Here is a 57,671-nt window from a genome sequence, read left to right on the forward strand (position 1 = left end):
GATCAAAAATATCTCCCAAGAATAATTGTGGAAATGCCGCTGAGGTGGTTTGTTCTACGCAGCCATGCGGATACCGGATAAGGTACTGCAAGCGAGAGGTGAAATCCATAGGTGGTAAAGTAGAAAGTTCTATCTCTGCTGTGTTGCTTCCGGCAATACCAAAGGTTTCTAAGGAAAGTGTTTGCGTAGCCTTGGCATCTGCGGTGAGGTCTGAGACTTTGGAGGTTACCGGATTAGGATTCACTACATCTATCTCTACTTCATAGGAGGCTTTTTCTCCGTTTCCGGAGGCTTCTACAATTACTTTTCCGATGCCGGAGAAATCTGCTACTTCCAATTCAAAATACGCCATTTTCTCATCTGGCTGTGCAAAGGAAAGTTGTTGCGTTGCTTCGCCATTTACCTTAAATGAAGGGTCTGGTTTGATGCGGATGCTTACATTTTTCACCTTTTTTTCCATCGCAAAAACAGTCACTGGAAGGGTTACTTTTTCACCGGGAGTAATCTTTCTTGGTAAAGATGCTAATACCATCAACGGCTTACGCACGGGAGTGGCTTTTTCTGCATTGCCATAGGCGCCTGTACTTTCGTTTCCGGCAATCACCATGGTTCTTACAGAACCTATGTATTTAGGAATGTCAATTTTATGGGTTTTGGTTTCTCCTTTCTTTAAACTAAAGGGTCCTAGATAGACTACCATAGGTTTAAAGCGATTGGCTTTTTTGTTTTTGGCACCCGCAGCATCTTCATCACCACCAATAGCAAATACTTGATCTATGCGTCCGCCAAAAGCGCCAATCACATCATCATACACATCCCAGGTTTTTACGCCTAGAGCTTCGCGTGCATAAAAGGTATTCCACGGGTCTGGTGTTCTAAACCGGGTAAGGTCTAATAAGCCTTCATCTACCACGGCTACCGTATACGTCATTGCCTTCCCTTTTTCCTCACTTACTTTTACGGTAACGGTTTCTTCTGGGCGTAACACATCTGGCATCGCAATTTTTGGCGCTAGCCTGGTTGCAGGGTCTTCTACCATAATGGGTACTACACCATACAAACGTATGGGCAGATCATTAGCAGTAGAGGCATGCGGTTGCAGTAGACTAATATGAATATACACATTGGGTGTGTATAAGGAGGTAATGGGTATTTCAAACTTGGTTTCGTCTTTGGTAGGGGTTACCCATAGAGATTCTAGTACTTCACTACCGTTTTCTACGGTTACTAATGCACGCCCTACCGCACTACTTGGGAAGGTAACAATGGCTTTTTCGCCTACATTATAGGTTTTTTTATCGGTAGAAAAGACCAACATGGTGGCGGCAGAAGGATCATTCTTTCTGGATTTTCCTGCCCAGCCCGGCCAATCAATATATATGGTTTTTCCGGTGGTATGCCCTCCATTTGGGTCTTCTACTCTTACCAGATATCGCCCCCAATTAGGATAGTCTAACTGAAACTCAAAATCGGCTTTGCCATTGCTTCCTGTGTTGATAGTTTTTTCAAATACTTTATCGCGGTACTGACTCCCGCTATAGGAAGAAATATTATCTGCGGAAGTATCCCACCACCATCTCCAGCTTACTTTGTAAATAGACACTTTAAGATTCTTAGCTGCTTTGGGGTTGCCTTCTTCATCTACACTCACCACTTCAAAACGGTGTTTGGTATCTGTAAGTAACATGCCTCTTGCTTTGTCTCCTTTAGGTGCATTTAGCCCTATATAAGTGCCGTAAGGCGAATAGGTTTTGGTAAAAACATCGGTGCTAAAATCGCCCCCATTTTCATAGACCTTGGTAATAAAGGAAGCTTTGAGCATACCCGGTGCCTTGCCGTATAATTGCGGTTTTAGGGTAAAGCTGGCTTTTCCTTCTTCATTTAAGCGTCCGTTAAAGACTTGCTGCTCTTCGGTATTAAAACTTCTGGAAGGGTCATCAAAAGTATAACCGGGAAATTGTTTAAACGAGGTTGTTTTGGCACTAAACTTTGCTTGTACATCTGCTTTGAGGTTACGGGCAATAGCACCGTGTAACCAAGCTACTTCCAGATTGCCCTCTACGGGTTTTACAGAGGAGATAATTTCTGCCTTAAAGTCGGCTTTTATTTTTAAGCGATTAGGTTTAATGGTTTCAATCTTGATGGTTTTATTAAACTCGGCGCCTCCAACAGCTACTTTTGCTTGCCAGTTTCCGGTGGGTGCATTTTCATTTGTGGGGATGGTAAAATTGTAAAAATTGTTAAGGCTATAGGTACGCACCTCGCGGCTGATGATCTTGCCATAAGGGTCTTTTAATTCAAATTTTACCGGATGCGTATCTGGTAAATCATTGGCTTTGTCATTGAGAATAAAAGAGAGGAAAAGCGTATCGCCAGGTCTCCAAACTCCTCTTTCCCCATAGAGGTAACCTTTGAGTCCTTTTTGTAATCTCGCTCCAGCAACATCAAATTTACTAATGGAAAGTGCGTTCCCATCATTGAGTCTCACGTAGCCTTTTTGTTTTCCTTTTTTGGCTATGGCAAAAAAGGCGGGTTTATCGGCATCAAAAATAGTGGTACCGTCTACATCCGTGAGTTTACTCCCCATTTCCTGCTGCTGGTAGTTGTAGAAAGTTACTCTTACACCTTGCATAGGGTCTGTAGACACAATATCATTCACACTTATAAAGTAAGATTCGTTCACACCTTTCTTTACAGTAATTCCAAAATCTGAAGCCAATACATTGGTAGCTACTTTTTTATTGCGGTAATAACTGGTATGACATGGGTTTTCACGCTCATTCCAGTTGTAATCATAGTCATAGTAATAATCGTCATAATAATAATTCTCATAACTATCCCAGTTGCTGGTCTCTAGTTCTTCCTCATCGTAATTAGTTTCTTCTTCCTCCTTAAAATTATTACTGTCACAGCGGTAACTGCTGTAGGCAGGTCTAAAGTCAAATTCTACTCTGTAAATAGCACCTTTTTCTGGACTAATAAGTTCTTTAAGGTCTAGCGCATAGGCTTTCCACTTGGTGGTATTGGTAGAAAGATTGTTTTGTAGCGTGATGGTTTTCTTTGCTATAGGCCTTGCTACCCTGCGAAGGTTTCCGGTTCCTGAGAGGTTATTTTGTTGTAAAAATTGCAGCACATTGTTCTCAAAAATGCGTACAACAGTTACGTCTACTTTCTTAAGATTTACGGCTTCAAAATTAATTTTCAGGTTGTTTGAGGAAGGAAGAATAGTTCCACTTTGCAGCAAACGCACTTCGGGTTTAATCTGTTCAAAAGCGATGAGTTCTGAAAAAGGACTCTTTAATTTATAACCATCTGTGCTGGAAATTCCCTGAAAGATCTCTAGTGTTGCTGTTCCTTTAATTTCTTTGTTGGGATAGGCTTTGAGGATGTTATTTTCTACACTAAATTTTAAATTGTTGACGCCTTGAAGTGTTATAAGACCATCAAAGTTCTGTTTCTTTTTAAGCGGATCTGAAAAGTTGATCTCTACGTATTGAGTATCTCCATCAAAAACGGAAACATCTACTACGGTAAAATTATTTTTCCCTGGAATCTTGATAGTAGCCTCTCCTTTGGTTTCAATTGAAAAGGGCGCCCCATCCCAGCTTATGTCTAACTGAGAATCTTCTTCAAAACGTTGTATGCTATCTATTTTAAAGTAAAATTGTGTTCCTTTAGCGGTGGCTTCATCTAGCTTTACCGCTACTGTTTTCCCTTTCTGATTTACTTTAATAAGTTTTTTTGCCGTTTCTAGAGAAAGAATGTCACTACTGCGCAAAGTACCTTCTATATATTGCCAGTCTTTTGAATAAGACTGTAACCTATCTGTATGAACATTAAACTGTTGTTTGAGTGTTTTTACTTTAAAGGTAAAGTTGTCAAAACCTTTAGGAAGCTCTTGAATAATATCTTCTAATGCAAGGGTGAATTCGTATTCCTGATTACTTTTAAATCCGTTTTCTGGAATAAAAGCAATGGTTTGGTTGTTCAAGGCTACTACTTTTCCGCTTACTTTGGGCGATACTTTAAATAGGTTGCTATTAACCTCCTGATTGTCTTCCCAGCCTGCAACGGGATTTCTTAACACCACCCTAATATCTGATTGCGCAGAGACGAGTCCTTGAGAAACTTCGGTGACGTATTCCCGGTATTTAAAAAGATTATCTATTTGTTCTTGAATTTCTTCTTCCTTGTTTTTACAGGAGAAAGCCGTCATGAAAAGGAAGGCAAAAAGCAGCAGTTTTTGAATACGCATTTTGAAGAGGGTGTTAGTTATAAGGGTTAGGCTAATATACAGGGTTTATTTTTCATTGTCTTTATAAATACCAATGGTAAGTTCGCCGTCTTTGTTCATATGTGCCCGGTACATGCCGGCAGTATTAAATTCCATAGCAATATTTCCATACCCATCAATGGCTACAATACCACCATCGCCTCCTAAATCAGGTACTTTTTTCTGGATCACTTCTCTCGCTGCTTCTTGTAAAGAGATACCTTTGTATTCCATTAAAGCAGAAATATCATAGGCTACAACACGCCTAATAAAATATTCTCCCCATCCGGTAGCAGAAACCGCACAGGTGTTGTTATTGGCATAGGTTCCGGCGCCAATAATAGGTGCATCACCTACACGCCCCCAGCGTTTGTTAGTCATTCCTCCAGTGGAAGTACCAGCAGCAAGGTTTCCATCTTTATCTAAAGCAGCACAACCTACGGTTCCAAATTTGGTATTTTTAAGTATCGGGTCAAAAAAGAGTGCTTGACCATCGTGATCTAGTTCAACTTTTTCTCGTTCTATAGCACGTTGTAAAGACTTCCATCTATTTTCAGTATAAAAGTAGGAAGTATCTACTATTTCCAGTCCTTGTTGTCTTGCAAAATATTCTGCTCCCGGGCCTGAAAGCATTACATGTGCTGATTTATCCATCACGGCTCTTGCCAAATCTATAGGATTTTTAACCGTAGTAACTCCTGCTACTGCTCCCGCATTTAATGTTTTACCATCCATAAAAGAAGCATCTAATTCATTTTTACCCGCATTTGTAAATACGGCTCCTTTGCCTGCGTTGAATAGAGGTGAATCTTCCATAATATTAATAGTAGCTTCAACTGCATCACTACTGCTACCTCCTTTGCTTAATAACTGATAACCAGCACGTATGGCCTCTTCTAATTTGTCTTTATACGCTTTTTCAAGTTCGGGGGTCATATTTTTTTTGAGGATGGTTCCAGCACCTCCATGGATAACGATCCCAAAATTTCCAGGTATTTTTTCAGGTTTTGAGGGTATTTTTGAAATTTCTGCAGGATTTTTTTCAGTGGATTTTGGCTGACAACCAAGGATTAAAATAAAAATGGAGAGTAATAGAAGATGTATAAATTTCATGTTTATTTTTTTACAGATCAATAAAAATAAGAAAAATAAGTAGCCTGTTCTGCTGAATTCTAAAATTTTGAGTAAATGAACCTTATTAAGAGTGTGGTATTTCTTACTATTTTCTAACCTAAAAATAACATTTATACCTTTGAACAGCGTGAATTGTAGCTTAAAAAACTCCTCATACTCAACGGGAATCCGTAATTTTAACAAAATTTCAATATATGTCTGTACCAAAACCTTTCAACCTCAATCAGTGGATTGAAGAAAACAGGGATCTATTAAAACCTCCGGTAGGGAATAAAAATTTGTATAAAGAAGCAGCTGATTATATTGTGATGGTGGTAGCTGGGCCAAATGCAAGAAAGGATTACCATTACAACGAAACAGAAGAATTATTTTATCAGTTAGAGGGGTCTATTAAAGTAATTATTCAGGAAGATGGGCAACGAAAAGAAATGGAACTCCATGCAGGAGATATGTATCTGCATCCAGCAAAAGTACCGCATTCTCCTGTGAGGGCTGAAGGTTCTATTGGGTTGGTGATTGAGCGTAAACGGGCAGGCAAAGGTTTTACAGATGGCTTGCTTTGGTTTTGTGACAATTGCAACCATAAGCTACATGATGTTTACTTTGAACTGCATGATATAGAAAAAGATTTTTTACCTCATTTTCAGGACTTTTACGGTTCTAAAGATTTGCGTACTTGTACTAATTGTGGTGCCGTTATGACCGCAGATGAAAGGTTTACGAAAAAACAATAATCTTTAATAAGTGCTGCTATATGAACTTACCTTTAAAATCTTCAGGTACAATTACTCAGTTCTTTATTAAAAAAGGCATCCTTACTATTGAATCTGTCTTAAAATGGGTACAGGATTTACCTTATGCCAGAAATGAAGATCGCTCAGATTTTATACAAGTGCTAATAGACGACAGAGGAACTTGTAGCACCAAACACGCCTTAGTTAGAGCTTTGGCAATTGAAAACAATATAGAAAGTATTCAGTTATTAATGTGTATTTATAGAATGGGTATTAATAATACATCAAATATTGATGTTATTCTCAATACTTTTCAACTTCCTTATATACCAGAAGCACATTGTTACCTATGCGTTAATGGCACTAAAATAGATATCACCAATAAGCAAAGTAGTTTTTGTAAGATTGAACATGATATTATAGAAGAACAAATTATTCAACCCTGCGAAATAGGTGATTACAAAACTGAATACCATCAAACCTATATCAAGAATTGGATTCGTGAAAAATCAATACCTTACTCATTTGATGAGATCTGGAAAATTAGAGAATTATGTATTAAAGCATTAATTTTTAACTCCTAAAAATAGTTTTAAAAATTAGAATACGTCTCTCCCCTTTTTAAAAGATGTGTCACAAATAGCACATTACTTTCGCTTGGCTTTTTCATTTGCGCTCTCCGTTTTAAAGTTATAAATTTAAACACGTAATCACTTACCTTGTTTATTTTATGGGCAAAGAATACATTATTTCACTAGATCAAGGTACTACCAGTTCACGAGCTTTACTTATTACCCAAGAGGGAAAAATTGCAGGAATAGCACAGCAGGAATTTGAGCAGATTTTTCCAAAATCTGGATGGGTAGAGCATGATCCCATGGCCATTCTTGAGAGTCAGTTAGCAGTTTTCAAAGAAGTAATGCAAACACAGAAGGTAAAAGCAGAAGAAATTAGGGGTATTGGAATTACCAATCAACGTGAAACAGCGGTTGTTTGGAATAAAACTACAGGAAAACCAGTTTATAATGCAATAGTTTGGCAAGACAAACGCACGGCACCTATTTGTGAAGATTTAAAGAGAAAAGGGCTGGCAACATATGTAAAGAAACATACCGGATTGGTTATTGATTCTTATTTTTCTGGCACTAAAATAAAATGGATTTTAGATGAAATTGAGGGGGCACGGGAATTGGCATTAAAAGGCGACTTACTCTTTGGAACTATAGATACCTGGCTGGTTTGGAATCTTACCAAAGGAAAGGTACATGCTACTGATTATTCTAATGCCTCCAGAACCTTATTATACAATATTCATAGCTTAGAATGGGACCAAAAAATGCTGGCAGCACTAGAGATTCCTGCTACGATGCTTCCAGATGTAAAACCCTCGGCTTTTCATTATGGTGATTATGAATTAGGGGGTGTTAATATTCCTATTGGAGGCATTGCCGGAGATCAACAAGCCGCTTTATTTGGGCAGGGATGTTTTAAAAAGGGAACCGCTAAAAACACCTATGGTACCGGTTGTTTTTTATTGATGAATACAGGGGAGCAACCGCAAAAATCTGAAAATGGCCTGCTAACAACCATTGCTTGGGGGTTGAATGGAAAAGTAACCTATGCGCTAGAAGGGAGCATTTTTATTGCAGGTGCTGCAATACAATGGTTGCGTGACGGATTAGAACTGATTGAATCTGCTGAGGAAACACAGGGATTAGCGGAATCCGTTAGCGGAGAAAACCCAGTGTATGTAGTTCCTGCTTTTGCCGGGTTGGGAGCGCCTTATTGGGATATGTATGCAAGAGGAGCTGTCTTTGGTTTGACACGGGATACAGGCAAAGCTCATCTTACCCGTGCTACCCTAGAGAGTCTTGCGTACCAGACAAAAGATATTCTAGATGCCATGCAGGAAGATTCAGGGATTAAACTTTCAAATTTAAAAGTAGATGGAGGTGCCGCTGCCAATGATTTCTTAATGCAATTTCAAGCAGATATTTTAGGAACTGAAGTACATCGCCCCGCAGTAATTGAATCTACAGCAATGGGTGCGGCTTTTTTAGCGGGGATTACGGTGGGTATGTGGACGCAGTCTGAAATAAATCAACAAAGAGAACTAAATCGCATTTTTACTGCAACATTTGATCAAAAAAAGAGAAAAAGACTATACAAAGGATGGCAAAAGGCCATTGAAAGAACTAAAAATTGGTATGAAGAAGATTAAGTTTTCAAATTTAGAAAGAGACAAAACAGTTAATAAACTTAAAAAAACGGTCTTTGATCTAGTGGTGATAGGCGGTGGAATTACGGGTGCTGGCATCCTGTTAGACGCCGCTTCTAGAGGCATGAAAGTAGCGCTGGTAGAGAAAAATGATTACGCCTCTGGAACCAGTAGCAAGTCTACCAAACTTATTCATGGAGGATTGCGATACCTGAAACAATTTGATTTCTGGCTGGTAAAGGAAGTAGGTTCAGAAAGAGCAATTGTGCATAAATTGGCACCACATTTAGTAATACCCGAAAAAATGCTATTACCGCTTATTGAGAATGGCTCTTATGGAAAATGGCTTACTTCAATTGGGTTGAAAGTATATGATATTTTAGCACAGGTAGAAGGAGATGATCAGCGTAAAATGTTAGAGAAAAAAGAAGCCTTAAAACTAGAGCCTTTACTGCCTAAAAAAATATTGAAAGGAGCAGGGTATTATGCTGAGTATCGCACAGACGATGCAAGACTTACTACTGAAAATATCAAAACTGCACTACAATATGGAGGGATTCCTATTAATTACACTAAGGTAACCAACTTTGTTTATGAAAATGAATCGGTAGCAGGACTCAAAGTAAAGGATGCCCTTACCGGAGAAGCGTATGAAATTAAAAGCAAATATGTCATCAGTGCAGCAGGCCCTTGGGTAGACGAATTACGTGAAGTAAATAACTCTAAGAAAGGAAAACAATTGCATTTAACCAAAGGGGTACATTTGGTATTTCCATATGAAAAACTTCCGGTAAAGCAATCTGTTTATTTTGATATCCCAGACGGACGAATGATGTTTGCTATTCCAAGAGGTAAAATAACCTATGTTGGTACTACAGATACCAACTACAACGAAAACAAAGACAACGTTCAGGTAGATCTGGCAGATGCTATTTACCTGATCTCCGCCGTAAATAATATGTTTCCTGATATCAATTTGGAAATGGAAGATATTATTTCAACCTGGGCAGGCTTGCGTCCTTTGATTCATGAGGAAGGAAAATCGGCATCAGAACTCTCTAGAAAAGATGAAATATTCACCTCTGATACCGGACTTATAAGTATTGCTGGTGGGAAACTTACCGGATATAGAAAGATGGCAGAACGAGTGGTGAATAGAGTGGCTAAAAAATTGGAGGAGGATTATGAAATAGAAACCAAAAAATGCTTTACTGATGAAATTCCATTAATTGGAAATGATGGATTTACTTCTTATAAGGATGTAAAAATATATATTAAAGATCTTTATAGCCGTATGCGGGAAGATGGTTTTGAAGAATATGATGCCTGGTTTCTGGTAAGTAATTATGGAAAACAATCAGAAACTATTTTAGCTATTTATGCTACGTTGGTAGGAGGTAGCATTCATGAACGTTTGGCAAGAGCAGAATATAGATTTGGAGTAGCTTATGAACAGGTGCGTTACCCTATGGACTTTTTTATAAGGCGTACGGGGCGTTTGTACTTTGATATTGATGGTCTCAGAAATTTACTAGAGCCCATTCTAAAAGAACATATGTTACTTTTTAAAAAAGACACAGAGGAAGCTATTGAAAAATATAGAAGTATTCTCCATAAAGAAATAGAAACACATTCAGATTTTAGTTTTGATAGAGTCTAGTTTTGCATAAAGACTTATTTTTATTTAATTCGTAATTATAATAGGTTTCGTTTTTAAAAAACAGGTACAAATACGCATATGCAGTTGTTTATTAATTAATATCTTGAAAGTTACTATTCTGCCTATTGATTATGAAAGACCCGGTTCGTAAAAATCCTATAAGCCAAGCACCTTCTAATACTGTTTCCGCACCTCTTAAAGCAGCTTTAGATACTAAAAAACAGGGTTTTCCAGATGGCAGACCCGAAGCTATCTTACAGGGTAAATTCCAACAAATGGCAAATACCAGCGCTCAGGTACATCAATTGGGAAGCATCCAAGCCATGGCTAATTCTTATTTAGATCAAAACATGTTTCAGCAAAGTGAAATAGTTCAAAGACAAGTAATTCTTCAGGATGGATCTGATTCCCTAGCTTTTGAGAAAGCATTTGGCATTTTTATGAATGCGCTAAAAAGTCAGGGAGGGGAGATTGGCAATTATCTTCGTTTTGTAAATGATAAAAAAAATCATCATAATTTAATCTTCAGAACTATTCCTGCCAAACCTAAAACATCAAAAGACAAAGGAGATTTGCATGGAGTTACTAATGTAGTTTTTAGTGGTACTTCAGAAGATATTCTCAAACATATGTTTGATGAAAATATAGATCCAGATACCCGTATTGAGGAAATTATGGGGAGAATAGATCCGGTAGAGGTAATGAAGGGGGTTGATATTCTTATTGAGATTGTGGTTTCCCCAGAAATGACAGAGCCCATTTTTCTGGAAACACTTAACCATGAGTTTACCGTGCATGCTATTAAATGGCATCAATTTATACAAACCACTTTTGCTAAGGATAAGTCTGGTGCTATGGCAGCATTGCAAAGACGTATTGGCACTATGCGTAATGATCATGATGAATTTGGAAGTGATCAAAATCAACTTTATAAGAATGTAAGAAAGACTATTTTAGAAGCCATTAAAGAAGAAAGAGAACCCGAATTGGATGTTTTTGGTTTACCTGAAACTCAGGCAGACGAATTAATGCGGATTTCAAGGGACGCAATTCATTCTCACAGACCGAGAGCAATGGTTCAAAGAGAAATGGATGATCTTTTTCAAAGAGTTAGTGACTTAGATAATATAAGACAACCGCTCATTTTTAAGAAAAAGAAAACGCCACCACCTAAAAAAAACAGGTGCTGTTATATTACTACTGCTTGCGTTGAAGCCAGGGGACTTCCAGATGATTGCGAAGAATTAACACTCTTGAGAGACTTTAGAGATACCTACCTTATGCAAAAACCCAATGGGGAGCAACTTATTAAAATCTACTATAAGCACTCTCCTTATATTGTTCACTGTATAAGGCAAAGAGAAGATGAGGAAGAGATCTTAAACGGTTTATACAAAATCATTAAGTACTGTGCAGAAGCTATTAAAAGAGGAGATTTTGAACTTGCTTATCAAATCTATTGTGAAATGGTGCTGAAATTAAAAGAGTTGTTTATTCCTGAATTGGAATGTGAAATTCCTGCCATTTAGGAAAAATAGGATGTTTCTATTTATCTTTAAATAAAAATTCACTCTATAGATTATATAATTTATTTAGCAATAATTAGTTCTTATGAGATGAATAATAGCATTAGTATTTTGAATACTTAAAATTTAGGAACCTTCAATAAGCCCCAAAAATTATTAATAAACATGATCAATTTCTTCAAATCTCAAATTATAACTCTGTTTGAAAAGTTTGGTTTTGTACGTAAAAGAATTGTGCAAAAAGCCATACTTGACAAGACCTATAAAGTGTATAAGGGTACCATAAGTGACCGAATTGATAATGATGATGCCTGGTTGTTTGCTTTAAGTGGCCGGTCTGAGCACATTTTTGATATTGGTTCTAATATTGGCCAGTCTGCCATGATGATGTTTTACCACGATCAAATAAAAAATATAATTTTGGTAGACCCAAATCCCAATGCTTTAAGCAAGGCTGCTGAAAATGTTATTCTAAATAATTTTGCCCATAAAGCACGATTTATAAATGCCTTTTTATCAGAGAAAAATGGAGAAATGGTTGATTTTTACACGGTGGGTTCTGGAGCCGCTGGAAGCAAATTTCAGAGTTTTGCCAAAACCGCAGCGCGCACCAATTCTCATTACAAAGTGCATACCCTATCCATAGATTATCTGGTAAACCATACAGGAATCACTCCAGATTTGGTGAAAGTAGATGTGGAGGGAGCAGAGGGTGAAGTATTAAAAGGAGCCATCTCACTAGCTCAAAAAGGAACTGCTTCTTTCTTTGTAGAAATGCATTCTGGAGAAGAACTCTCTATTACAGAAAATACCCAACGAATTCTTGACTGGTGTAAAGAACATGCATACACTGCCTGGTATTTAAATAAAAAAGCCCCTTTAACTACGGAGGCTGTTAAAACCAGAGGAAGGTATCATGCGTTACTTTTACCAAAAGATAAAGCGTTTCCAGAATACCTAAAATCAATCCAAGAAAAGGAGGCTATTGCTAGAATTACGGATTAAGATGGCTTTTCTTTTAAGAGTCTCTTTTAGTTATTTCTTTAAACTCTCCATATCAATTACAAACCTGTATTTTACATCGTTGCTAGTTACTCGCTCATATGCTTTATTAATATGCTGCATATCAATTAGCTCAATATCACTAACAATATTGTGTTCCCCACAAAAATCAAGCATTTCTTGCGTTTCCTTTATACCTCCAATTAAAGAACCTGCAACGCGTTTTCTCCCCATAATAAGGTTTCCTCCATTCATGGGCTCTAGTGGTTCAATAGCACCTACCATAACCATGGTAGCGTCAATTTTCAATAATTGTAAATAGGGGTTTATATCATGCTTAACAGGTACTGTATTTAGCAAAAAATCGAAGGTATTATTGTGCTTTGCCATATCTTCTTCATTCTTGGAAATAATTACTGCATCTGCGCCTAGTCTTTTGGCGTCTTCCGCTTTGTCCGGACTTGTGGTAATCATAAAGGTTTCTGCGCCCATGGCGTGTGCAAATTTGATTCCCATATGTCCTAATCCGCCTAAACCAATAACCCCTACTTTATCTCCCTTTTTAATTTTCCAATGACTCAAAGGAGAATAGGTAGTGATTCCTGCGCATAACAAGGGTGCAGCGGCTGCGGGATCTATATTTTCTGGCACTCTTAAAACAAATTGTTTGTCTACCGTTACGGAGGTTGAATACCCTCCATAAGTACGTTGCCCGGCTATATGTTTGTCTTCACTATTGTAGGTGAAAGTAGCTCCATTTGTACAAAATTGTTCCAAATCATCATTACAAGCAGCGCAACTATGGCAGGAATCTACCATACACCCAACCCCTACTAAATCATCTTTTTTGAAATTAGAAACTTTGGCTCCTACTCCTACTACACGGCCAATAATTTCATGCCCCGGTACTACTGGATATTGAGATCCTTTCCAATCGTTTCTAACGGTGTGTATATCACTGTGGCAAACACCACAGTAGAGAATTTCAATTTTAACATCATTTTCTCCTATCGTTCTTCTTTTTATATCTAAAGGAACCAAATCATCTGTTGCTGATTTTGCTCCGTATGCTTTTACAGTCGTCATTTATTATGTATTTAAGAGGTTAATTTTTAGTTGAATATCTGTTTTGAGAAGCTTTGAAATGGGACATACTTCCTTGGCTTTGTGCGTAATTTGCTGAAATTGTTCGGCATCAATATCAGGTACTTTCCCTTCCAGATTAAGTACAATATTGGTGATGCTTCCATCTTCAAAAGTCACAGTAGCGGTTACATCTAAACTGTCCGCTGTAAAACCTTCTTCACCTAATAAAAAGCTCAATTGCATGGCAAAACATCCAGCATGTGCGGCACCAACCAGTTCTTCTGGATTGGTACCATTGTTACCATCTTCAAACCTTGTATGGAATGAGTAGGCTGTTTTGTCTAACACCCCACTAGCGGTGGTCAATATTCCTTTTCCATCTTTTCCAGAACCTTTCCATTGCGCTTCTGCTTTTCTTGTAAATGTCATTTTTTATGCTTTTCTAGGTGAATTAATTTATGCGTTTTGCGTTTTTTTTAACATAGGGTAATCTGTATATCCTTCTTTCCCTGTAGTATAGAAAGTATCTTTATCCCAATCTGCTAATTCCAAATTATTTTCAAATCTTTCTACTAAATCCGGATTGGAGATATACAATTTTCCAAATGCAACTAAATCGGCATTTCCAGAGGCTATCACCTTATTACCAGATTCTTGATCAAATTCAGAATTAATCATTAAGGTACCATTGTATAAGGGTCTAAAATGCTTTGCAATTTCTGTTACAGCATATGGAACCTCAGAAACATCGTTAAATGGCTCGGAAAGATGTATGTAAGCCAAATTGTAATCATTCAATTTTTTAATAATATATTCAAAAGTTGGAATGGTTTCTTCATCCATAGTCATTCCAAAAATTCCGTCTAGAGATGGATTGAATCGTGCGCCTATTTTCTCTTCTGGCATCACTTCTTTTATCGCATCTAATACTTCAAAGAAAAACCGTGCTCTATTTTCTATAGTTCCTCCATAATTGTCGGTTCTTTTATTGGATGTTCCATTAAAGAATTGATGAAAAAGATATCCGTTAGAAGAATGAATTTCCACGCCATCAAAACCTGCTTCTACTGCATTTTTTGCTGCATTTTGAAAGTCTTTCACTGTAGTTTTGATGTCATCCAAAGTCATTGCTTTTGGAGTCACCGTATCTTTAAATCCTTGTGGTGTATATGATTTTGCATTGGGATTGATTGCAGAGGGAGCTAAGGGTAATTTACCATTGTGAAAGTCTGGATGGGACATTCTACCTACGTGCCATAGTTGAATAAAAATTTTACCTCCTTTTGCATGTACACGTTGCGTTACATGCTTCCAACCTTCTGTTTGTGCTTTTGAATAAATACCTGGTGTATTAATATAGCCAACGGCTTGCTGCGATACCTGTGCACCTTCTGTAATTATTAAACCTGCCGTTGCACGCTGCTCGTAATACAGGCCATGAAGCTCATCTGTAGGTGCATGATCTTCATTATTGGCACGACTACGTGTCATAGGTGCCATCACAACCCTATTATTTAAATTAATATTTTTGTTATATGGAATTAATAAATGTTGCTTACTCATTTTTTACTGTAATTTTTTAATTAATAATTGGGCTACTTTTTCTGAAGATGCTGGATTTTGTCCGGTAATAAGGAGTCCGTCTTCTACCGCATAGGGTTCCCAATCCCCAATTTTGGAATAGTCTCCACCATTCTTTTTCAGCATATCTTCTAAAAGAAAAGGCACCACATCTGTGAGTGCTACAGCCGCTTCTTCCTCATTGGTAAATCCGGTTACTTTTTTTCCTTTTACCAAAGGTTCATTATTGGCATCTTTCACATTTTTAAGGACTGCCGGAGCGTGACAGACAAAGGCTATAGGCTTGTCATTTTGATAGAAAGATTCTATAAGGTGAATGGAAGTCTTACTTTCTACCAAATCCCATAAAACACCATGACCTCCCGGATAAAATACAGCATCATAATCACTAGCATTAATGTTTTCTAACATGGTAGTGTTGGCTAGTTTTTCTTGGGTAGTTTTATCCTCCTTGAATCTATCTGTAGCTTTAGTAGCAGCGTCCTCAGATTCACTATTAGGGTCTATAGGAGGATGACCTCCTTTTGGAGATGCGAGTGTTACACTATGGCCAGCATCTGTTAATTTGTAGTACGGTGCTGCGAATTCTTCCACCCAAAAACCAGTTTTTTTTCCGGTATCTCCTAAGGAATCATTGCTTGTTAGTACAAAAAGTATATTTTTCATATTTGTATCGATTTTTAAATTCGATATAAAATTAAGGGATTAAAAAGCCAATCTTATTGACCTATATCAATTAGGAAAGTTTTAACTTCTTAATTTTCGTCGTATTCGGCTTATACTTTCAGCAGAAACGCCCAGATAATTTGCTATCTGATAATTAGGTACGCGGTCTTCAATATTGGGGTAATTCTCACAAAACTCTAGATAACGTACCTCAATAGTTTTGCCTAAAGATGAGATAATACGTTTGCGCATGGAAATAAAAGCAGCTGTTACCAGTATTCTAAAATAGCGTTCAAATATTGGGGCTTGTTTAAGCGTATCTTGTAAATTATGGTAATTGATAGCCAATAATTTTGAGTCTTCAATGGCTTCAATATACAATTTGGAGGGCAGGTGGTTGTAGAAGGCATCAAAATCACCAACCCACCAATTTTCAATGGCAAATTGAATGATATTTCTGTTGCCTTTAGCGTCAAGATAGTACGCCTTTAAACAACCGCTGATAACAAAATATTCGTGTTTTACGTGGGTGCCTGGTTGCAATAAAAACTTCCCTTTGGCAACAGAGATTTCGTTTAACTTGGAAGTAAATAGCTGCAAATCTTCTTGCCTTGGATCTACATATTTTTTAATGTGGTTAACTATAGGCTCATGCATTTTACAAAGATGAGATAATAGTCTTAAATTTTAAAATACCCTTCTTTTTAAGGTCATTAATACTTGTAAAAGAATACAAAATCCACTTCGTATTTAAGCTGGTGTGATATGCGTATTACCAATTATTACCGCCATTCGCCTTTTATTACTTACTAATCTGTTACTTAATGTTAATTAATTACCTTAATAATTCAGAAATAAGATTTTATGGTAAATTTGCCGCTTGTTTAAGATTTTAAAGATTTAATTTAAAAACAAAAGATATTCTTGTCATAAAATTAGATTGATAATTAAAGCTCACTATAAATATATTAAAGAATAATGCAAAACACGTTATATAGTAATATTAGTAAACGATTAGTATTACTAAATCGCTATTTTAAAATAACTAGGTTTTATGAATTTCTAAAAAGCACCGCTTATAGAGCAGGCGTTGTTGTTGTTATATTTATTTTAATACTGCTGGGGATTGACTTTTTTGTATTGGATATTAATTCTTTGCTTAATAATCTGGTGGAAACCTATCCACCAAAAGTGATATTTTCGTTTTTTCTAATTTCAGAGACTATTTTAGGGATTATTCCTCCTGAAATATTTATTGCTTGGTCATCAAAATCTGTTTCTCCATGGTTGTTTTTGTTTGTGTTGGCAACCATGTCTTACCTTGGCGGAATTATTGCATACTTTATTGGGGGACGTCTTTTTCTAATAGGTTCTATTAAGAATCATATAGAACATAAAATAGCAAAGCACATTGCTAACCTCCGTAAATGGGGAGGGATTTTTGTTCTTTTGGGTGCGCTCACTCCCATTCCCCATTCCATAGTAAGTTTAGCATCTGGTTTAATTAAGTACAACTTTAAACAATATTTGTTGTGGTCACTTTTTAGATATGTGCGATTTGTTATTTACGCGCTCGTTATTTTTCAAGTATTTGTTGCACCCTAATGGTAAAGTGTTTCTATAGATTTCCAATAAATTTATAAAAAAGGACGGGGCAGAGGTATAACATAATGGAATTGTATTTTTCAGTATTCATTATTTTCAAATTCATCTTTGGGTTGATTATGCTGCCTAAAAACTGCCTAAAATCTTTTTCAAAACTTTCAATGAATGATTAATAAATGTGAGTTCAATCTAATTTTTAGTTTTATATTTTAATCTTAAATAGGGTTTTTGAATTATTAAAAACACGGTATATGCGTCACTTAGGTTCATTTTCTTTGCCTGTCCACCCTACGACTTCGCTATTAGTTTAGTGTTTTATATATATTTTCTGCGGAACTGTAGCACCAACACCCCAGCTCTAATTAACATCCAGACTCCAAAAGCTAACCAGATTCCGTGCAGTTTCCAGTCCAAAAAATCAGTGATCAATAAAACAGGAGTAAAGCCCAGAAAGGTAGCAGCAAGTAATGAATTTCTTAGATAGACCGCTTCACCCAGACCCTTAAAAATTCCGTCAAACATAAATGCTACTGCATTTAAAGGTTGCATTAGTAAAACAATCCAGAAAACCGCAGAGAATAAGGTAAGCACTTCGGTTTCTTTGGTAAATATGAGTCCTATATGGTTATAAATCAACAAGCAGCTTCCTGCTAAAATTAAAGAAATTATAACGGCATACTTGCTAATATCTTTACTCAACCGCCATAATTTTTTGTACTCTTTAGCCCCTAGTAATTTACCGGAAATAGCATTTCCTGCATTGGCATAACCATCTACAAAAAAGGAAAAGAATAACCATATGTTCATCAAAATACTTTGAGCTGCTATATAATTTTTACCATAGTCTGTTGCGTATGCATTAGCCAGATAGATTGCAAAATTGAGTGCTGCCGTTCTCAAAAATAAATTAGCACTCATTAGGAGCATCGCTTTTATATTGGGGTTGATGACACGACTTATTCTAAGGGTGAAATTTGTTTTTACCAAGAAAAACCTCAGAGCCATTAGAAGCATAACCCCTTGGGCAAATACACTAGCCCAGGCAGCCCCAGTTAAGTGCATGGAGGGAATAAAACCTTCCACCCCATATACAAATATATAGGTAAGTACCACATTTATTGTAGCGCCTGTTAAACTACACTTCATAGCCCACAGGGTATTCTGAATTCCCCTAAAAACTCCAAATAAAGCAAAGGTTACCAGAGTAAGCGGATATCCTAATGCTCTGATTTGATAATAACCAGATGTGTATTCCAGAATAAGGCCTTCTGCATTATAGGCTTTAAAAATGGCCTGTGCAAAAACAGCCGTGGTAGCATAAATAACCAGACTAAACAAAAAATTAAATAGAATGGCCTGCGGGATTAGAGTTCTAACTGCGTGCAGTCTTCCAGCGCCATAGTGTTGTGAAACCAGCGCAGAGATGGCAGTTTTGGTTTGTGCTACTATCCAAATGATGGCAGAAAGAAAAGAACCAGCTATTCCGGCGGCGGCCAAAGCTTCCACAGGGTTTTCTTGTACATTACCAATAATGGCAATATCTGTCAAAGAAATTAAAGGCTCTGCTATTCCGGCGATGATGGCGGGAACGGCCAAACGATTTATTTCTTTAAAAGATACTTTTGCTGGCAATCTTAAAACTGTTTTGACGCTGCAAAGGTATAGCTATCTGTTAAAATTTAAGACAATGGTTTTTTAAGGATCAATAAAATTTTGATAGTGATCATATCGTTGAAAGATCTGCCTTACATAAGTATGGGGTTCGCTCCCTCTTACATACCCGTATTTTACAATCTCTTTTTTGTAGTTTTCTGGGTAGCTGAGTTCCAGAATCATTTTTTCAACATGCGCATCCCATTGGTTTTTGTCGAATCCTTTGAGCTCCGCAAGACGCTGCGCATCTAACACATGATAATAGCCACAATTGTAAGAAGCGAGGGTAAATTTAATGCGTTGTATGGAGTCTGTTACTCCTTCAAAATCTTCATAAATTTGTTGTAGATAAGAAGTGCCTGCCCTAATATTTTCCATAGGATTATACAAATTGGTTACCCCTAATTCGGCAGCGGTAGCTGGCATTAATTGCATGAGTCCGCCAGCGCCCACCCAAGAGGACGCTTGGGCATCAAATTGTGATTCTTGATAAATTAAAGAGGCTAGTAAACGCCAATCCCAGCCAATTTCTTCTGCATGTTTTTTTATGGTTTCATCATAGGCACTAATTTGATTATTATTCAGGCTGTAAAATTCGCTTTTAATGCGTTTGCGAAAGTTGCGCTTGTTTTTAAAGTACTTATTATAGATTACATAATAATCTAGTGTCTTTCTTTCCTTTGTTACCCATTCATTTACCGCTTTTAATAGCTTGGGAGCATTAGGGCGTACCGCCCAGGCAGCACGTTGCGAAAAACTAATGGGAACTTCAATATCTAAGATAGGTTTATAGGAAGCATTTATCTTAGCGAGATTAGCATCTGCCACCGTATATTTTATTTTTCCATTAGCTACCATTTCAATAATACGATCTGTAGAATAGTTTCCTTTTAAAGTATCTATATATATGTTGCCTCCAATCTCTTTTGATAGATTTTCAATGCGCTTAAAGTAAGAGCTTTTTTGTCTAACAGAAATGGTTTCTCCAATGAGTTCTATCGCATCTTTTATGATAGATTTTTGAAGAGAAGCCCAGCCCATACTTCTCCAATTGTCAGGTTTCTTTTGTACCAAAACTTGATGTGTAAGGTATAGATAATCGGTAAAATGTACCAGTTTTTTACGGTCTGCCGTAACGGCAAGTCCGTGTGCAATAATATCTACATCACCACGTCTAAGTTGCTTAAAAATAGAATCAAGATTATTAGATACCGTAATTTCTAGTTCAAGGGATAAGTCTTTAGCTAGTCTTTTGAGCAATTCATATTCATAGCCCATGGGTTTCCCTTTGTACAGAAAATAGCTGGTACTACTATTGATGATAAGTGCTTTTAATTTCCCGTTTTTTTGAATGACTTCCAGATCTCTATCTATACTAATTTGTTGGGCGTCTGCATCTGTTACTTCTCCAGTGTTTCTTTTTTTACAGGCGTAAAAAATGAGGATTAATGTAAAAAAGAGTGGAAATATTTTTTTCATAAACAGGATTAAAAAACAGACAATTTTGACTATTGAACATCGAAAATTAGCTATAAAAGATAGTAAAAAAATAATAAGTTGTACAGATAATGAATGGTAGCATCTTGAGATGTATACTCCAGAAGATAATTACCTACTTTCTCTCTCAATTATTGTACTTTTGTGATTAATTAAACATTATACGCTTAAAAAGTTACAAAATGAATCATACAACTATAGATTTTGGGATGAAAGAAGCACTGGAAACCTTAGGGGTAAAGGCAATTAATCAAGGTACTTCTACAGGGAATAAATGGTTTTCTTCAGGAGAAGAATTAGCTTCTTATTCTCCTGCGGATGGTGAATTAATTGGAAAAGTTACTACTACTACCAAAGAAGATTATGAAAAGGTAATAGCATCAGCACAAGCAGCTTTTAAGATCTGGCGAATAATGCCTGCACCGCAAAGAGGAGAGATTGTTCGTCAATTTGGAGAACGTTTACGAAAATATAAAGAACCTCTTGGAAAACTGGTTTCTTATGAAATGGGAAAATCATATCAAGAAGGTTTAGGAGAAGTTCAGGAAATGATTGATATCTGTGATTTTGCAGTTGGTCTTTCACGCCAGTTACACGGGTTTACCATGCATTCAGAGCGTCCAGGCCATAGAATGTATGAACAATACCATCCGTTGGGAATTGTGGGTATTATTTCAGCTTTTAATTTTCCCGTTGCCGTATGGAGTTGGAATACCGCATTGGCATGGATTTGTGGTGATGTTTGTGTGTGGAAACCATCAGAAAAAACACCAATGTGTGGGGTTGCCTGCCAGAATATTATTGCAGAGGTACTCAAAGAAAATAACTTACCGGAAGGAATTAGCGGGCTTATCAATGGAGATTACAAAGTAGGTGAATTTATGACCACAGATAAGCGTATTCCGTTAGTATCTGCTACGGGGTCTACTCGAATGGGAAAAATAGTAGCTAAAACAGTGGGAGAACGTCTGGGGAAATCTCTTTTAGAACTTGGAGGAAACAATGCTATTATAGTTACACCAGATGCAGATATTAAAATGACGGTGATAGGTGCTGTTTTTGGAGCTGTAGGTACTTGCGGCCAACGCTGCACATCTACACGAAGATTGATTATTCATGAAAGTATGTATGATAAAGTAAAAGACGCTATCGTAAATGCGTATGGTCAATTACGCATTGGGAATCCGTTAGATGAAAATAACCATGTAGGTCCTCTAATAGATACAGATGCGGTTGAGATGTATAAAAATGCGCTAGCGCAAGTAGTAGCCGAAGGCGGAAAGGTAATTGTTGAAGGAGGCGTGTTAGAAGGAGAGGGATATGAAAGTGGTTGTTATGTAAAACCAGCAATTGCAGAAGCAAAGCCAGAATATAAAATAGTGCAGCATGAAACCTTTGCTCCTGTATTGTATTTATTAAAATACAGTGGAGACGTAGAAAATGCCATTGAAATTCAAAATGGAGTAGCGCAAGGACTTTCTTCTGCTATTATGACCAATAATTTACGAGAAGCAGAACGTTTTTTAAGCCATGCAGGGTCTGATTGTGGAATTGCCAATGTAAATATTGGTACTTCTGGTGCTGAGATTGGCGGGGCTTTTGGTGGTGAGAAAGAAACCGGTGGTGGCAGAGAATCAGGTTCAGATGCATGGAAAATATACATGCGTCGTCAAACTAATACCATTAATTATACGACAGAGCTGCCGTTAGCTCAGGGCATCAAGTTTGATTTATAATAGTCAATTTTTGAAATAGAGCTTAAAAAAGACTCCCGTTTGGTTTTGCCGGCGGGAGTCTTTTTTATGAGGTATAAGTCATAAGTTTTTAGAACCATGAAAGCGCATTATCTGTTCAGGAATGAATATAAAATTAAAAGTGGGATTCATAGTTTTATTACGAAAATTCATTCAGTTTTTTTATACCGATTTTAAGAATTGATAATAGTGTTAAAAAAAGATGATTTTTTTAACACTATTATAACAAAAAACTCGTTAAACGAGCTTTGTTTACATAAAAACCTTATTCTTTTTAAGTTAAATTTGTAGGAAATACTAAACACTCATACAATGAAAACAACTTTACGCTTGAACTTCAAGCTGTTGGTTACGTTGTGTTTATCGGTATTTTTTCTAGTACCGATTTTCGCTCAGCAGCCAACTATTGAAGAAGACCCTAGTCAGAATCCGCAAAAAGGTCACAAACTCTACAAACAATCTAAAATCTACGATAGTAAGACTGGGGCTATTGAAAGTAAACCTAAAGCGGTAGGAGACAAAGCACAGGATAGAATGGAGTATGAATTCAACATGCTTAAGAATCCGTACACAGGAGAAATTCCTGCAAATATTAGAAACAAAGAACTCAAATTTGCATCAGGTATTGAATTAGCACCCACAGATGATAACGCTATGTCAAGAGGTAATTTTTCCAATTGGAAAAGTAGGGGGCCTTTTAATGTAGGCGGAAGAACGCGGGCATTGGCAATTGATGTAACAAACGAGAATGTAATTCTTGCTGGAGGTGTTTCTGGTGGCTTGTATCGCTCTACAAATGGCGGACAAACATGGAGAGAAGCTACCAATGATAGACAGGCACCAAGTATTAGTGCGATTGCTCAGGATACTCGAAGAAACAAAACAAATACCTGGTATTACGCTACTGGTGAGCGAATAGGAAACTCTGCGAGTGCTGGGGGTGCTTTCTATACAGGTACTGGAGTATATAAGTCTATGAATGGTGGTAGAACTTGGAGACTTTTAGAATCTACTAGTGACAATGATATTCGTTTTGCCTCTCCTTTTGATATAGTAAGTAGTATTGCAGTGCATCCAATAAATGGAGACGTGTATTTGGGAACTATTGACGGGATCTGGAGATCGCAAGATGGAGGAGATACTTTTGAAGAGGTACTAGAAGGAGGTTTTGATAATTTTACTGAGGTAATGATTACACCTTCAGGTAGAATTTATGCCACTATCGCAGCAGGGGGTACCCCTAATGCGGGCTGGTTTACGTCTACCAACGGAGATACCTGGACGAATATCACTCCAGCCGGACTTCCTCCAACCTATAGCAGAACCGTTTTGACTTATGATCCTTCAGATGAAAATACGATTTGGTTCTTTGCTAGAAACCTCTCTCCCTTTTCAGAAGCCTTTTTATGGAAGTATGATGCAGATGCTGCGACTGAAGCAGAACTATGGGCAGATCTTTCTGTAAACTTACCAACGAGTATAGGTGGTCCTGTTGGGAATTTAAATCTGCAAACCGGGTATAATATGATAGTGAAAGTACACCCTACCAACTCAGATATGGTATTTGTAGCTGGCACAAACTTATATCGCTCTATGGACGGCTTCAGTACTCAGGTAGGTCAGGAAAGCTGGATAGGAGGGTATTCACCAATTAATAACGTATCTGTGTATCCTGATAATCACCCAGATCAACACGTGCTACTATTTTTCCCTTCCAATCCAAACAAAGCTTTGAACGGAACAGACGGGGGGGTTCATATTACAGAAGATATTACTACTTCTTTAAGTGCTGCAGTACCTGTAGAGTGGACAGACCTGAATAACGGGTATCTTTCAACACAGCCTTATGCAGTGGCATTTGATCCAGAGGCAAATAGTGACGATTTAGTAGCAGGTTTTCAAGATAACGGTACCTGGTTTACCAATTCTACTGCAAGCAATGCAATTTGGGAAGAAGATTTTGGAGGTGATGGAGCTTATAATGCGATTGCTGATGGAGGACTTACACGTTATGTATCTTCACAACGAGGTAATTTGTATCGCTTAAACTTTGATGAAGATGGAGAATTTATTTCTTTTACCAGAGTAAGACCTTCCATTGTTAATACCTTCTCATTTATTACCCCATTTGTGCTAGATCCTAATAATGATAATGTTATGTATCTTCCTTCTGGTAATCAGATGCTAAGAAATAATAATTTAGATGAAATTCCATTATTTTCAAATTCTGCAACTCCGGTAAATTGGGTGATTTTAGGTCAAACAGCAACTCCTGATGGAAGTACAATAACTTCTTTAGATGTATCTACCTATCCGGTAGCTAACCGACTTTATTACGGAACCAATTCCGGTGGAATATATAGAATGGATAATGCAAATCTGGATAACCAGCCAGTAGTTGATATTTCAACTGGAAAAGGCTTGCCTATTGGTAACGTAAATAATGTTTATGTAGACCCCTCTAATGCAGATCGTGTATTTGCAGTATTTTCTAATTATACTATTCCTAGTATTTTTATGAGTACAGATGCCGGAGAAACCTGGACTGATATCAGTGGAAATTTAGAAGAGAATCCTGATGGTTCTGGAAACGGACCTTCAGTGAGATGGATTGCAGTGAAAGGTAAAGATGAAGGTTTATATGCAGCAACTAGCACAGGTCTGTACACTACATCCCGTATTAACGGAAGTAATACAAGGTGGAATCAAGAACGTGTTCAAATAGGTAATGCAGTAGTTGCCCAAGTTAGAACTAGAAAAGATGGTTTTGTGGCAGCAGCTTCTCATGGGAATGGTTTGTATAGTGCACGTTTCCCTGTACGCGAACGTCCTGAGTTATCATTAACAGCTAATTTCCTGCTTAGTGACACATTAGTTCCTTTAAACAGTGAAGATGTAGTAGTTGATATTACTGGACTTTTCTCAGGAGGACCCGCACCAATTACTGTAGAACTTACAAATTCAAACCCTTCTTTGGTAACTGCTACTTTGAGTGGCAATACACTTACTTTAAGCTATACTGCAGATGCAGAGGGAAGTGCAACTATTGGTTTAATAGCTACCTCTGGAGAAGAGCAGGTAGCAGAAGGATTCACTACAACGGTAACGGAGTTTGCTATTTATGAGCAAATTGATCCGCGTATAAGCTCTTCACCATCTCAGTTATTCGTGGATTTTGGAGGGGCATTGGTTCAATCTTCTGATGATTTTGTGATACCTTCAGGAAATACCTGGACTATTGATAAGGTACTTGCTGCTGGTGGAGCAAATGGAGCTCCAACATTTACAAGTGCAACAGTAGTAATTTATGCAGATGCAGGAGGATTACCAGGTGCAGAGATTTATAACAGCGGCGCATTGGTGCCTGCATCAGCCGCAACAGATACTAATTTAACCTTAGAATTACCAGAGGCTCAAGTACTTGAAAGCGGTACATACTGGTTATCTGTATACGCTATATTACCTTTTAATCCAGGTGGAAGACAATGGTTTTGGAATACACAAAGCGCTGTTGTAGGTAATGAAGCAGCCTTTAGAGATCCTGTAAATTTGTTTGGAACAGGTGCACTAGACTGGACACCTCAATCTGGTGCCTTTACAACAAGACCCCCACGTGATCATATCTTTCAAATTTTTGGAGTAGTGGAAGAAGCAGGAACAACTGGAGGAGGAACAGAAAGTAATGATCCAGAATTGTTAGCTACTGTTGATGGTAATGCAAAAACATTGGTATGGCCTAATCCTTCTGGAAGCGATTTCAATTTCCGTTTAAATAGCAATACAGATTCAAATTTAACTGCACGTATTTATTCCATTACGGGTCAGTTAATTTATGAAAAAGCGAATTTAGCCCCTGGAACTTCCTTTAATTGGAATGCAGCAACTAATCCTGCAGGATTCTATATTGTAAATATAAGCGGTACTAATACCAATGAACAATTTAAAATAATAAAGCGTTAGATACTCTTTATCTTAGGAATTTAGAGGCCCGAAACAGCCATGTTTCGGGCTTTTTGTTTCACAAAGTTTTAATAATGTATTATAGAAAACAGTTGAAATAGCTATACCAATTCTATGAAATAATACTTTGTAATGTACTTCTACTAATTAGAATTTAGCACGTAATATGGCTAAACCCTTCTGGAAGTAATTTTAATTTCCGCTTAAATTTAAAATCAAGCGGCAATTTAATGGTTTGTCTACTATTTGATTTGGCAGTTGTTGGTCTATGAAAGGAAAAAATGTATTACCCAAGATACGTTTGAGTAGAATGCTGCATCTAGTCCTTCTGGATTTTGTGTTGTTACCATTACTAGCGATACTGTGAAAGAACAATTTAAGATTGCTAAACATTGATTGTTTAAATTTAAAGAAGCTTAGAAACCATTGTGTTTGGAGTCTTTTTTTTATCTTTAAGTATGAGATATATTTTAATACTACTGTTTGCCACGTCCTTCATAGGATGCAAGGCTGTGAAAGCACAAAATACCAAAGATACAACGCCCTCTAAGCCCGTATATAGAGGGGAAGACATAGGGATTGCTCCGGGCCAGATTAAGTTTAAGGCAAAGGTAATTTCTATAAATTCTGAGCCTGAAACGGATTGTGGAAATTCTTTTTCTAAGACGGTAGAACTTGAGATTATCCAGATTTATTTAACAGGTGCTGCTACCCGAAATATTCCAAATCTAAACTCTATTTACACCTTTCAATTGAATACTTCTGCTAAGTTGCCTAAGCCAAATACTATTATTGACGCAATGGCAAGAGAAATGGTATGCAAAGATGCAACCATGTCTTATTTTGTGCTAGATGATTTTATAGTATTGGAATAAGCATTAAAATCTAGTTTATAATTATCTTTTCTTTTGGTTCTTTTTTGAACCCTGAGCAAGCAAAGAAAATGAACGTGATTTACTTATACACCTTATTTTTAATAATTCAAAGGGCCTATTTAAGATTAAAATATAAAACTGAAATTAGATTGAAATCACTTTTAGCATGTACAGTAAACAAATGTCAAGAAATCTTAAATGGTGGAAGAGACAGATGTCGTATTCAGTATCTAGTCAACTGAGCTAAGATGGTTTATGAAAACAAATGGTGTGCACTCAAAAAGCTTCAGGAAGTCTTTAAAGAAGATCATAATAAGTAAAGGGGGTTTTTAATTTCCTGCAAATAAAGAAATGATTCCTATCACAATTAAAATAGCAATTACTAGTAAAAATATCTTCCAGAAAGAGTAAGGGCGTTCACCACTAATATTTCCATTTTGCCCATTGATGTAAAATTGATATTCTTTCCCTTTATATCTATAAGAACTGAGATATACCGGCAATAGAATATGTTTAAATGTTTCTTTACTCAATTTAATATCCGCATGATTTATTTTCTGAGTATCGCCTCCAATATCTCTACGAATCCAGTTGTAAGCGATGTCTTTTGCTTTTTGGTAAGAAGATTTATGACCGTCTTTTAAGGAAATAGTATATTTTTCGGTTACAAAACCTGCCAAGTATTTCTCATTAAAGGGAGCAAGTTCTTTTAAATTCCAAAAAGCAATTTTATGAGGGATTTCACGTCTTTTTTTCTCTGAGGCATTGATTAGAATATCATCTATAAAACCAGAAACTTGTCCAGATGCACTACGCCATCGTGTTTTGCGTACCTGTTGCTTTCTAGGGCCTTTTTTTGTTTGTATTGTTTTTGTCTCATAATAGTAATCACCTCTCTTACCTTGATAATTAGCAAGGAGATTGGCATCAAAAGTCCAATACGGTATATAAAGCCCGTGCAGCCCTTCTGGGTCCAAAGCCGCTTTCTTTAATTCATCAGGAGCAAACCAGAGTCCGTTTACCCATTTCATAAAAATTTGTCTTGCGCGTCTTTTATCAAATTCAAAAGGAGCTACAGCCCCTGGCAGTATCCAACCTTCTTGTTGCACATCTTCCAATATTAAAGGCTCTGCGCAGTACACACAATGTAAAGATTTATAGTTCTCTTCTATATGCTGATTGGCACCACAGTTTTTACATTGAATAAGGTCTATTTTATCTGTATAAACATTCTCGCCAACTAACTTGAGATAATGCTGTAATTCCAGCTCTTCAAAACTGGATTTTTGTTGTTCTATAAACTCTTCATACCCACAATACTCGCATTGCAATTGCTGTGAACCTGGTTTATAGCGCATTTCTGCACCGCAATTGGCACAGGCTTTTTTTGCTTCTGAATTTTTTATCTCCTGTTCTTCCATGAAGAATGGCTGGATGATTTAGAATAATTTCTGATTAGGCATTTGGCAACGGCGGCGGTGTGCTACCACCTAGAAAAGGTTTTAATTCTTCTACTTCCTTCAAAGCTATCCAATTTTCCATACCCTGTTTCCAAACCAATGTATCTCTGTTAACACTTCTTTTGGCAAAGAGATCTTTCAATACATCAAAAGAAACCGGTCCGGTTTGCTGTCCGTTAACCGCGTAATAATATTGAACCTGTAAAGGCATTGGAGGTGGTACAACCAAAGGGTTTTGTGCAGGTTGAGCAGTTGCTTGTCCAACTGCGGGATTCATCATATTACCCATTTGTTGAGCCAATACAAAGCCCATTCCCATGCCCATTCCTGCACCCGCAGTTCCACCTTCATTTTTTGCCGCGGCTTCCATTGCTTTCGCAGCTTTAAATTGAGAAAGCTTGGTCATATCTAGCTTATCCAGTCTGCTATACTCAAAAATTTCTTTTTTGAGCTCTTCAGGCATAGAAACATTTTCTATGTAGAATTTTTCCAATTCAATCCCAACACGGCCAAATTCTGGTTGCATTACCTCTTGGCAAGTTTCAGATAACTCCGTAGTATTTGCAGCGTATAATTCAATAGGAATTTTAGCCTCTCCTACTGTATCTGTAAATCTGGTAACAATTAAACTTTTAAGATGCTCATTAATTTCATAGCTGGTAAAATGACCATCGGTACCCACAATATCAATGATGAATTTACCGGGGTCTGAAATACGAAAACTAAAGGTTCCAAAAGCTCTTATTTCAACCAGTCCAAAGCGTTCATCATTGAGCATGATGGCGTTTTTAGTACCCCATTTTTCATCTGTAAACAAGCGGGTACTCACAAAATAAACTTCCGCTTTAAACGGACTGTCAAAACCATATTTCCATCCTTTTAAAGTGGTGAGGATAGGTAAGTTTTGTGTGTTAAGTGTATAGGTGCCAGGTTTAAAAACATCTGCTAATTGCCCTTCATTGATAAAGACCGCCATTTGTCCTTCGCGTACAATAAGCTTCGCATTGTTTTTTATTTCATTCTGATAACGCTCAAATCTATATACAAGTGTGTCATTGGTATTGTCTAACCACTCTATAATATCTATAAATTCATGACTGAGTTTTTTCTTAATCTCATCAAAAAGTCCCATGATTGTGTAATTTTAAAATTGGAAGGTTAAGTTACTAAAATTATTGATTTTTGGTAAGCGGTTACCAAATTAATTGCGCCCTTTTTCATCTGGATATAATAGGTAGACAGGATCACTCTGCCAATATTCTTTAGATGCAGTGTCCATTATAGTGAGTGGTTGTTCATAAGCAGCCCCTGTATCTACATTCCATATACCTGCGGCATGCACAGGCACTGATTCTCCAATACGAATAGTTGGGGTATGCCCAATAAAGATTTCTTTATAATGAGTAAGTCTCTTAGGGTATAGTTCATGTTTTGGCGTTAGCGAAGGATTCAAAGCAAGCGCCATTTCCCAAAGCGATCTATCCCAATAAACCATTTCAGAAAAATATTCCCGTTCAATGCCATGTACATTTGTAAAACCTGCGTGTACAAAAAGTTTGTTATCACTATCTAAATGATAATCATCTAAGTTCTCAAGAAAATTGATATGCTCTTCTTTTTCTTGAGCTTCAATTTGGTTATAGGCTGTAACAGTTGCCTTGCCTCCATGAAAAAGCCACATAGGATTGTCAAATCCATGTTTAAGCCATTTATAACAAAGCTCATCATGGTTTCCTCGTATAAAAATGCAGGAATGGGTTTTTTGAAGTGTTATTAAAAATTTAATAACTTGAGGAGATTCGCTCCATCCATCCACATAATCTCCTAAAAAAATAAGTTGATCATCCACCGTAATTTTGGCTCTCTCCAATACTTGGATTAGAGCTTTTAGGCCACCATGAATGTCACCTATAACAAGTTTTCTTTTAAACATCTCTTTTTTTTGTATTCGCCTTCTTAACAAATTTGAAAGCAAATTGTATCTTTAACCTCTGTTTCAAAAATATTCTATTAAAAAGAATTTTGAAATCAAAAACCCAAAAATAACGAAATTAGAAAGTTCTGTTTACTTTAACCACAGAAAGAAATATATCACAGAAGTACATATGAAGAACGTTTACTGTATTGGAGAAATGCTTATTGATTTTGTAGCGGAAAGACAAGGCAAAGACTTGACTCAAGCTTATCAGTTTACCCGAAAAGCAGGTGGAGCACCTGCAAATGTTGCTGCGGCCATTTCTAAATTAGGAGGTCAAAGTTATTTTGTAGGCGCAGTGGGTGAAGATCCTTTTGGTACTTTTTTAATAGAAGTAATGAAAAAACACAAGGTTTCTGTAGAATATGTTCAACAAATTTCCACTTTTACAACCCTTGCTTTTGTTTCTCTAGCAGAAGATGGAGAACGAGATTTTGTATTTAGCAGGGGAGCAGATAGGGAGCTTTCTTATGATGAAAATTTATCATCGCAATTTAACAATGAGATACTTCATTTTGGAGCTGCAACCGCTTTGTTGGGGGGTAGTTTACAAAAAGCATATACTCGCTATTTAGAAGATGCGATTTCACGAAATGCGTTTATTTCTTTTGACCCTAATTACCGTACAGATCTCTGGAAAGATAGAGATGCCGAGTTTATTGCCTTATGTAAACCTTTTATTTCAAAATGCCATTTGGCGAAATTTAGTTTGGAAGAAGCTTTTCTTTTATCTGGAAAAACAACTTTGCCAGAAGCTTGTACAGTACTGCATAATCTTGGGGCAAAAGCTATTTGTATTACCTTGGGTAAGGAAGGAACTTATGTGAGTACCAAGTCATATCAAACTACGGTTGGAAGTATTTCAGTTACCCCTTTAGATACTACAGGAGCAGGAGATGCTTTTATTGGATGTCTTTTAAAGCAACTCTCTCTGCAAGAGATACCAGAAAGTGTTATTGAGGATGAATCTTTATTTTTGAAAATGGTAAAAAGAGCAAATATATGTGGTGCAATTACTACTACTAATTACGGAGCCATTGCAGCTTTACCAGATGAAATGCAACTTAACTCATTGGCTTTATGAGTCAGGCTGGTCATCATCAATCCCTCTATTCTTTTTTAGAAAAGTATCAAAAGAAAATTACATTGCCTGAAAATAAAGGCTCTAAAGCTTTTGAACTGCGGTTGGCAAGTAATTTTCCTCTAATTAGAGAAATTTTCTTTTCCTTGTTTGATAAAAAAAGCCACCAACAAAACTTTGAACAGTTACTACTTTCCTTATATACAAATTTTAAAAATCGCCCGGAAGATCTTAAGGTTTTAGATATAGAAAGAGTTCAAAATCCGCAATGGTATCAAAGTGAAAAACAAGTTGGGATGCAGTTATATGTAGACTTGTTTAATAAAAACTTAAAAGGATTGATGGCTAAACTTCCCTATTTTGAGGATTTAGGAATCAATTTTTTACACCTAATGCCTTTAATGGAGCGTCCTAAAGGTGAAAATGATGGAGGGTATGCTGTAACCCATTACACAAAAGTAGCCTCCAGTTTTGGAACGAATACCGATTTAAAAAAGCTTACAGCCAAATTACGTAAAACAAATACGGTTTTGATGCTGGATTTTGTTGTGAATCATACCGCAGATAATCACGAATGGGCGTTAAAGGCAAAAGAAGGAGATCAAAAATATCAGAATTACTATTATACTTTTCCAGATAGAACTATTCCAGATAGGTTTGATAGAGACATGCTAGAAGTGTTTCCTGCTACTGCTCCGGGTAACTTCACCTACAGCAAAGAAATGGAACAGTGGGTGATGACTACTTTTAATACCTATCAATGGGATTTAAATTATACCAATCCTGAGGTGTTTGTTGAAATGCTCGGAAATCTTATTGCACTAGGAAATCTGGGAGTAGATATTATTAGATTTGATGCACTGGCTTTTTTATGGAAAAGGGAAGGAACTACTTCGCAAAACTTACCAGAAGCGCATATGCTTACTCAATTGTTCAGGTTGTGTACGCAAGTAATAGCACCAGGGATGGTTTATTTAGCGGAAGCGATAGTTGCTCCCAAAGAAATCGTAAAATATTTTGGAGAAGGTGCTATGAAGGGTAACGAATGTGAGATAGCCTATAATGCCACTTTAATGGCATTATTATGGGAGTCAATTGCTACCACTGAAACAAACCTTCTTTATAAAAGTATTGAAAATGTACCCCAAAAACCAGATAACTGCACGTGGATTAACTACGCAAGATGCCATGATGATATAGGTCTTGGCTTTGAAGATGGTCATATTAATGAATTAGGCAAAAACCCTTATTTGCACCGCCAATATATCTTAGACTATTACTGCCGAGGGTATAAAAATTCACCCGCCAAAGGAATGCTTTTTATGTATAATCCAGAGAATGGAGATGGCCGAATTACAGGTTCTTTGGCTTCACTCGCGGGCTTGGAAACTGCTATTGAAGAAGAAGATCATTATAAAATAAGATTAGCGGTCAACAAAATAAATATGTTGCATGCTATTATTTTAAGCTATGGTGGTATTCCTATGATTTATTCTGGTGACGAAATAGGAACCTTAAATGATTATTCTTTTTTGGAAGATGCGAATAAAAAGGATGATAATAGGTGGCTCAACAGGCCAAAAATGAATTGGGATGTAGTTTCAAAACTAACAGAAAAAGAGCATCCACAAGCTCTCATTTACCATCATTTAAAGAAACTAATAGGCTTGCGTAAAACGCTTCCAGTTTTTGCAGACACTAATAATTGTACTTTAGAGTATTGTCCAAACGGGCATATTTTTGCGTATACCAGATGGAGTCCTCAGTATGGTAATATTTTAGTGATCTGCAATTTCAATGCTACTTTAGAATTATTAGATGCATGGTGGCTTCATAAAATAAGTTTTAACATATCAAATGGTGTAACCAATTTAATTACGGGAAAAACGGTTAAATTAAAAGGAGCCTACTTGGTTGTTGATCCTTATGAATGCCTTTGGTTGAAAAGAGAAAAGTAACTTCGGGTTACAAGCCTATATGCTTATCTTTGCATAAAAAGCTATGACAAAATTGCAAGCGAAGCGGGTGATGCAACTCGCAGCCGTTTATAATATTCTATGGGGTGCCTGGGTGGTACTTTTTCCAGATCATTTTTTTAATTTAGTAGGTATGGAACCGCTTAACCATGCAATGGTTTGGCAGGGCATGGGCATGGTAATTGGCGTATATGGTCTTGGATATTGGTGGGCATCTTTTGACGCTATGAGACATTGGCCTATTATTGCGGTTGGGTTTCTCGGTAAAATATTTGGTCCGTTAGGCTTTGTATTTAATTATCTACAAGGCATCGTTCCTTTTGAATTTAGTTATACGTTGATTACAAACGATTTAATATGGTGGATTCCTTTCTTTTTGATTCTTCAAAAAGTACATGTAGAACATCAATGGAAGCTAAGTGATTAAAAAATTTTCTTTATATTTTTTAATTATTTTCTTGCTAACAGCAGGACTGTATCACTTTGTGAATCCGCAATTCTATTTACCGCTTATACCAGACTATTTGCCATACCCCAATGAGATCAATACACTAAGCGGTATGGTAGAGATTCTTTTTGCATTACTGCTTCTTTCTATAAAAACCCGAAAAATAGCTTCTTTAGGAATTATAATTTTATTAGTTGCTTTTATCCCCTCCCATGTTTATTTCATACAAACAGGAAGTTGTGCAGAAAATAGCCTTTGTGTAAGTCCTTGGATTGCTTATATACGATTACTCCTTATTCATCCGTTGTTAATATATTGGGCCTGGTTTGTAGGCACCATTAAAACCCTAAAATCATGAATCTAATTGAACTCTTGCGCCTTATGGTAGACTTTGGGTTAGTAGTTCTTATCTGGATGGTACAATTAATTATCTATCCGGGATTCCGCCATTATCAGGAGGCAAGACTACTGTATTGGCACCCAAAATATACCAGTCTTATTACCTTTGTAGTAGCTCCATTAATGTTAGGGCAATTATTTTTACACAGTTTACAACTTTTTGAGAATAACAATTGGTATACCCTTATCTCTTTTGTATTGGTTTTATTCACATGGATATTAACACTTACTCAAGCGGTTCCTCTGCATAAAAATTTAACAGATGGAACCCATATTCCTGAAAGTACAGAAAAATTAATTAGAACTAACTGGAATCGTACCGCTCTTTGGACGTTAATATTTCTATGTGGAGTGTATAAATCAATAATTTTAAATTCAGATCTAATCTATTTCTAATAAATGAGGATTCTTAAAAAACTTAAAAAGAAGTGCTTCCCGTTTCATTGGGATTAAGAATTATTTACGATATTGTCTGTAAATTACCTACAGATGAAACTAATACTTCCCCTAGTCCTCATTTTTACAATCATCACTATGAATGCACAGCAATTGCCAAAAGTTGCTTTTGGCGTTATTCAAAAATTTGATAGTCTTCCTTCTAAATATGTGGCTGCTAGAAATGTAGATGTTTGGCTTCCAGAAAATTATACAGTTGAGAAAAAGTACGATGTATTGTATATGCAAGATGGTCAAATGCTTTTTGATTCTACTACTACTTGGAATAAGCAAGAATGGGGTGTAGATGAGACCGTAAACCAATTAATTTCTGAAAAGAAAATAAGGGAGTGCATTGTGGTGGGCATATGGAACGGACAAAAACTTAGACATTTTGAATATTTTCCTCAGAAAGCCTTTGAAGCGATTCCGCAGCATAAAAGAGATTCTATTTATAACGATATCTTAAAAAATGATCGCGGATATAAAGGTGTGAAGATGCAGTCTGATAATTATCTTAGATTTTTAGTAGAAGAACTCAAACCACTAATTGATGAACGCTATGCAACCAGACCAGAGAAAGAGCATACCTTTATTGCGGGTTCCAGTATGGGCGCACTTATTTCTATGTACGCCATATGTGAATATCCAGAAGTGTTTGGTGGAGCTGCATGTATTTCAACACACTGGCCAGGTCTTTTTACTTTAGAGAATAATCCGGTACCGGAAGCTTTTATGACTTATTTATCAGAAGCTTTGCCAGATCCAAAAACACATAAGTTTTATTTTGATCATGGTACAGAAACACTGGATGCACTTTACCCATCTATCCAAAAGCAAGCAGATTCTATTTTAAAAAGTAAGGGTTTCACACGTAAGAACTGGATAACAAAGGTTTTTAAAGGCGATGATCACTCTGAAAATTCATGGAAGCAGCGTTTACATATTCCTTTAGAATTTTTATTGAAGAAAAAATAAAGGAATGCTATTTAGGAAATCGCAAAAGCATTCATGAAAAACAGATGTTATAAGTTTTAGCATCGTTACTTTTGCAAAATGAATACCTTTGTAAAAACAACCTAGAGCAAGTTTCTTTAAGCATATGAGTACCATTCGTATCACTAAGCAGTTTAATTTTGAAACAGGTCATGCCTTGTATGGTTATGATGGAAAATGTAGAAACGTCCATGGCCACAGCTATAAACTATCGGTTACGGTTATTGGAACACCCATTACAGATACTTCAAATGTGAAATATGGAATGGTGATTGATTTTGGCGATTTAAAAAAAATTGTCAAAGAAGATATTGTAGATGTTTTTGATCATGCCACCGTATTCAATAAAAATACTCCACATATTGAACTTGCAAAGGAACTTTCAGATCGCGGACATAATGTGATTCTAGCCAATTATCAGCCCACTAGTGAAAATATGGTGATTGATTTTGCTGAAAAAATTAAGAAGCGTTTGCCAGAAGCCGTTAAACTATATTCATTAAAACTTCAGGAAACAGAAACGTCTTTTGCAGAATGGTATGCTTCTGATAATACATAATGATTAAAAGTTTACGTTCAATTCTGTTATATTTACCTAACAATTTTAAGGAATGAAAATCCCTGAAGGTAAAAAAGTATATTTTGCTTCCGATAATCACCTAGGAGCGCCCACCCGTGAAAAGAGCTTTCCAAGAGAGCAAAAGTTTGTTCAATGGCTGGATGAGGTAAAGAAAGATGCAGCCGCTATTTTTTTACTAGGAGACCTTTTTGATTTTTGGTTTGAATATGGTACCGTAGTGCCTAAGGGCTTTACCAGAACGCTAGGCAAACTTGCAGAGATAACCGATAGTGGAATACCTGTTTACTATTTTGTAGGGAATCATGATTTATGGATGAATGGGTATTTTGAAGAAGAATTAAATATTCCAGTTTTTCATAAGCCACAGGAATTTACATTTAACCAAGCCAAATTTTTTATTGGGCATGGAGACGGGCTAGGCCCTGGAGATAAAGGGTATAAACGCATGAAAAAAGTATTTACCAATCCCATATCTAAATGGTTTTTTAGATGGTTGCATCCAGATCTAGGCGTAAGATTAGCCCAATACTTATCTGTAAAAAACAAGTTAATATCTGGTGATGATGATGTTAAATTTCTTGGTGAAGAAAATGAATGGCTAGTACAATACTGCAAACGTAAGTTAACCACACATTATTACGACTACTTTGTTTTTGGGCATAGACATCTGCCCATGGAAATAAAAGTAGGAGATACGTCTACCTATGTTAATTTGGGAGACTGGATAGGTTATTTTACCTATGGCGAATTTGATGGTACCCAATTGCATCTTAAGAAATATGAACAAAATACCATTTGAAAAAAGAAGCTACAAGATTGCGCAGGCATTAACGTATATTTTCTTCTTTCTCTTGTTAATTCCCTCTTGCATGCGTTTTAGAACATCTGATGCCAAAACGAAACGTTTTTTTGATAAAGCCGCAGTACATGCAGAAATAATTTATATACAAGATACGCTCAGTGGCAAGCAGCTTAGAGTGGTAAAAAGTAGTAGCGGTAAAAATCCTCAAAATGCCATCTTATTTATTCATGGAGCACCGGGTTCTGGAGATGCTTTTTACAAATATTTAAAAGATACTACGCTCTTAAAAAATGCGGTTTTATATACGATGGATCGTCCAGGATATGGCTATTCAGACTTTGGGAATTCAGTTACTTCCATTGAAGAACAGAGCAGGCTTACCAGTTTAATAATTGAAACCATTCCTGAAAATAAAATTGTGGTTGCCGGACACTCTTATGGAGGGCCTATAGCAGCCAATGTTTCCCTTCTATCTAAGAAAATAATAGGAATTCTTCTCATTTCCCCTGCCATTGATCCAGAAAATGAGAAAATTATAGGAATTGCCCATGTAGGAAGATGGAAAGCTACCCGATGGATGCTTCCTAAGGCGTGGCGTGTTTCTGCCGATGAAAAATTTAGCCATATCAAAGAACTGAAAAAACTGGACAAAAAGTGGAAAAAAATTACCGTCCCCATTATTATGATGCATGGTAAAAAAGACAAAATAGTACCCTTTGAAAATACCAAATACGCAAGCCTACAATTCTCTGAAACAGATTTTAAACTAATCACTTTTAAGAAAGAAAATCACTTTATTCCTTGGACGCAACAAGAAGCGGTAACCGCTCAATTATTGACATTGTTAAGCGAAAATTAAAAAGTCTATAAAATATCTTTAAGTCTTAATTGCAAAGAGTTATTTCCATTCCACTCGTTTTCCTCAATGGAAAATACTGCGCTAAATGTTTTTTGTTGGGTAGTAATTGAAAGCTTGTCGCCAAGATTAAATCCAATAGCTCCTAAAGGTGTTCCAGAATACCCCGCTTGCGTAAGGGTTAATTTAAGATGTGTTTTATCTTCTCCTACGGTCTTTCCATAACCTGTATCCTGAAGATTTTGAGCCATGAAAGTAGGAGACATATTTCCAGGACCAAAAGGGGCAAATTGTTTTAAAATTCGGTAGAATTTAGGAGTAATTTGATCAAGAGAGAGTTCTGCATCTATAAGAACCTCTGCGGTAAGCAGTTTTTTATCAATAGTTTGAGCAACTACTGTTTCAAATTTATCTTTAAAAGATTCATATTGTTCTTCTTTTAAGGTGAGTCCTGCAGCATATTTATGACCTCCAAATTGCTCCATACAATCCTTGCAGGCTTCCAATGCATTATACACGTCAAATCCTTTAACCGAACGTGCAGAAGCAGCCAGTTTTTCACCAGATTTTGTAAATACTAAGGTAGGGCGGTAATAGGTTTCCGTAAGTCTGGAGGCAACAATACCAATTACCCCTTTGTGCCAGTCTTCTTGGTAAACCACTGTAGTAAACCGTTCCTGTTCTTTATTTGTTTCAATTTGTGCAAGCGCCTGCTCCGTAATTTGTTGGTCTGCACTGCGCCTTTCTTGATTGTATTGCTCAATCTCAGCTGCAAATTCGGTAGCAATGTTGAAATCTGTTTCCGTCAATAAATTAACCGCATGTAGCCCATGCTTCATTCTTCCTGCTGCATTTATTCTGGGTGCCACAATAAATACCACATCGGTAATGGTAAGTTCCTTTTTTTTCAAAGGAGCCGTAATCGCAGCAATGCCTGGTCTGGGTGTGCTGTTAATTACTTTCATGCCGTAATACGCCAACACTCTGTTCTCTCCAGTAATGGGAACAATATCGGCAGCTATAGCAGTAGCAACCAAATCCAAGTAAGGTATTAACACTTTTATGCCTTCGCCTTTTTGGGAAGCCAATGCCTGAATCAATTTAAAACCTACACCACAACCGCATAATTCATCATAAGGGTAGGTGCAATCATCTTGTTTAGGATCCAGTACCGCAACTGCATCCGGTATCTGAGTGCCCGGTCTATGGTGATCGCAAATAATAAAATCAATTCCTTTTTCTTTTGCATACGCTACTTTTTCAATCGCTTTAATTCCGCAATCCAAGGCAATGATTAAAGTAATATCATTATCATGGGCATAATTAATTCCCTGATAGGAAACTCCATACCCTTCTTCATAACGATCTGGAATATACGTAGCAATATTTTCGTATCTCGTTTTTAGGTAAGAAGACATTAAAGATACTGCGGTAGTGCCATCTACATCATAATCGCCAAAAACAAGAATATTTTCATCATCTTCCATTGCTTTTTCTATACGTAAGACTGCTTTGTCCATATCCTTCATTAAAAAAGGATCGTGAAGATGGTCTAGCGACGGGCGAAAGAAATTTTTGGCTTCTTCAAAAGTTTCAATACCTCTTTGCATCAGCAAATGTGCAATAAGTAAATCAACCCCAAGTACTTTGGCAAGCTCCGTTGTTTTGTCTTCTGGCGGAATAGGTTTTATAGTCCATCGCTGTTTTATACTCATACTTCAAAAATACCTATTTATAGAGATTTCCCACAAAGGTTTAAAAAGCTTTTGTTAACACTTTTAGCTTACAGTGGTCTTTTCTTTTTTGTATTTTAGAGCAGAATCAACTATCGTATTAAAAACGGTTTATAGATAAACCAAGATCTCTACACTACGCTATAACGTATGATTAACAAGCGCCTTTTAGTGAAAAACCTACTAGCTCATAACGACGAGAATAGTTTTTATGACAAAAAGCGATTTATCAATATAGGAGAAAAAGAGGGGAAAGCTAAATTTTTAAAGCATGTATGCGCACTTGCCAATTCTAATCCAGAAAATAACTCTTATATAGTAGTAGGGGTAGAAGATGAAGATAACCAGATTACGGGCGTAGATTTTTTTGACGATAGTAAAATTCAGAATTTGGTAAATGCCTATTTAGACAATGCTCCTTTAATTAGTTATGAAAATATTCCGTTTCCTGATTTACCTGAGGGAAAGGTGGTAGGGTTGGTGACCATACGTTCTTCCGGAAAAATTTGTGCGCTGCGCAAAAACATTTGGAAATACTGGGGAGGTAGCGTCTTTTTAAGAGATGGAAGTATTAGCATGCCTAAGGTATTTGATATTAAAATTCAAGATACGAACAGTGATATTGTAGCGGCCATTGAACAGCATGCAAGAAATAATATTGAACTCACGCTAGATGGAGTGATTGATTTTATTAATAACAGGCACAAAGATCTTGAATCACATTACAAGGTTTTTAAAGAGCAGTTTGTAGTGTGTTGGGCAGGTAATGCAAAAAAGACGAAGCACGGAGTCTATTATTCCAGATTAGACATTGAACTGATTAATGAGCGGAAACAATTATTTTATTCTGCCTTAGATGAGGTAGAAATCACCTATGATGCGCATTCATTTACTACAACAGAGTATGTACAATTAGGCTTAAATAAGCAGCAAAAATATTATCCTTTAGAAAAAATGGAGATCACCTTTAATGATAATGGGACTTATAAGGTAGATTCACAACTTATTTTTGAACCACCACAGTTTGATAAAAAAATGCTGTTCCATTTATTTAACTCGAATAATGTATTGATGGATAAGCTTAAAAAGAAAACACCTTTTTCAAAGGCTGAGGTAAAAGACTTTAAAAATATGCCAGCTACCTATCTGATTTGCTATTTAAATGGTTTTGAAGGTGCTAAATTTATGCTAGAAGAGTACAGATGGCTGGTAAAAGAATATGATAAAAATATTTATGCTTCCTTAAAAGAAGCTTTGCGAGTGCTTAGAAAAGTAAGGTATACTTAAAAGGGCTCCCGACTTCCTTCGGGATTCTTTTGTTTTCCCCACGCCGCCTGGCTGCTTCACTAAAAACAGCTACTAGCTATTTTCTTTACGTTCGCCCTTGTGCGTGCAAAGAAAATGAAAGTAATAATCTAAAAATTTTGAAATTATATTTTGTATAGTACTCGCGTTAGGTTAGCTTTTTTAACTAAAGAAGTATGAGTTTGCCCTGTAAATTTAATTTTTTAAAACAACTTTTTTGTGTATTTTTAAAATGATCATCTGAATGGTAGATCACTATAGATTCATTTTAATAGAGAAATATTCTATTTGAACATACTTTAATTATTATGCAAAATTCTGAAGACACTTCATCAACAAATCCCGAAACACTCTCTCGAGAGCTATTAAATCAACCAAACGTTCAAGAAGTGTTTAGAGAGGCAATAGAGCAAGAAAATCCGGGTATTTTAGAAAACCTATTAACGGTAATCTCCCAAGGGATTGCAAACTTGACAAATCTTGATGCTCTCAATCCTAATAATCAATTGACAGAATTACCCGAAGGAATTGGTGACCTAAGAAATATTGGTGCACTGGATATTGATATTGCTGATAATCAATTGGCGCAATTACCCGAAGCGATTGAAGACCTAGTAGGTATTGATATTTTGGGTCCTAATGAACCATTTATAATGGACCTTCAGTTTGATTCTGATGTGCAAAAAAAATTGAACCCCGAGCAAAAACAGGAAATAAAAGAGGCTTATGATCAATTGACAGAAAAAAGAAACTTAAAAGAAGTTATAGCAGGATTAGAAGCCAATAGTAACGAAGGTATAGAATTTAAAGAAAAAGTTCTTGGTATAGTTTTAAGTGAACATTTTACACCAAAAAATAACAAGAGGATTTTATCTTCACCCAATAACCAAGGTCAGCAGAATGTTGCGCAAAATACGAGCGTAAATAATCCATCAATTGACGCCCTACAAACTCCTTTAAATATAAGTAAACGCAATGATACGGCACCTACGGCTGGGGCAAATGATTCTGATAAAAAGGAAATTAGTAAGAAGAATAAAAGAGGAAAAAGCCTTTGAAAAATGGAGTAACATCATCGGGGGCAATTTTAATAATGGGTATTTTGATCATAGCTACCAAACGTATAATAAGGAATTTTGATGGGCTCCTGTCTCCTTATTTGCTTAGAAGTAACCAGACCGTAAAAAGAAGCAGTAATAAACAAATACAAAAAGAAAATGAGTGTAAAAAGAATTGTTCTATAAGAATCAATCTAATTTTTCAGTGAGTTTTTTAAAAACTGTTTTCGCCTCCTTGCCTTCATATAAGACTTGGTAGACTGCATCAATAATAGGGGTCTTTGTTTTTCTCTTTTGTTTTTCGGTAATAAGATGTGCACTTTTAGTCGCATAATAACCTTCAGCCACCATATTCATTTCCATCATCGCACTTTTCACGGTATATCCTTTTCCTATCATATTGCCAAACATCCTATTTCGGCTAAAAACCGAATAACCTGTTACCAACAAATCACCCAAATAGGCAGAATTGTTGATATTACGTTTCATTTTATGAATCCGTTTTATAAAGCGCCTCATTTCACGAATGGCATTACTCATTAACACACTTTGAAAATTATCTCCATAACCAAGACCGTGCGCTATACCTGCGGCAATAGCATAAATATTCTTTAATACGGCGGCATATTCTGTGCCTATAATATCATCTGTAGTTTTTGTATTGATATAGTGGTTTTGAAGCCTGTCTGCCATAATTTGTGCCTTTTTATCATCTGCACAGGCAATCGTTAAATAAGACAAACGCTCTAACGCCACTTCTTCTGCATGGCAAGGTCCTGTAATAACCCCAATATTCTCCAAAGGAATATCGTATTGTTTATGGAAATACTCCCCCACAATGAGGCCGGTTTCTGGAATAATCCCTTTAATAGCAGAGAAAATCACCTTGTCTTGAATAGAAACCGTGAGTTTTTTTAATTCTTCATGTAAAAATGCAGAGGGAATGGCAAAAATTAAATAATCTGCCCATTCGGCAATTTCATTGATATCGTTACTGAGTTTTAACTGCTCTGTACGAAATTCTACCGAGCTTAAATAATTGGGATTGTGTTTGGCATTTAAAATATGTTCTTTCGCGTAAACACTTCGCATATACCAGCCAATTTCATCCAGATTAGAAGTGAGCATCTTAACAATGGCGGTAGCCCAGCTACCACCACCTACTACAGCAAATTTTAAAGGTGAACTCATAAAGTGTTTGTTGGTTTTTCAAAAGTAATCAAAAAATAGTCTAAAACATGGAGTGCTGATTATCAGCATTTTAAATTTTTGGCATGGTGCTTGTTTATAGATAATTGTAATTTAAAATGGTAGGCTTATGAAAGCACTTAGACTCTTATTCGGAACTTTAGTATTGGGAATGTTTTTAGTTTCCTGTGAAGCGGACATCATTATTGCAGATGATTTTATTGATGAACCCGGCCTTAGCCTGAATCAGTTATTAACCTCTCATGATGTATGGTATGTAGATATCAATCGTACTACCGGTAGTGGAGAGGTGCCTTTTTTACAAAAAGCGTTTACCGTGAGTTTTGACTTTGGGGTACTAACCGCAAACAATAATTTAGTAGGTTTTGGAAATACGGGCAATGGATTTGGAATAGATGTGGGTAATTATGATGCCTACGGAAGCACCTTAGATATAGATCACGATGCAGATGGTTTCTGGCGATTGGAAGTGATCCAGTTAAACTCAAGAGAAATAAGATTGTATCACAGAGCGTCTAATACCTCTTATTACCTAGAAGGGTATCAAATCAATAACTTTGATTACGACAGGTTGTTCTATGAAAACATTCAATATTTTTTACAAGAATACCAAGCATGGGAGAAAACCTATACCAGTGATTTTGGAGCCCTTAATGAATTTGATGAAGAAACATTTTTACAGTTCTTTTCTAATACCAATGCAGAGATATTTAGATCTTCTATAGATGAGAATGGCACGAGAATTGCTAATATAGTTTGGGACTATGAAGGGTTGTATGAGGTGTTTAATGTGCAGGGCGATAATACCGTAAAAACTTTAACACTAGATTATGACTTCCTAGGCAATGATTATTTTGAATTGACCGTTATAGATGACAGAACCATAGAATTGTTCCATCCAGATTCAGGAACCATCTATGAATTTAGAGGAAGAGGATATACTCAGTTCTTAAAAGGAGAGCAGCCTAAGAAACGTAAAAAGCAAGCATTGCGAACTATGAATGTGGAAAGAAAAAGCGAACGTAAAAGCGTAAAAATAAAATAAAGAAATAAAGATTTTTTGGTTGGTTATTTAGTTTGGAAACCGCCCTTAAGCGAAAGCGAGAGGGCGGTTTCTTTTTGAAGGCTTTTAAGGAATAGTAATTTGGTTGTAATGCAGCTTAAAAGAGGGAGGGGCATCAATCACTTTTTCATTTCTGGTTAAAATGAATAAAGATAGTAGCAGTAAAGGTTATATGACGTACCATACTGTATTGTTTTTATGTACGCAAATAGATTATATTTGAAAGAGAAATAAACACAATGAAGTGCGTATATTAAGTAGTTGTAAATAATTTAAAAAACGAAGAAAATTAATGTTTCCATTCCATTTTAAAAATTTTGTAGGAAATCTGGATATTCAATATCCAAATTATGATGGAATACCAAATGACAGTCCTGTATTCATATTTTACAAAGAAAATTCGGATTTAAGTAAACACGAAATATTGAGACGATTCTATAGAATTCTTCAAGACAACAATATTTCATATTTACGACCAGCTAAAAATTTAACAGGAGAATGGATATTTAATTTAAAAGAGTTTAGACATTCGTATGACTGTCTTAAAGATGTAGAATATTTACAAGGTTCAATAACCATCGAACCAGAATATTTCAGAAAAATAAACGACAGTGAATATGATGACGAGGACTTAATAGAAGAAACATCTATAAAAATATCGGTTTATAAGGAAGATTTGACATTATTAAAAAGTAATCAACCAACAATAAGTGATGAACTTTCTTTATCGTTAAAGAGGTTTAGAAAGGACTATCCAATTACAGAAAAATGTGGGTTTTTAATGATGAAATTTGAGGATTCAAAAATCCAAAAGGAAATAATAGATGTATTAAAATCTCATCTTTCTGAAAAGGGAATAACCTTGTTGAGAGCAGATGATAAATGGTATGCAGATGACCTTTTTGAAAATATAAAGACTTATATGCAAGGATGTTCTTTTGGGATTGCATTATTTGACAGAATAAACACAGATGAATTTAATCCAAATGTGTCGCTTGAAATTGGGTATATGATGGCTTTGAACAAACCAGTCTTATTACTAAAAGATAAAACCCTAAAATCATTACAAACTGATTTAGTTGGGAAATTATATCATCAATTTGATTTTCAATATCCAGAAAAAACAATTCCTATAGTATTGGATAAATGGATATCGGATAAAGAAATATAAAAAAACTGTGTACAACAAAGAACTGAGTTAAAAAACAAGCAGTTTTTTTATTTTAAACAGGTTTTGAGAGTGCAAAATTTAAGTCCATTAAAAGGAATGTATTTATAGGGTATAAAGTTGTTTTTCAGATTAAAATAAAAGCGGTACTTTTCGCCCTGCTTTTCACCTTATTTTGTGTGAACTTCAGATACTTCTTGAGACTTGCCCTGAGCATTTTGTCGAAAGGTTATAAGCAATTGCGGATAGGTACATACACTCATTAGCCTGCTGAATGTCCAGAGTGTTGATCTTATTTAACCCCATAAATTGGATTAAATTTCCAAAAACAGGTTTTACCTCGCTTTGTCGTTTCCCTTTCATATATCGCCTTTGCAACTACTCTTATATTGTTACGTTCATACCGCTCACGGGAATAGGTGACGCTAAACTTTTCTCCTGAGTACTCTTACCCAAACATTGAAGTTTTAAAGGGCAAATTAAAACCCTCAGAAAAATCTTTAGCAGCGTAAAAACTCTTCTAATTCCAGTAAAAAAAGGTAGAAAATCAATTCTTAGATTTTTTGAACCAAGACATATACAACCGCTAAAATTTAGCGTTTTCTCACAAGCAAAAGTAGAAATACGTATTTTTAATCCAAATTCAGGGTATTTTTGAGACCAACTGCCGTTATGCACAATATTAGAACTATGAGAATAAAACTCCTTTCGATAAGCATTATACTTCTATTTCATACCCATTTTCTTTTTGCCTTGCATCCTTTAACACATGATTCCTATAATGGTCAAGACATTTCAATACGCATTCTTACTAAAGACATTAAAGCTGGTCAAGCATTCCAAGTAAATGTAAATGGTGCGGCCAAGATGAATGAACGCGCTTGGCTAGGCATTTTCAAACCCAATTTGAATCAAAAAGATCCTTCTGGTTATAATTCTTATATATATGTGAGAGATCAAAAAAGTGATGAAATTGAAATGACTGCTCCGGTAGAATTAGGAGAATATGAATTAAGACTATATTCGGCCGACCCAGGAGATTTCGTGAAAGCTATAAAATTTAATGTGACAGCGGTAAAGCCCAATCAATACACAATTACAATCCTTACCGATAAAATAAAACCTTCTCAAGAATTTAAGGTCAATATTACAACAACATATAAAATGGATTCACGCTCATGGCTGGGAATATTTGAATCGGATAAAAACGTATCAAGTCCTAACGGTTATAATTCTTATGAATATATTACAGAACCATATAATAGCAACCTTACCTTTACAGCACCCGATACGCCTGGCAATTATACATTGAGGTTTTACTCAGCCGATCCTGGAGAGCTAATAACAGAAATACCATTTAGAACCGGTCAACCCAACTTACCTGGAATAGCTTTTACCTTAAATAAAAAAGCGTATGACCCAGAAGAAGAAATTATTGTAAACTATGTTGGTCATGAAGATTTAGCAGAAAGTGCATGGATAGGCTTGTTTAAGAATGAAAAAGAAATAAAAACATACACTAAGTATTTTGATTACCATTATCTACAACCAAAACTAAAAGGGCAATTAAAGTTTAGTGCTCCTTCTACCAAAGGACAATATCTAGCAAAAATGTTTTATGCCGAAACAGGGCCAGAACTACTAGTACCAATTTCATTTACTGTTACTTCATCTTTAGATAATGTAACTATCAAAAAATCCTTAAATAAAACAGGTAAAATTATACTTTATGGAATATATTTTGACACTAACAAAAGTAAAATTAAAGAAGAGTCCTATCCTTTAATAAAAGAAATTGCAAAAATGCTAAACGCTGACCCTTCCATTAAAATCCGTATAGAAGGTCATACTGATTCACAAGGGGATGATAATTACAACCAAAGTTTGTCGCAAGAAAGAGCTGAAGCAGTAGTAAAAGTACTCACCACGAATTATGGTGTAAAAAAAGTACAACTTGAATCTAGTGGGTATGGAGAAACTAAACCTATAGAGACCAATAATACTGTTGATGGAAGAGCAAAAAATAGACGAGTAGAATTAATAAAAATATAAAAAGTGTATAACAGTTTGTATAATGCGTATGCACCCTGCGGGATGCAAACGCAACATACAAGAGCCGTTAGGCGTTATTTAACAGAAAGCATGAAAAACAAAACTATTAAGGGAATAACTTTATTATTATTTTTTACACTAATCATTGTTTTTGTAATGTACAGAACTAGCTATTTTACAAATAAAGAGGCTGTCAATACAAATAGTTCAGACAGTCACACCGAAAATATCCAAACAGACACCATACTTCCTGTAGATTCAACATTAACGTATAAGCCTATTATTTCCAGCTCAAAATCTGTGATTATTTTTAACCCAGAAGTTTTTAATTCCACTGAAATAGATTCAACTCTATTAGATTCCATAAAACAATAATGACTGAAAATGAAATATTTAAAATAATGGAAGCTACGGTAGTTAGTTTTATTTTTCTAATGGCAGTTTTTGTCCCAATGGAAAAGGTGTTCCCTGCAAAAAAAAGTCAAAAATTTTTTAGATCAAAATGGGTACTGGATTTCTGTTTTTTTGTGGGACAATACCTTATTTGGAGTGGATTGATTTTATGGACACTCAATAATTTTGCAGACTTTTTAACATCAATTATTCCAAATTCATTTCAATCAAAAGTTGGGAATCAACCATACTTATTACAAGTTTTAGAAGTTTTAATTTTAAGTGACTTTCTAATTTATTGGGGACACAGGTTACAGCACCATGTTGATTTTTTATGGAGATTTCATAAAGTTCACCATAGTGCAGAAAGTTTAGATTGGTTAGCAGCACATAGAGAACATCCTATTGATTCAATCTACACTATTGGTCTAATAAATTTACCAGCATTTATAATGGGATTTCCACTAGAATCAATAGCCGGCATAATTGCTTTTCGTGGAATATGGGCAATTTATATTCATTCAAACGTAAGAGTGCCACATGGTCCTATAAAAATATTAATTGGAGCTCCTGAGCTGCACCATTGGCATCATGACTTAGATAGAAGAGCTGGTAATTATGCAAACATTTCTCCCATTATGGATGTGATATTTGGCACCTATAAATGTCCTGATAAAGAACCAGAAAAGTTTGGAATAAGAGAAGAAATACCCAGTTCATATCTGGGACAACTTTTGGAGCCATTATTGCCAAAACGAATTTGGAATAAATTAAAAACAAACGCCCCACAAAGTAGTGTGATAAAAAACGAGTAAACATCTCTTAATTTCAAGCTAAAGTATTTTTATAAGAATGATTATTTATGAATCCTGATTTGGCAATGGCAAAGGCCAGTTTTTTGCGCTTTCCTTGGGCTAGTATACGCTTATAAAGATTTCTATACCTTGTAGTATTTACAGGCGTTAAAACTACAGCTAATAACTAAATCCTTTATTTTATAAGGTATACTTTACACCCTTTTGTCTTCTTAGCTTCCAAATATCTTTAAGAACGCTTAGAAATCAAATTTGTAAAAAAGCACCGCAGCTTCTACTCAAAACCTCAAGAGGTTTGTATGCAAAGTTGCGGAGGTTTAGGTCTTGACATGCGGAGGTTTTCACTGTTACCTCCGCATGTTTCACCAAAAAGACCCAAAAAAGGAGTTTTTGAGTCGTTTTTGTAATGGTAGTTTGTTTTGTTTGTAAAGTATAGTTTACATTGAAAGTGTAGTTGATGGGCTTCGAGAGCCTCAGCCCGCAGCTTCAAGAATGTATTAGTGGCATTTCAGATTCTCAGCCCCCAGCTTACAGAATTCATTGGAGGCATTTAGTCCCTTGCTTTGAGAATACTTCAGTATACACAGGAGGCTGAGGTCCTTTAAGCCCTCTGTAGTTCTCCGTTCAATATAACTTTAGTAAATTAGAATCCCTGAGATACCTTTGCCTGTGAATTTTATAATACTAAAGTCAAAGACTAATTCCAAAACGTTACATCGCTACATAACTCCGCTTTTTTAAGTGATTCTAGTATCTTAGGAAATCAATTTGAATCTTCCACCGGCCATTTGCTGGCAAGCAAGATGGCATTATAGGCATTGAGAATTCGTCCGGATTTTGAGATCTCTTTAAAAGATGCTAGTTTTGGTTCTTCATCTCTCCCTGCGATGTTTACCTTAAGATCATAAGCCACCCCCGATTGCATCAAGATTTGTTTTACATCATTCCCTGATAAATGTGGGTAATACGATAAAATTAGTGCTGCCACGCCAGAAGTTAAAGCAGAAGCAAGGGAAGTGCCGCTGTTAAACAAGTATTTGTTTTCAGGATACGCTACATAAATACTATCACCCGGCGCAAAAACATCTACATCTATCGTTCCGTAATTAGAAAATCTAGATTTTAAGTTTTCATTCACTTGCCTTGAAGAAGAACCTACCAATAGAAAATTACCAGAAACCTCTTTTCCGTTATCCAGATTATCCATAAAGTAATAGTCATTCTCTTCATTGAGATTGTAGTTTGAATTTCCGGCAGAAGAGACAATGAGCACTCCATGTTCTTCGGCATATTTAAAAGCGTCAAATACCCAATCGCTGTGCAATGAAAACATCTTACCTAGGCTAATGTTAATAATTTTAGCTCCGTTATCTACGGCGTATTTAATGCCTACGGCAATGTCTTTGTCGTGTTCATTACCTTCTGTAGAAACACAAACAGGCATAATTTTAATAGTATCTGAAACGCCTTTAATCCCTAGATTGTTATTTCGGGTAGCTGCAACTACACTCGCCACTTGTGTAGCATGCTGAAAATATTCCAAATGCGTACCTACCTTGTTGTTTCCATAATAAATATCGGTTACATCTTCGGGATTGTCACCTATAATGGCGGTTCGTTCGTTGTAGTCTAAGTTCAGGGCTTTTGTAAACGCTGCTTCTGCACCCTCTTTGGTAATATCAAAATCTTTTCTGCTTTTATGTAAGTTAATCATATCAGACATAAACCTTACAGAAGATTTTAATTTGACATTACCACTATCAATGATAATTTTATTTAATTTTTCAATAGTAAAATCTCCGTCAGGAATGCGTTCAGTCAGAGTTGCAATAACAACAGGATACGCTGCAATTAGAAAATCTGCATATTTTAAACGTTTTTGCGCTTTTGTTTTTTGTTTTTCAAATTCGTTTTGAACTCTTTGATAATAGATAAATCCTTCACGTTTTTTTCCTTCGGTAAAATCATCAAGTGTGTTTCCCCTATAAAGGGACTCCAACTCCCGAAGAATTCTGACGGTTTCATTATTCATATAAATAACTTGCTCGCCTTTGGAGTTTCCAGTAAAATTCCATCCATTTACATCATCAATATACCCATTGTTATCGTCATCCTTACCATTTGCAGGAATTTCATTAGAGTTGATCCAAATTTGGGCTTTAAGATCTTCATGATCAATGTCTAGATGGTCGTCTAACAATGCTACGATTACCTCTTCTCCCTTTTTGTTTTTTAGCAATTCGGTATAGGCTCTTTCAAGGCTAATTCCGGGAAGAGAATCTTGTTGAATATCTTTTAATTGCCAGTTTTTGAGTTCAGTTGTAGACTTTATTTTAACTGAAAGGTTATTCTTGTTTGAGAACGTAATAAATGGCTTTTCTATTTTTTCCGAATAGCAACCACATAAGAATAGAATGGACAAAAAAGATAAAAATGGTAATTTGATTTTCATAACTTTGATTAACAACTGATCAAGGTAAAATCACATGAACTAGTCGCTTCGGTAGTTCCTGTTTCTCCATTGTCGGTAGACCCACCTAGCAGTACTCGCAAAGTTTTCAAATCACTAATTTTTACCTTATTGAAGATAAGTATTTTTTTTGTATTCCGTTTTTTCATTTTACTATTAAATTTTGTGAGTATAAATTTACGGTACTTAAGCTTATGAAATAAAAAATAAGGATTTCACTTGATAAGATTCATGAATATTTCTTAATTTTATTAAGTTCTTTCAAAAAAAAGGATGGCTGCATTTTGTGGTTTCGGTAGAAAGCTTTTGAGAACGATACTGTATTTTTAAAACCGGCCTCTGCTGCTATCGCCTTTATAGTGAATTTTTGAAGTATTTTATCCTCGAAGAGTCTTTTTGATATATGATTTATTCGTAAGTCATTAATAAAAGTATTGAAGTTTTTTCCATAAAAATGATTAATAAATTTGGAGAGATAGTTAGAGTTTGTTTGTAATTCTGTTGCCATAGAGGTAAGGCTAATCGAAGGACTCAAAAATTCCTTTTCATTAATAAATTTTTCAATTTTGATTTTAAGATCTTTAAGTATAATTTCAGGAATACTGATTTGTTTGTTTTCATTTTCTTTTATTAATAAAGTATTCTGAGAGGTATTAACCTGTTGAAGGATGATTTTAAATTTTTCTTTATATCTACTTTGAAGTTTATAATTTAAGAAGGCCCCTGTAAGGCTAAATAAGGTAAGTACTGAAAGAGCAATCATAATATTCTTGAAAAGATCTTTCTTTGCTCTAATTTTACCGATGATATTTTCTTTCTGGGATATCAAGATTCTTGTATCATAATCCTTTACAACCTTTTTAGCAAGGTATTTGTAATTACTTTGCAAAATACTGTCTAAACTCAAAAGCTTTTTGATATAATTTAGTTCTTGTTCTAAATTATTACGTTCTCGATAGTATTCTAGAATATATAGGTATCCTTCTCTGCCATCGGGATGTAAATCTTGTATAATATCAAAAATTGAGTCTGTTTTTTTTAAGTTAGAAATAGCTAATTCCTTTTCATTCATGAACCATTGTGCTTTTCCAATATAAGAATAAGCCAGAGCAATATTTGGAAGATCTTTTTCCCTTATCAAATGAGGCAATGCTTTATATATACTATCAATTGCTAGCCTAAACTCTGAATTGTCTAAATGAACAATACCTTGACTAAAACGAAAATAATTTGTCATTTCAAATTTGGAGTAGTGCCTAGATAGTTCAAAACCCTCTTTGTTTAAAATAGTTGCTGAATCTAAAATACCATTTCTTTGATAAGAATCAGAAAGACTATATAACGTATGAACGAATGAATAAGGATCTTTGTTGAGGTAATCATTTTTAACCATTTGTTGGTAACAGTTCCTAAAAATTTTTAATGCTTCTTTTTCGTTACCAATTCTACTTTTTATTAAACCAATAGTCCTAGCAGATAGATTTTTGATATAATTATTATCTGCTAATTCTGCTGATTTTTGTGCTTTCAAAGCGAGGTTTAAAGCTTCTTGAAAATTTCTTCTTTTATATAGAATGGTGGACTTAGAAAAATATGCTACACAAGGCTGGTCTTTATTGGGTTTTTCAATAGTAAACTGCAAAATACTATCCAGATAAATAATAGCAATTGAATCTGTTTTTATTCTTGAAAATAAAAAATATCCATCTGCAATTCGTTTTTTGTTATTTTCATTTTTCGCTTTTTTTAAAAATTTAGTTGCAATTTTTTTTGAAAACAAAGTATCCTCAGATTTTTTATAGAATGCTATTGTGAGCTCTCTATAACTAAGATTTTCATAATCCAAATCTTGAGCAGAGAGCATTGAATGCCATGAGATTAAAAGAAAAGTAAAGAGAAAATATCGAATCATTTAGTAGTGTAAAAGTGCTAAATTAAAGATTTATTAATACAATTAAAGCTAATCTTATTCTTTCAAATACTTATCAGTAAAGATTCATAAATCTTTGCCTTAAAATTCATAAATGCATGTAGTGAGTTCTTGTCCGCTTCATTTATCATCCTTTAATTTGGCCAATCCTTAAAACCAACATTTTTATTTAAAATTTAACATGAACCCTAGTTATTTGATTGTCAATTTGTACTAATTAATGTCTAATCAAAAGCTATTAAATAAGGCAGGAAACGAGGGAAAACCGTAACACTAAATCAAAAGCAACAATTATTTTTGATCTTACAAACCACTAAAATGAAACCCATATTTTTAACTCTTACAGGTGCTTTTCTGTGTATTTCTGTACAAGCTCAAACCAAACTTATCATTACCTATGATGCTTCCGGCAATCAATTAGAACGTTCCTACTGCAATGGTTGCAATAACCGTTCTGTAGCGCCTGCTCAAAATAAAGAGAAACAGCTCCCAGAAGCATCCAAAGAAGCAACGCCCACAGATCAAACAGATGCCATCTTGATACTCCCCAATCCCACAGAAGGAGAAGTAGTGCTAAGCTGGGAAGCCAACTTTGGAACGCAGATTGCACAGATAAAAATTGTAGGGTATCACACCCCTTATGAAAAAACAGTGCCTTACCAAAAAGGCATACAGGCCGTTGCCATAGATTTAAGTAAAGAACCCTCCAGTATTTATATCGTTCAGTTCTTTATGAATGATGGAACGCTTATCACCAAAAAGATCATTAAGCAATAACACATTTTATAGATGACCACATTTTTACGCTTTGCATGTATTTTAATCTTGTTTAGTCAGTTAAGTAGCGCCCAAACAGGGGCAGACGCAGGAAGTACCCCCGCTGCTTTTGACGTATCCCTCACTGGGGCTGCTACTTATACAGTGCCTTTTGCATTACCTCCCGGCATCAAAGATATTGTACCGCCCGTTTCTTTAACCTATAGCAGCCAGGCGGGAAACGGTATTGCTGGTTGGGGGTGGAATATCGCTGGGCTCTCTACCATCACCCGAATTCCTTCTACCAAACACCACGATGGAGAAATACATCCTATTGATTTTTCTGCCACAGACCGCTATGCTTTAGACGGGCAAAGATTGCTTCTAAAAAGTGGTAGTTATGGTTCCCCCGATTCCGAATACCAAACCGAGAACTACTCCAATCTCAAGATCAAAGCCATAGGCGTATCCCGTTATGGAGCTGGTTATGGACCGGCTTATTTTCTGGTATTGTACCCCGATGGTTCAAGAGCCTGGTATGGTAATGGAGGAACGTCTCATAACCGTTTGGAATGGTCTATCTACAAATGGCAGGATAATCAAGGCAATTACCTCCTGTATTCTTATAAAAATGTAAACAATCTACTGCGGTTAGAAAAGATTCGGTATGGTGCCAGAACCGGAAATACAGCACCTAATGAGATACTGTTTTATTATGGAAACAGATCAAGAGCAGAACAAACTTTTATAGGAGGAATAAATTTTACCAGAAAAGCATTGTTAACTCGTATTGAAGTAAGCACTTCAGGCTTGTTGTATAGAAAATATAGCTTAACACATGAAGCTTCTCCCACTTTAGCCTATGACAGACTAACCAAAATAGTAGAAACAAATAGTGCAGGGCAATCCAGACCCGCCATTAATTTAGACTATAATGATACTGCAGATAGTTTTATCAAAGTAAATCATACCATAGCATTAAACCCTGAGATTTCTGTAGAATCAGACCAAATGGCTTCCGGTGATTTTGATGGTGATGGGCGAATGGATTTTGCGACTTTTAAAAAAAATAATACAGGTACCGTAAGCGTGTTTACAAGAATTGGCGCGAATAGTGGAGCTATGGTTTCCCTAGAAGCCTATGGCAGCGATCCAGAACGTACAGCAACCTTTGCCTCTACAATTTTAACATCAGCGTCTAAAATACCTTCATGGCAGGCACTCACAACGGTTACCGAAAGCAGAAATACCAATTCAGTTACCTCTACAGTAAAATTCAGGCAAGCAAGATTCTTTATCAGTGCATTTAATAATGAATATGTGAGGGAGTGGACGCCTACTGCTTATGTTTATCAAAACTATTGTAATGACGGTACGCGTCGTGCCGTTCCAAAGGACTATATCTCTGGCGATTTTAATGGTGACGGATTGACCGATGTACTGGCCATAAACAAATCGTATAGCACCAAATATTGCCGAACTACCAGCACCGGTGGTGGTGGTGGAGGGCAACCAAGGTTACAAGGGTCTTCCTCTCAAGACAGTACCTTGTTAGCTCCTAAAAACAGCAATTATAAAGGAGGCACCAGTAGTTGTAGCTGTACCACAAATACCGTAAATAATGGGCAGGTAAACTTTATTGATCTCGATAGAAGAAAAACTACCAATTTTGCGAATACTGCTGGTTATCTCCATTCAACTGCCCCTTGGGCCTATGGAGATCGTTTTTATGCCATTGATTTTAATGGCGATGGTAAAACGGAACTATTACATATAAAAGATGGAAAGGTATTGGTGTATGAACTTACTGCTAATAATACCTTGAATCTTTTATACCAACATACAGATGCTTCCATTAAGCAAAATGAAGCTCTTCTGTTAGGTGATTTTAATGGGGATGGTAAAACAGACCTGTCTGCACCTACAGCAGCTGGAAGTACCAACTGGCGCTTTTTCCTTTCTACGGGGGTCACTTTTCAATCATTTACAAAAGACATTGAATTAGATTATCGCAGAAACGGTGTTTTTTCTTCTTCTTTTAACGGAAGCTCTTCCTTACAACAATCTTTATGGGAATATCATTATATCGCACAAGATTTTAACGGTGACGGAAAAACCGATATCCTAAAACATACAGTCATAACCTCTTTAGAAGATGAAAGTTTATCAAAAGAATACCTCTCTTTGTATGATAATAAACACAAAGCAAACGATAGCTATGTTGATTTTGAACGAAGTTTAAACCATGTGGAAGATAATACAGGTGTACGCAAGTTTGGCATTCCGGTATTTTTAGATTTGATTAAATCTAATGGCAATCTGGAATATGCCTATCTTGATAAAGATCGTATCTGGTCTTATACTTTTGAAAAAGACCATAGAGATGAAGTCTTATTGCGTGAAATAGATCATAACGGACTCAAGCAAGCTATTACCTATCACAATCTGGGGATCAAGGAAACCTCTGATACAGAGGCAACCTATATAGCTGCATCAGATCAAGTATATCCCTATGCGAACATTGCATTGGCTCCATCCTTTAGAGTAGTAAAAGAAGTGGAAGAAAGCGGTGAAGGTATTTCCAGACATCAGCTCTTTAAATATAGAAATGGGGTTTCCCATTTAGAAGGTTTAGGTTTTTTAGGTTTTACATTGGTACGAAAAACCAATGTACATGGAACCAATGTCCCCCGTTTGTGGAATGCCATACAAACCAATCCGCAATTGCGGGGGGCGGTCATCCATGAATGGGCTGCTGCGCAATTAACGCTGGATCCGCCAGACGGGAATACGCCTTCCGCATTTATTTCCAGAACCCAGTATACCTATGCTACCACGCTCACCGCAAACAAGGTTTTTATCAACCTCCCGCTACAGATTTTGCATCATGACGGTCTCACCAATACCCAAAAAACCGAAAGTTATGAATACGACCATCATAACAATGTTACCCGCTTGCAAACAGTGTATCAAGGTGGCTCACAGGAGGTAAATTATACCTACCAGCACAATCCTTCCTCTAACGATCAAGATTACCACATTGGAAGGGTGATAGAAAAAGTAGAAGCAACCACCTTGTTGGGGAATACGATGACCGCTACGGAACAGTTTAGTTACAACAACAACATCATTTCCCAAAGAAAATACAAGGGGCATCAGACCCATTGGGTGCAGGAAGATTTCACCTATGATCTCTATGGAAATCGAACCCAAAAAACCATTTCAGCCACCGGAATGAGCAGCCGTAGTGAACATTTTCAATATGACAATAGTGGTAGGTATATAACGCAAACCACCGATGCAGAAGGGCTTGTTGCTACCATGAGTTTTGATGCGTTAGGCAACCTGATCCAGTCAACAGATCCTTATGGAAGAACCACCACATTTACCTATGATGGATGGAATAGGCTCCTTGCAGAAACCAATTATTTAGGACAACCAACTTCCATTTCATACCAAGGAACAGCCTCAGGAGGACTCATGAAAA

General features: G+C 36.1%; 45 protein-coding genes (2 of these 45 cut by a window edge). 28 read left to right on the forward strand and 17 right to left on the reverse strand.

Annotated elements, in window-relative coordinates; translation table 11 throughout:
• Both WBG07_RS05350 and WBG07_RS05355 read right to left on the reverse strand, forming a co-directional pair.
• On the reverse strand, positions 1-4,255 hold the 5' portion of the coding sequence (locus WBG07_RS05350; protein WP_340199487.1) for an alpha-2-macroglobulin family protein. 1,271 nt of this gene lie to the left of the window's left edge; 4,255 of the gene's 5,526 nt are visible here — the first part of the coding sequence; it begins with the start codon at positions 4,253-4,255; its stop codon lies off the left edge, out of view.
• A 45-nt stretch (positions 4,256-4,300) separates the two neighbouring features.
• A complete protein-coding gene (locus WBG07_RS05355) occupies positions 4,301-5,386 on the reverse strand; it encodes an isoaspartyl peptidase/L-asparaginase family protein (RefSeq protein WP_340199488.1) in 1,086 nt (361 codons plus the stop codon).
• A gap of 215 nt (positions 5,387-5,601) precedes the next feature.
• On the opposite strand from WBG07_RS05355, the gene WBG07_RS05360 reads away from it, so the two are divergent.
• From WBG07_RS05360 to WBG07_RS05385, 6 genes are all read left to right on the forward strand, one after another.
• Positions 5,602-6,141, forward strand: a complete 540-nt coding sequence (locus WBG07_RS05360) for a 3-hydroxyanthranilate 3,4-dioxygenase (RefSeq protein ID WP_340199489.1) — start codon at positions 5,602-5,604, stop codon at positions 6,139-6,141.
• Positions 6,142-6,161: 20 nt separating this feature from the next.
• Positions 6,162-6,725 carry a hypothetical protein gene (locus tag WBG07_RS05365; protein ID WP_340199490.1) on the forward strand — a complete coding sequence of 188 codons (564 nt, stop codon included), beginning with the start codon at positions 6,162-6,164 and terminating at the stop codon, positions 6,723-6,725.
• 146 nt (positions 6,726-6,871) lie between these two features.
• Positions 6,872-8,362: a glycerol kinase GlpK gene (gene glpK / locus WBG07_RS05370; RefSeq protein WP_340199491.1), complete on the forward strand. Its 1,491-nt coding sequence runs from the start codon at positions 6,872-6,874 to the stop codon at positions 8,360-8,362.
• Positions 8,349-10,019 (forward strand): glycerol-3-phosphate dehydrogenase/oxidase, encoded by a 1,671-nt coding sequence (locus tag WBG07_RS05375; RefSeq protein ID WP_340199492.1) that lies wholly within the window; start codon positions 8,349-8,351, stop codon positions 10,017-10,019. Before glpK ends, WBG07_RS05375 begins: the two co-directional genes overlap by 14 nt.
• A gap of 131 nt (positions 10,020-10,150) precedes the next feature.
• The gene (locus WBG07_RS05380; RefSeq protein WP_340199493.1) at positions 10,151-11,548 is read left to right on the forward strand and encodes a CFI-box-CTERM domain-containing protein; all 1,398 of its coding nucleotides are present in this window, start codon (positions 10,151-10,153) and stop codon (positions 11,546-11,548) included.
• Positions 11,549-11,710: 162 nt separating this feature from the next.
• Entirely contained in the window at positions 11,711-12,550 is an 840-nt protein-coding gene (locus tag WBG07_RS05385; RefSeq protein ID WP_340199494.1) for an FkbM family methyltransferase, read from the forward strand.
• Between the two features lie 30 nt (positions 12,551-12,580).
• Here WBG07_RS05385 and WBG07_RS05390 read toward each other — a convergent pair whose 3' ends face one another.
• The 5 genes from WBG07_RS05390 to WBG07_RS05410 all read right to left on the reverse strand — a co-directional run bounded on the left by WBG07_RS05390 (position 12,581) and on the right by WBG07_RS05410 (position 16,537).
• On the reverse strand, positions 12,581-13,633 hold the full coding sequence (locus WBG07_RS05390; protein WP_340199495.1) for an NAD(P)-dependent alcohol dehydrogenase: 1,053 nt from the start codon (positions 13,631-13,633) through the stop codon (positions 12,581-12,583).
• A gap of 3 nt (positions 13,634-13,636) precedes the next feature.
• Complete coding sequence (locus WBG07_RS05395; protein WP_340199496.1) at positions 13,637-14,062, reverse strand: OsmC family protein; 426 nt, start codon at positions 14,060-14,062, stop codon at positions 13,637-13,639.
• Between the two features lie 27 nt (positions 14,063-14,089).
• Positions 14,090-15,196, reverse strand: coding sequence for an alkene reductase (locus tag WBG07_RS05400; protein ID WP_340199497.1), 1,107 nt, complete (start codon positions 15,194-15,196; stop codon positions 14,090-14,092).
• Positions 15,197-15,199: 3 nt separating this feature from the next.
• Entirely contained in the window at positions 15,200-15,880 is a 681-nt protein-coding gene (locus tag WBG07_RS05405) for a type 1 glutamine amidotransferase domain-containing protein (protein ID WP_340199498.1), read from the reverse strand.
• Between the two features lie 81 nt (positions 15,881-15,961).
• Positions 15,962-16,537 (reverse strand): Crp/Fnr family transcriptional regulator, encoded by a 576-nt coding sequence (locus WBG07_RS05410; protein WP_340199499.1) that lies wholly within the window; start codon positions 16,535-16,537, stop codon positions 15,962-15,964.
• 321 nt (positions 16,538-16,858) lie between these two features.
• Between WBG07_RS05410 and WBG07_RS05415 the strand changes: the two genes are divergently transcribed.
• On the forward strand, positions 16,859-17,485 hold the full coding sequence (locus tag WBG07_RS05415; RefSeq protein ID WP_340199500.1) for a YqaA family protein: 627 nt from the start codon (positions 16,859-16,861) through the stop codon (positions 17,483-17,485).
• Between the two features lie 315 nt (positions 17,486-17,800).
• Here WBG07_RS05415 and WBG07_RS05420 read toward each other — a convergent pair whose 3' ends face one another.
• Both WBG07_RS05420 and WBG07_RS05425 read right to left on the reverse strand, forming a co-directional pair.
• Positions 17,801-19,117, reverse strand: coding sequence for an MATE family efflux transporter (locus WBG07_RS05420; RefSeq protein ID WP_340199501.1), 1,317 nt, complete (start codon positions 19,115-19,117; stop codon positions 17,801-17,803).
• A 63-nt stretch (positions 19,118-19,180) separates the two neighbouring features.
• Entirely contained in the window at positions 19,181-20,617 is a 1,437-nt protein-coding gene (locus WBG07_RS05425) for an MltF family protein (RefSeq protein ID WP_340199502.1), read from the reverse strand.
• 200 nt (positions 20,618-20,817) lie between these two features.
• On the opposite strand from WBG07_RS05425, the gene amaB reads away from it, so the two are divergent.
• From amaB to WBG07_RS05440, 3 genes are all read left to right on the forward strand, one after another.
• Positions 20,818-22,371, forward strand: coding sequence for an L-piperidine-6-carboxylate dehydrogenase (amaB, locus tag WBG07_RS05430; RefSeq protein WP_340199503.1), 1,554 nt, complete (start codon positions 20,818-20,820; stop codon positions 22,369-22,371).
• A gap of 330 nt (positions 22,372-22,701) precedes the next feature.
• Positions 22,702-26,349, forward strand: coding sequence for a T9SS type A sorting domain-containing protein (locus WBG07_RS05435; RefSeq protein WP_340199504.1), 3,648 nt, complete (start codon positions 22,702-22,704; stop codon positions 26,347-26,349).
• 458 nt (positions 26,350-26,807) lie between these two features.
• Positions 26,808-27,224, forward strand: a complete 417-nt coding sequence (locus tag WBG07_RS05440; RefSeq protein ID WP_340199505.1) for a hypothetical protein — start codon at positions 26,808-26,810, stop codon at positions 27,222-27,224.
• Positions 27,225-27,553: 329 nt separating this feature from the next.
• Here WBG07_RS05440 and WBG07_RS05445 read toward each other — a convergent pair whose 3' ends face one another.
• The 3 genes from WBG07_RS05445 to WBG07_RS05455 form a co-directional block, all read right to left on the reverse strand.
• A complete protein-coding gene (locus WBG07_RS05445) occupies positions 27,554-28,645 on the reverse strand; it encodes a TFIIB-type zinc ribbon-containing protein (protein ID WP_340199506.1) in 1,092 nt (363 codons plus the stop codon).
• Positions 28,646-28,679: 34 nt separating this feature from the next.
• Positions 28,680-29,816: an SPFH domain-containing protein gene (locus tag WBG07_RS05450; protein ID WP_340199507.1), complete on the reverse strand. Its 1,137-nt coding sequence runs from the start codon at positions 29,814-29,816 to the stop codon at positions 28,680-28,682.
• Between the two features lie 69 nt (positions 29,817-29,885).
• Positions 29,886-30,617, reverse strand: a complete 732-nt coding sequence (locus tag WBG07_RS05455) for a metallophosphoesterase family protein (protein WP_340199508.1) — start codon at positions 30,615-30,617, stop codon at positions 29,886-29,888.
• A 172-nt stretch (positions 30,618-30,789) separates the two neighbouring features.
• Here WBG07_RS05455 and WBG07_RS05460 point away from each other — a divergent pair, with 172 nt between their 5' ends.
• The 9 genes from WBG07_RS05460 (at position 30,790) to WBG07_RS05500 (ending at position 38,235) form a co-directional block, all read left to right on the forward strand.
• Positions 30,790-31,743, forward strand: coding sequence for a carbohydrate kinase family protein (locus tag WBG07_RS05460; protein ID WP_340199509.1), 954 nt, complete (start codon positions 30,790-30,792; stop codon positions 31,741-31,743).
• A complete protein-coding gene (locus tag WBG07_RS05465; protein WP_340199510.1) occupies positions 31,740-33,698 on the forward strand; it encodes an alpha-amylase family protein in 1,959 nt (652 codons plus the stop codon). The genes WBG07_RS05460 and WBG07_RS05465 overlap by 4 nt, the downstream gene beginning before the upstream one ends.
• Positions 33,699-33,741: 43 nt before the next feature.
• On the forward strand, positions 33,742-34,143 hold the full coding sequence (locus WBG07_RS05470; RefSeq protein ID WP_340199511.1) for an alkyl hydroperoxide reductase: 402 nt from the start codon (positions 33,742-33,744) through the stop codon (positions 34,141-34,143).
• A gap of 31 nt (positions 34,144-34,174) precedes the next feature.
• Complete coding sequence (locus tag WBG07_RS05475) at positions 34,175-34,522, forward strand: DoxX family protein (protein WP_340199512.1); 348 nt, start codon at positions 34,175-34,177, stop codon at positions 34,520-34,522.
• A complete protein-coding gene (locus WBG07_RS05480) occupies positions 34,519-34,959 on the forward strand; it encodes a hypothetical protein (RefSeq protein ID WP_340199513.1) in 441 nt (146 codons plus the stop codon). Before WBG07_RS05475 ends, WBG07_RS05480 begins: the two co-directional genes overlap by 4 nt.
• 93 nt (positions 34,960-35,052) lie before the next feature.
• Complete coding sequence (locus WBG07_RS05485; RefSeq protein ID WP_340199514.1) at positions 35,053-35,976, forward strand: alpha/beta hydrolase; 924 nt, start codon at positions 35,053-35,055, stop codon at positions 35,974-35,976.
• 124 nt (positions 35,977-36,100) lie between these two features.
• Positions 36,101-36,553, forward strand: a complete 453-nt coding sequence (locus WBG07_RS05490; protein WP_340199515.1) for a 6-pyruvoyl trahydropterin synthase family protein — start codon at positions 36,101-36,103, stop codon at positions 36,551-36,553.
• 52 nt (positions 36,554-36,605) lie between these two features.
• Positions 36,606-37,373: a UDP-2,3-diacylglucosamine diphosphatase gene (locus WBG07_RS05495; RefSeq protein WP_340199516.1), complete on the forward strand. Its 768-nt coding sequence runs from the start codon at positions 36,606-36,608 to the stop codon at positions 37,371-37,373.
• A complete protein-coding gene (locus WBG07_RS05500) occupies positions 37,354-38,235 on the forward strand; it encodes an alpha/beta fold hydrolase (protein ID WP_340199517.1) in 882 nt (293 codons plus the stop codon). The genes WBG07_RS05495 and WBG07_RS05500 overlap by 20 nt, the downstream gene beginning before the upstream one ends.
• A gap of 5 nt (positions 38,236-38,240) precedes the next feature.
• On the opposite strand, the gene recJ is transcribed toward WBG07_RS05500, so the two are convergent.
• Positions 38,241-39,947 (reverse strand): single-stranded-DNA-specific exonuclease RecJ, encoded by a 1,707-nt coding sequence (gene recJ, locus WBG07_RS05505; protein WP_340199518.1) that lies wholly within the window; start codon positions 39,945-39,947, stop codon positions 38,241-38,243.
• Between the two features lie 168 nt (positions 39,948-40,115).
• Between recJ and WBG07_RS05510 the strand changes: the two genes are divergently transcribed.
• Both WBG07_RS05510 and WBG07_RS05515 read left to right on the forward strand, forming a co-directional pair.
• A complete protein-coding gene (locus tag WBG07_RS05510) occupies positions 40,116-41,252 on the forward strand; it encodes an ATP-binding protein (RefSeq protein WP_340199519.1) in 1,137 nt (378 codons plus the stop codon).
• A 326-nt stretch (positions 41,253-41,578) separates the two neighbouring features.
• Positions 41,579-42,328: a hypothetical protein gene (locus WBG07_RS05515; RefSeq protein ID WP_340199520.1), complete on the forward strand. Its 750-nt coding sequence runs from the start codon at positions 41,579-41,581 to the stop codon at positions 42,326-42,328.
• A 189-nt stretch (positions 42,329-42,517) separates the two neighbouring features.
• Here the strand turns inward: WBG07_RS05515 and WBG07_RS05520 are convergent, their stop codons facing one another.
• Positions 42,518-43,519 carry an NAD(P)H-dependent glycerol-3-phosphate dehydrogenase gene (locus tag WBG07_RS05520; RefSeq protein ID WP_340199521.1) on the reverse strand — a complete coding sequence of 334 codons (1,002 nt, stop codon included), beginning with the start codon at positions 43,517-43,519 and terminating at the stop codon, positions 42,518-42,520.
• A gap of 127 nt (positions 43,520-43,646) precedes the next feature.
• Here WBG07_RS05520 and WBG07_RS05525 point away from each other — a divergent pair, with 127 nt between their 5' ends.
• The 5 genes from WBG07_RS05525 to WBG07_RS05545 all read left to right on the forward strand — a co-directional run bounded on the left by WBG07_RS05525 (position 43,647) and on the right by WBG07_RS05545 (position 49,028).
• On the forward strand, positions 43,647-44,582 hold the full coding sequence (locus WBG07_RS05525; protein ID WP_340199522.1) for a nicotinic acid mononucleotide adenyltransferase: 936 nt from the start codon (positions 43,647-43,649) through the stop codon (positions 44,580-44,582).
• 310 nt (positions 44,583-44,892) lie between these two features.
• Positions 44,893-45,771, forward strand: coding sequence for a hypothetical protein (locus WBG07_RS05530; protein ID WP_340199523.1), 879 nt, complete (start codon positions 44,893-44,895; stop codon positions 45,769-45,771).
• 687 nt (positions 45,772-46,458) lie between these two features.
• On the forward strand, positions 46,459-47,820 hold the full coding sequence (locus tag WBG07_RS05535) for an OmpA family protein (RefSeq protein WP_340199524.1): 1,362 nt from the start codon (positions 46,459-46,461) through the stop codon (positions 47,818-47,820).
• Between the two features lie 3 nt (positions 47,821-47,823).
• Complete coding sequence (locus WBG07_RS05540; RefSeq protein ID WP_340199525.1) at positions 47,824-48,195, forward strand: hypothetical protein; 372 nt, start codon at positions 47,824-47,826, stop codon at positions 48,193-48,195.
• Positions 48,195-49,028 carry a sterol desaturase family protein gene (locus tag WBG07_RS05545; protein ID WP_340199526.1) on the forward strand — a complete coding sequence of 278 codons (834 nt, stop codon included), beginning with the start codon at positions 48,195-48,197 and terminating at the stop codon, positions 49,026-49,028. The genes WBG07_RS05540 and WBG07_RS05545 overlap by 1 nt, the downstream gene beginning before the upstream one ends.
• A 763-nt stretch (positions 49,029-49,791) precedes the next feature.
• Here the strand turns inward: WBG07_RS05545 and WBG07_RS05550 are convergent.
• The 3 genes from WBG07_RS05550 to WBG07_RS05560 form a co-directional block, all read right to left on the reverse strand.
• Positions 49,792-51,480: a S8 family serine peptidase gene (locus WBG07_RS05550; RefSeq protein WP_340199527.1), complete on the reverse strand. Its 1,689-nt coding sequence runs from the start codon at positions 51,478-51,480 to the stop codon at positions 49,792-49,794.
• A gap of 8 nt (positions 51,481-51,488) precedes the next feature.
• Positions 51,489-51,647 carry a hypothetical protein gene (locus tag WBG07_RS05555; protein ID WP_340199528.1) on the reverse strand — a complete coding sequence of 53 codons (159 nt, stop codon included), beginning with the start codon at positions 51,645-51,647 and terminating at the stop codon, positions 51,489-51,491.
• An 80-nt stretch (positions 51,648-51,727) separates the two neighbouring features.
• The gene (locus WBG07_RS05560) at positions 51,728-53,410 is read right to left on the reverse strand and encodes a helix-turn-helix domain-containing protein (RefSeq protein ID WP_340199529.1); all 1,683 of its coding nucleotides are present in this window, start codon (positions 53,408-53,410) and stop codon (positions 51,728-51,730) included.
• 336 nt (positions 53,411-53,746) lie between these two features.
• On the opposite strand from WBG07_RS05560, the gene WBG07_RS05565 reads away from it, so the two are divergent.
• Together WBG07_RS05565 and WBG07_RS05570 are read left to right on the forward strand one after the other, a co-directional pair.
• Positions 53,747-54,205, forward strand: a complete 459-nt coding sequence (locus WBG07_RS05565; RefSeq protein ID WP_340199530.1) for a T9SS type A sorting domain-containing protein — start codon at positions 53,747-53,749, stop codon at positions 54,203-54,205.
• 12 nt (positions 54,206-54,217) lie between these two features.
• On the forward strand, positions 54,218-57,671 hold the 5' portion of the coding sequence (locus WBG07_RS05570; protein ID WP_340199531.1) for an FG-GAP-like repeat-containing protein. Its footprint extends 2,930 nt past the window's final position; only the first 3,454 of its 6,384 coding nucleotides appear in the window; its start codon is at positions 54,218-54,220; the stop codon falls past the right edge of the window.

The organism is Ascidiimonas meishanensis (genome assembly GCF_037782385.1).
GTDB classification, from domain to species: domain Bacteria; phylum Bacteroidota; class Bacteroidia; order Flavobacteriales; family Flavobacteriaceae; genus Ascidiimonas; species Ascidiimonas meishanensis.

Coding starts and splice junctions, on each gene's coding strand:
- WBG07_RS05355 (WP_340199488.1), bottom strand. CDS start 5,386: ATGAAATTTATACATCTTCTATTACTCTCCATTTTTATTTTAATCCTT.
- WBG07_RS05360 (WP_340199489.1), top strand. CDS start 5,602: ATGTCTGTACCAAAACCTTTCAACCTCAATCAGTGGATTGAAGAAAAC.
- WBG07_RS05365 (WP_340199490.1), top strand. CDS start 6,162: ATGAACTTACCTTTAAAATCTTCAGGTACAATTACTCAGTTCTTTATT.
- glpK (WP_340199491.1), top strand. CDS start 6,872: ATGGGCAAAGAATACATTATTTCACTAGATCAAGGTACTACCAGTTCA.
- WBG07_RS05375 (WP_340199492.1), top strand. CDS start 8,349: ATGAAGAAGATTAAGTTTTCAAATTTAGAAAGAGACAAAACAGTTAAT.
- WBG07_RS05380 (WP_340199493.1), top strand. CDS start 10,151: ATGAAAGACCCGGTTCGTAAAAATCCTATAAGCCAAGCACCTTCTAAT.
- WBG07_RS05385 (WP_340199494.1), top strand. CDS start 11,711: ATGATCAATTTCTTCAAATCTCAAATTATAACTCTGTTTGAAAAGTTT.
- WBG07_RS05390 (WP_340199495.1), bottom strand. CDS start 13,633: ATGACGACTGTAAAAGCATACGGAGCAAAATCAGCAACAGATGATTTG.
- WBG07_RS05395 (WP_340199496.1), bottom strand. CDS start 14,062: ATGACATTTACAAGAAAAGCAGAAGCGCAATGGAAAGGTTCTGGAAAA.
- WBG07_RS05400 (WP_340199497.1), bottom strand. CDS start 15,196: ATGAGTAAGCAACATTTATTAATTCCATATAACAAAAATATTAATTTA.
- WBG07_RS05405 (WP_340199498.1), bottom strand. CDS start 15,880: ATGAAAAATATACTTTTTGTACTAACAAGCAATGATTCCTTAGGAGAT.
- WBG07_RS05410 (WP_340199499.1), bottom strand. CDS start 16,537: ATGCATGAGCCTATAGTTAACCACATTAAAAAATATGTAGATCCAAGG.
- WBG07_RS05415 (WP_340199500.1), top strand. CDS start 16,859: ATGCAAAACACGTTATATAGTAATATTAGTAAACGATTAGTATTACTA.
- WBG07_RS05425 (WP_340199502.1), bottom strand. CDS start 20,617: ATGAAAAAAATATTTCCACTCTTTTTTACATTAATCCTCATTTTTTAC.
- amaB (WP_340199503.1), top strand. CDS start 20,818: ATGAATCATACAACTATAGATTTTGGGATGAAAGAAGCACTGGAAACC.
- WBG07_RS05435 (WP_340199504.1), top strand. CDS start 22,702: ATGAAAACAACTTTACGCTTGAACTTCAAGCTGTTGGTTACGTTGTGT.
- WBG07_RS05440 (WP_340199505.1), top strand. CDS start 26,808: ATGAGATATATTTTAATACTACTGTTTGCCACGTCCTTCATAGGATGC.
- WBG07_RS05445 (WP_340199506.1), bottom strand. CDS start 28,645: ATGGAAGAACAGGAGATAAAAAATTCAGAAGCAAAAAAAGCCTGTGCC.
- WBG07_RS05450 (WP_340199507.1), bottom strand. CDS start 29,816: ATGGGACTTTTTGATGAGATTAAGAAAAAACTCAGTCATGAATTTATA.
- WBG07_RS05455 (WP_340199508.1), bottom strand. CDS start 30,617: ATGTTTAAAAGAAAACTTGTTATAGGTGACATTCATGGTGGCCTAAAA.
- WBG07_RS05460 (WP_340199509.1), top strand. CDS start 30,790: ATGAAGAACGTTTACTGTATTGGAGAAATGCTTATTGATTTTGTAGCG.
- WBG07_RS05465 (WP_340199510.1), top strand. CDS start 31,740: ATGAGTCAGGCTGGTCATCATCAATCCCTCTATTCTTTTTTAGAAAAG.
- WBG07_RS05470 (WP_340199511.1), top strand. CDS start 33,742: ATGACAAAATTGCAAGCGAAGCGGGTGATGCAACTCGCAGCCGTTTAT.
- WBG07_RS05480 (WP_340199513.1), top strand. CDS start 34,519: ATGAATCTAATTGAACTCTTGCGCCTTATGGTAGACTTTGGGTTAGTA.
- WBG07_RS05485 (WP_340199514.1), top strand. CDS start 35,053: ATGAAACTAATACTTCCCCTAGTCCTCATTTTTACAATCATCACTATG.
- WBG07_RS05490 (WP_340199515.1), top strand. CDS start 36,101: ATGAGTACCATTCGTATCACTAAGCAGTTTAATTTTGAAACAGGTCAT.
- WBG07_RS05495 (WP_340199516.1), top strand. CDS start 36,606: ATGAAAATCCCTGAAGGTAAAAAAGTATATTTTGCTTCCGATAATCAC.
- WBG07_RS05500 (WP_340199517.1), top strand. CDS start 37,354: ATGAACAAAATACCATTTGAAAAAAGAAGCTACAAGATTGCGCAGGCA.
- recJ (WP_340199518.1), bottom strand. CDS start 39,947: ATGAGTATAAAACAGCGATGGACTATAAAACCTATTCCGCCAGAAGAC.
- WBG07_RS05510 (WP_340199519.1), top strand. CDS start 40,116: ATGATTAACAAGCGCCTTTTAGTGAAAAACCTACTAGCTCATAACGAC.
- WBG07_RS05515 (WP_340199520.1), top strand. CDS start 41,579: ATGCAAAATTCTGAAGACACTTCATCAACAAATCCCGAAACACTCTCT.
- WBG07_RS05520 (WP_340199521.1), bottom strand. CDS start 43,519: ATGAGTTCACCTTTAAAATTTGCTGTAGTAGGTGGTGGTAGCTGGGCT.
- WBG07_RS05525 (WP_340199522.1), top strand. CDS start 43,647: ATGAAAGCACTTAGACTCTTATTCGGAACTTTAGTATTGGGAATGTTT.
- WBG07_RS05530 (WP_340199523.1), top strand. CDS start 44,893: ATGTTTCCATTCCATTTTAAAAATTTTGTAGGAAATCTGGATATTCAA.
- WBG07_RS05535 (WP_340199524.1), top strand. CDS start 46,459: ATGAGAATAAAACTCCTTTCGATAAGCATTATACTTCTATTTCATACC.
- WBG07_RS05545 (WP_340199526.1), top strand. CDS start 48,195: ATGACTGAAAATGAAATATTTAAAATAATGGAAGCTACGGTAGTTAGT.
- WBG07_RS05550 (WP_340199527.1), bottom strand. CDS start 51,480: ATGAAAATCAAATTACCATTTTTATCTTTTTTGTCCATTCTATTCTTA.
- WBG07_RS05555 (WP_340199528.1), bottom strand. CDS start 51,647: ATGAAAAAACGGAATACAAAAAAAATACTTATCTTCAATAAGGTAAAA.
- WBG07_RS05560 (WP_340199529.1), bottom strand. CDS start 53,410: ATGATTCGATATTTTCTCTTTACTTTTCTTTTAATCTCATGGCATTCA.
- WBG07_RS05565 (WP_340199530.1), top strand. CDS start 53,747: ATGAAACCCATATTTTTAACTCTTACAGGTGCTTTTCTGTGTATTTCT.